This window comes from Streptomyces sp. F001, assembly GCF_004187715.1.
In the GTDB taxonomy this organism is placed as follows: domain Bacteria; phylum Actinomycetota; class Actinomycetes; order Streptomycetales; family Streptomycetaceae; genus Streptomyces; species Streptomyces flavusporus.
In genome coordinates, this window is sequence record NZ_QZWF01000014.1 from 111,078 (window position 1) to 162,564 (window position 51,487).

Below are 51,487 nucleotides of genomic sequence, written 5' to 3' on the forward strand. Positions count from 1 at the left end.
AGCGTCTCGCCGAGGTGCGTGGCGCGCAGGGCGTTCGCCGCGCGGTCGGCCGCCTTCGGGGCGGACAGGGGGGGTGATGCCGGTCAGGGAGAGGGGGGTGCGGGTCGCGCGGTCGGCGCCGCGGTAGGTGCCGTCCGGTGCCAGGTGGATGACGAAGTCGCCGCCGAGGACCGGGAGTTGACGGTAGGTGCGGTCGTAGCGCACATGCTGGGTGCCGTCCTGGTCGATGACGACGTCCCGGACCTCGGTGTCCTGGGCGGCGGTGAGACCCAGGCTCGCCGCATGGTCGGCGAGGACCCGTGCCCCGTTCTCGATCGCTGTCGCGCGGGTCGGCCGGTCGGCTGCGCCGGCGCCGGGGGAGAGTGCCGCGGCGAGCAGGATGGCGGCGGTTGCGGCCACACCGGCGGTGGCAGCACGGGAACGTCGGACATGCCGTATCCGGCTCATCGGTCTCCTTGAAAAGGCGCCTGAGTGGGGGGCGGCGCTGATCTTGACCGAGATTTAAGGGGTCATGACATGGCGTGTCCAGAGCAATTACAGGAGGCCGTGTGAGGGGTGAGAATCGTTCCTGCAAGGCTTCGGTAGCGCTCTCGTGCAGGTGGAAAAGAGTGAGACTCCCGTTCTTCGTCTACGGCACGCTCCGCCCCGGCGAGCCCAACCACGACCTCTTCCTGCGCGGCCGTACGAGCGCCGAGGAAGCCGGCCGCCTCAGCGGCGCGGTGCTGTACGACGGCCCGGGCTATCCGTACGCCGTGGAGGAGCCGGGAGGAGCGGTGAGTGGCGAACTGGTCACCGCCCGGCCCGAGGCCTACGACGAACTCCTCGCCGCCCTCGACCGGTTGGAGGAGTACGTGCCGGGCGACCCGCGCAGCCTCTACGAGCGGGTCGAACGCGAGGTCGTCCGGGATGCCGACGGGGCGGCGGTCCGCGCCTGGGTGTACGTCGCCGCACCTGCCGTCGCCGCCCGGCTACGGGCCCGCGGCAAGCTCATCGAGGGCGGCGACTGGCGGGCACGGCGCCGGTGAACCGGCGGGACTTTCCCGGTGATTGACTGACGGGCCCCGCAGTGCGCGATGGGGCCCGTTGAACAGACGGTGAGCGTACGCCGCTACGCCTTCACGGCCTCCACCCGCACCGCGCACGCCTTGAACTCCGGCATCCGCGAGGTCGGGTCCAGCGCAGGGTTGGTGAGGGTGTTGGCACGGCCCTCGCCCGGCCAGTGGAACGGCATGAAAACGGTGTCCGGCCGGATGGACGCGGTGATCCGGGCCGGCGCCACCGCCCGGCCCCGCCGGGACACGACCGCCACCGGGTCGCCCTCGGCCGCGCCCAGCCGCTCCGCCAGCCGCGGATGCAGCTCCACGAACGGGCCGGGCGCGGCGGCGTTCAGCTCGTCGACCCGCCGGGTCTGGGCGCCGGACTGGTACTGCGCCACGACCCGCCCGGTCGTCAGCAGCACGGGGTACTCGGCGTCGGGTTCCTCGGCGACCGCCCGGTGCGAGACCGGCGCGAACCGGGCCCGCCCGTCCTCCGTGGCGAACCGGTCGAGGAAGAGGCGCGGGGTGCCGGGGTGGACCTCAGCGCCGGTGCCGTCCTGTGCGGCCGGATCGTCGGACAGCACGTCCAGCGCCGCGTCCTCGCCGTCGTCCGGAGCCACAGCGAGCGCCGCGTCCTCGCCGTCGCCCGGCGCCACCGCGGGCGTGCCGTCCCCGCCGGAGACCGGCGCCGCGCCCGCGCGGTCCTCCGCCCCGTCGGGAACCGCCGGACACGGCCAGAACACCCCGTTCTCCTCCGCCAGCCTGCGATAGGTGATCCCGGAGTAGTCCGCGGGCCCGCCCGCGCTGGCCCGGCGCAGCTCCTCGAAGACCTCCTCGGGGTCGGTCGGGAAGCCCTTCTCCACCCCGAGCCGGGCGGCCAGTTCGTGCATGACCTCCAGGTCGCTGCGGATGCCCTCCGGCGGGGTGATCGCCCGGCGCCGCAGCAGCACCCGGCCCTCGAGGTTGGTCGTCGTGCCGGTCTCCTCCGCCCACTGCGTCACCGGCAGGACGACATCCGCGAGGGCGGCCGTCTCCGACAGCACGACATCGCACACGGCAAGGAAGTCAAGGGACTTGATCCGCTCCTCCACGTGGGCGGCGCGCGGCGCCGACACCACCGGGTTGGAACCCATCAGCAGCAGCGCCCTGATGTCCGTACCCAGCGCGTCCAGCAACTCGTACGCGCTGCGCCCCGGCCCCGGAAGCGAGTCCGGGTCGACGCCCCACACCTCGGCCACGTGCCGCCGGGCCGCCGGGTCGGTCAGCTTGCGGTAGCCGGGCAGCTGGTCGGCCTTCTGGCCGTGCTCACGCCCGCCCTGCCCGTTGCCCTGCCCGGTCAGACAGCCGTAGCCCGACAGGGGCCGGCCCGCGCGGCCGGTCGCCAGGCACAGGTTGATCCACGCGCCCACCGTGTCCGTGCCCTTGGACTGCTGCTCCGGCCCACGCGCGGTGAGCACCATCGCGTTCTCCGGCGTGCAGAACAGCCGTACGGCTTCCCGCAGTTCGGGAACGGACACGCCGGTGATCCGCTCCACCTGCTCCGGCCAGTGCGCCATCGCGGCGGCCCGCGCTTCCTCCCAGCCGGTCGTGCGCTCCCGGATGTACTCCTCGTCCGTGCGGCCCTCGGCGACGATCAAGTGCAGCAGCCCCAGCGCCAGTGCGAGATCCGTGCCCGGCCGCGGCGCGAGGTGCAGGTCGGCCTGCTCGGCGGTCCTCGTCCGGCGCGGGTCGACGACGATCAGCGTGCCGCCGTTCTCCTTCAGCTCGGTGAAGTAGCGCAGCGCGGGCGGCATGGTCTCCGCGGGGTTGGACCCGACGAGGATCACGCATCCCGTCTTCGGGATGTCCTCCAGCGGGAACGGCAGCCCGCGGTCCAGCCCGAACGCCTTCATGCCGGCCGCGGCGGCCGACGACATGCAAAAGCGCCCGTTGTAGTCGATCTGCGAGGTGCCGAGCACGATCCGCGCGAACTTGCCGAGCGTGTACGCCTTCTCGTTCGTCAGCCCGCCCCCGCCGAACACGCCGAGCGCGTCCGGCCCGTGCGCGGAACGGATCGAGGACAGCCCGTCGGCGATCCGGTCCAGCGCCTGAGCCCAGGTCGCAGGCACCAGGGAGCCCCCCTCGCGCACCAGCGGCGAAGTGAGGCGGACGCTCGATGACAGCACCGCCGGCGCCGTACGGCCCTTGCCGCACAGCGCGCCCCGGTTCACCGGGAAGTCGGCGCGCTCCGACACCTCGACGCCCCCGTCCGGCGAGGGCGTCAGGTTCATCCCGCACTGCAGGGCGCAGTACGGGCAGTGGGTGGGCGTCGAGGTGCTGTTCATGCCGTTCAGCGTGGATCGGCCGTGTTACGTGCCGTGACGGCCCTTTGTTACACGGCCGCGAAGCTGACCTCCCCGCCGCCGGGCAGGCGCCGTGAGGGGCAGGTCACCGAGCCTTTGCGAGCGCCCGCTCCACCCCCGGTTCGGCCGGCCCGAGGAACCGGGGATCCGGCCGGAACACGGCGTCCAGGGCCGCCTTGCCCGCCGCGACGATCTCCCGCACGCCTCCGTAGTACCAGGTCCCGTCGTGCCGCTCGTCCACCCCGACGCCGTACGACGTCACCCCCGCGGCCTCGCACAGCGCGACCGCCCGCCGGATGTGGAAGCCCTGGCTGATCAGCACGGCCTCCTCGACGCCGAAGATCTTCCTGGCGCGCACACAGGAGTCCCAGGTGTCGAAGCCCGCGTAGTCGCTGACGATCCGGGCGTCCGGGACGCCGTGCCGGGTCAGATACGAACGCATGGCGTCCGGCTCGTCGTAGTCCTCGCGGCTGTTGTCGCCGGTCACCAGAACGACCTCGATCCGGCCCGCACGGTACAGCTCGGCCGCCGCGTCCAGGCGGTGGGCGAGGTACGGGGACGGCTCGCCGTTCCACAGGCCCGCACCGAAGACCACGGCCACGTCGGTGCGGGGCGCCTCGGCCGTGCTGCGCAGCCGGTCGCCGGTCGCGATGTGCATCCAGGCCGACGGCAGCAGCGCGAGCACGCACAGGACCATCAGCGCCTGCACCAGCCGGCGCTGCCCGGTGCGGGTGCGCGGCAGACGCGGTCGGCGGATGCGCATGTCGGGACGCCCTCTCGGTCGGCTGCGACAGGAAAAGACGCCGCCGCGGGTGCTCGGGTTGCGTGACCAGTCTCACGCCAACCCGATGAAACCGCAGGCCGGGCCGCCTCACACGGCTGGGGGACCCTACGGTGAACCCGTGGAAAAAACCCGTGACGCTCACGCAACGGCACGGCAACGTCGTAGCGCCACGATCGGTTCATGACGGCGTCGCTTCCGCTTCACGACGAGTCCGACCACCGCCCCGGCAGCCCGCTGTCCGGTGGCGTCCACCTCGACAGTACGGCGCAGATCATGAACCGGATCACCACCCGGCTCGCCAGCCGGCTCAGCCTCGTCTCGCGCGACGGCACGCCCCGCCCCGCGCTGCCCGCGCTCGTCCTCGTGGCGCACGGCAGCCGCGACCCGCGCACCCTCGCCACGGTGCACACGCTCATCGAACGCGTCCGCGAACTGCGCCCCGGCCTGCCCGTCCACCTCGGCCACATCGAGCTGAACGAGCCCCTGCTGCCGGACACGCTGGCCGCCCTCGGCGACAGCGAGGCGATCCTCGTCCCCCTCCTCCTCAGCCGCGGCTACCACATCAAACAGGACATCCCCGACATGGCCGCCGCGGCCCGCGCCCGCACACAGGTGGCCGCCCCGCTGGGCCCGCACCCCCTCCTGGTGGAGACCCTGTACACACGCCTGGTCGAGGCGGGCTGGCCCACGACCATGACCGAGGCGGAACGCAGGGAGAGCGCCGTCGTCCTGGCCGCCGCGGGCTCCCGCGACCCCGACGCGGCCCTCGACACCGGCCACACGGCCCGCCTCCTCGCCGACCGCCTGGGAGTCCCGGTCCTCCCGGCCTACGCCTCGGCCGCCACCCCGACGGTCCCGGAGGCCGTACGCACCCTCACGTCCCGTGGCCGCACCCGCATGGCCCTGGCGTCCTACTTCACGGCCCCGGGCCGCTTCGCCCAGGAGTGCGCCGACGCAGTCCCGGGAATCACCGCGGCCCCCCTGGGCGCCCACCCACTGATGGCCCACCTGATCCTGCACCGCTACGACCAGACGCTGGCAACAACGCCAGAGAGGGAGCACGTCCTGGCGTCGGCTTGAATCGCCGACAGGGAAACGCCCCCAGGGGCGCGGGGAACTGCGCGAGAAACCACAACGAGCCGGCACCCGCAAGACGACGAATCCCGGCAGACGAGCAGGCGCACACACCCCCTCCTCCACTTACTGTCGAGACATGGCAGGCGCACCCCAGCAACACGAGAACCACATCCCACCCCCCGGCTACGACCCGACGTCAGTCGAACGCTGGGCCCCCGAAAAAGACAAACGCCCCGGCCGCACCGCCTTCCAACGCGACCGCGCCCGCATCCTCCACTCCGCCGCGCTCAGAAGGCTCGCCGGCAAGACCCAGGTCGTCACGCCAGGCGAGCACAGCGCCTCGGCCTGGGACCCCAGCCCCCGCACCCGCCTCACCCACTCCCTCGAATGCGCCCAGGTCGGCCGCGAACTCGGCGCCGCCCTCGGCTGCGACCCCGACCTGGTGGAGGCCGCCTGTCTCTCCCACGACCTCGGCCATCCCCCGTTCGGCCACAACGGCGAAGAGGCACTCAACGAATTCGCCCACGACTGCGGCGGCTTCGAGGGCAACGCCCAGTCCCTGAGGCTCCTCACCCGCATCGAACCCAAACGGTTCACCCCGGAGGGCTCCGTCGGCCTCAACCTCACCCGCGCCGCCCTGGACGCCGCCACCAAGTACCCCTGGCCGCGCGGCGCCCACCCCACCGACCCGGCGTCCCGGAAGTTCGGTGTGTACGAGGACGACCGGCCGGTGTTCGACTGGGCCCGCAAGGAGGCCCCCGGCACCCGCATCTGCTTCGAGGCCCAGGTCATGGACTGGTCGGACGATGTGGCGTACTCGGTGCACGACGTCGAGGACGGCCTGCACGCCGGCCATCTCGACCCCAACTTCCTGCACGCCGAGCCGGAACGGCAGGCGGTGTTCGAGGTCGCCATCGGCCGGTACGTCCCCGCCGACACCGACCCCGCCGAACTGGCCGCGGCCCTCGACCGGCTCCTGGACGAGGAGTGGTGGCCGCACGGCTACGACGGTTCGGCCGTCGCCCAGGCCCGTCTGAAGGACGCCACCAGCCAGCTGATCGGTCGCTTCTGCCTGGCCGCCGAGGCTGCCACCCGCGCGGCGTACGGCGGCGGCCGGCTCACCCGGTACACCGCCGAACTGGTCGTCCCGCGCGAGATCCGCATGGAATGCGCCGTGCTGAAGGCCGTCGCCGACCGGTACGTCATGCAGCGCGCCGAGCAGACCCGGCTCCGCGCCGACCAGCGGGTCGTCGTCGCCGAACTGGCCGAGGCGCTCACCGCCCGCGCCCCCGACGGACTGGACCCCCAGTTCCGCGCCCTGTTCGACCAGGCCCCCGACGACCGCGCCCGCAAGCGGGTGATCGTCGACCAGATCGCCTCCCTGACGGACGCCTCGGCCCGGTCGCTTCACGTAAGGCTGACAGGCCACCTGTGAGACTGATGTGACAGGGGGGACCGGGAGGGACCCGAAGGTGACCCTCCGTGGCCTGATCGGGTCACCCCCTCTTCCCGCGCCTGGCTCCGTGCGGGACGCTCGCATGTGGCGGCACGTTTAAGAGGAGGCATCAAGTGGTCGACGCGGATCAGACATTCGTCATCGTCGGCGGGGGACTCGCCGGCGCGAAGGCGGCCGAGACACTCCGCGCGGAGGGCTTCAGCGGCCGCGTGATACTGATCTGCGACGAGCGCGACCACCCGTACGAACGTCCGCCGCTGTCCAAGGGCTATCTCCTCGGCAAGGAGGAGCGCGACAGCGTCTTCGTACACGAACCGGCCTGGTACGCGCGCAACGACATCGAGCTGCACCTCGGCCAGACCGTCGACGCCGTCGACCGTACGGCGAAGACGGTCCGCTTCGGCGAGGACGGCACCGTCGTCCGCTACGACAAACTGCTGCTGGCCACCGGAGCCGAGCCGCGCCGCCTGGACATCCCCGGCACCGACCTCGCCGGCGTCCACCACCTGCGCCGCCTCGCCCACGCCGAGCGGCTCAAGGGCGTCCTCGCCGCCCTCGGCCGGGACAACGGCCACATCGTGATCGCCGGTGCCGGCTGGATCGGCCTGGAGGTCGCGGCGGCGGCCCGCGAGTACGGCGCCGAGGTCACCGTCGTCGAACAGGAGCAGACCCCGCTGCACGGTGCCCTCGGCCCCGAGCTGGGCGGCCTCTTCGCCGAGCTGCACCGCGAACACGGCGTCCGCTTCCGGTTCGGCGTCCGGCTGACGGAGATCGTCGGCCAGGACGGCATGGTGCTGGCGGCCCGTACGGACGACGGGGACGAGCACCCGGCCCACGACGTCCTCGCCGCGATCGGCGCGGCCCCGCGGGTCGCGCTCGCGGAGGCGGCGGGGCTGGAACTCGCCGACCGTGCACAGGGCGGGGGCATCGCGGTCGACGAGCGCCTGCGCACCTCCGACCCCGACATCTACGCCGCCGGTGACGCCGCCGCCTTCCCGCACGCCCTCTTCGGCCGCCGGCTGCGTGTGGAGCACTGGGCCAACGCCCTCAACGGCGGGCCGGCGGCGGCGCGGGCGATGCTCGGCCAGGACGTCACGTACGACCGCGTGCCCTATGTCTTCTCCGACCAGTACGACATGGGCATGGAGTACTCGGGCTGGGCGCCCCCGGGCTCGTACGACCAGGTGGTGATCCGGGGAGACGCCGGGAAGCGTGAGTTCATCGCGTTCTGGGTGAAGGAGGGGCGTGTGCTGGCCGGGATGAACATGAACGTGTGGGACGTCACAGACCCGATCCAGCAGCTGATCCGCTCCAGGGCCCAGGTGGACACGGAGGCGCTGGCAGACCCGCACGTGGCGCTGGACAGCCTCATCCCGTAGCCGACAGGAGCCGACGGAAGCTCTCAGGAGCGTCAGGACTGTCAGTCCACCACCGTGCTGCAATTCCCGGGGACACCCCCCGGACCCCCGGCCGGGGGTTGGTCAGCTCATGCCGGGCTTGTCAGTTCCGCCCCGTAGAATCACCTCGTGGCAGGACGGATCAACGACGAGGACGTGAAGGCGGTACGGGACGCGGTCCCGATCGACGCCGTGGTGTCCGAGTACCTCCAGCTGCGCAACGCGGGCGGCGGCAACCTCAAGGGGCTGTGCCCGTTCCACGACGAGAAGTCGCCGTCCTTCCAGGTCAGCCCGAGCAAGGGACTCTTCCACTGCTTCGGCTGCCAGGAGGGCGGCGACACCATCACGTTCGTGATGAAGGTCGACCACCTCTCCTTCTCGGAGGCGGTCGAGCGCCTCGCCGCCCAGGCCGGCATCACCCTGCGCTACGAGGAGGGCGGCTACAACCCCGCCCACCAGCGCGGCGAACGCATCCGCCTGGTCGAGGCCCACAAGATCGCCGCGGAGTGGTACGCGGAGCAGCTCGCCACCAGCCCCGAGGCGGAGACCGGCCGCCTCTTCCTCGCCGACCGCGGCTTCGACCAGGCCGCCGCCGTCCACTTCGGCGTCGGCTACAGCCCTCAGGGCTGGGACCATCTCACCCGCTATCTGCGCGGCAAGGGCTTCACCGACAAGGAACTGCTCCTCTCCGGCCTGGCCCAGGAGGGCCGCCGCGGCCCCATCGACCGCTTCCGCGGTCGCCTGATGTGGCCGATCCGCGACATCGGCGGCGAGGTGGTCGGTTTCGGTGCGCGCAAGCTGTACGAGGCGGACAACGGGCCGAAGTACCTCAACACCCCCGAAACCGCGCTCTACAAGAAGTCCCAGGTCCTCTACGGCATCGACCTCGCGAAGAAGGACATCGCCAAGACGTCCCGCGCGGTCGTGGTGGAGGGCTACACGGACGTCATGGCCTGCCACCTGGCCGGTGTCACGACCGCCATCGCGACCTGCGGTACGGCCTTCGGCGGCGACCACATCAAGATCCTCCGTCGGCTGCTGATGGACAACGGATCGGCCCGGGTGATCTTCACCTTCGACGGCGACGCGGCCGGCCAGAAGGCGGCGTTGCGGGCCTTCGAGGACGACCAGAAGTTCGCCGCCGAGACGTACATCGCGATCGCCCCCGACGGCATGGACCCCTGCGACCTGCGCCTGGCGAAGGGCGACGACGCGGTCGCCGACCTGGCCGAACCCCGTACCCCGCTCTTCGAGTTCGCCCTCCGCCAGATTGTCGGCCGCTACGACCTCGACACCCCTGCGGGCCGGGCCGCCGCGCTCGACGAGGCGGCCCCCGTCGTCGCCCGCATCAAGAACAGCGGCGCCCAGCACGAGGTCGCCGTCCAGCTCGCCGGCATGCTCGGCATCCTCGACACACAGTTCGTGGTCAAACGCGTGTCCCAGCTGGCGCGTTGGGCGCGCGACCGGGGCGGCAAGGGCCCGGCGCCCAGCGCCCCCCGGCAGTACGAGGCGGCGGCGGGCCGCCCGACGCCCGCCGGACCGGCCCTGAATCTGCGCAACCCGGTCTACGCCACCGAACGCGAACTCCTCAAACTCGCCCTCCAGCGCCCGGAGTTGGTCTCCCCGGCCTTCGACGCATACGGCGTCGACGAGTTCACCGCCCCGCCGTACGCCGCCGTACGCCAGGCCGTCCTGGACGCGGGCGGCGCCGAGTACGGCGTCCAGGACCCGCAGGAGTACCTGGTCCGCGTCCGCGAGGCGGCGCCCGACGACCGGGTCCGCGCCATGGTCACGGAACTCGCGGTCGAGGCGATCATGCGCCGCACGGTCGACGAGGTGTACGCCGGAGACCAGCTCGTCATGGTCCGCCGCCGCGCCGTCGACCGCCGCATCCAGGACATCCAGTCCGCCCTGACCCGCCTCGGCACGAACGGCGACCCGGCCCAACTGGCCGCTGTGCAGAACGAGTTGTGGGTGCTCCAGCAGTACGGCCAGGCGTTGCGGGAGCGGGGCGCCGCCGCCCTCTGAAGCCCGCCGCGCGGGTGCTGTCTCCGTCCGGTCACTGCCCGGACGCAAAAAGTCACCGCACGCCCCTCGTGGCGGAGATGTGTCTTACCCCACACTGGGTTCCGGTGCCTGAGTCCCCGGAGCGCGGCCGATCCGTCCCCCACGGGTCCCTTACCCCCGCGGTTCCCCTCATCGCGTACGGGACGGACAGCGGCGAGGCCGCCGACTCCGCCCCCCGAGCAGCGCTGCCGCACGCCTCAGCAGCGATCACCCTGGAGGTCGCCCCCGTGCAGACCCAGACCCTCATCCAGAACGACATCACCACGGACGGCGCGGAGCCGGACGCGGAGGCCGACATGCTCGTGGCCGTACCGCCGCAGAGCCGTGTCGCGCACCACCCGGAAACGGGCAAGAGGACGGAGGCAGAGGCGGAGGCGGAGGCCACGGTCACCCCCGCGGATCCCCCCACCGAAGCCGTCGAAGTCCCCGACTCCGAGCCCGAGCCCGTCGAGCCACCCGCCCCCGGTCGCATCGACACCGGCGGCCCCGCCGCGGACCTGTTCCGCCAGTACCTGCGCGAGATCGGCCGTATCCCGCTGCTCACCGCGGCCGAGGAGGTCGAACTCGCCCGCCGCGTCGAGGCCGGACTGTTCGCCGAGGAGAAGCTGGGCAGCGCCCCCGACCTGGACTCCCAGCTGGCCCTGGACCTCGACCGCCTGGTCGTCATGGGCCGCATGGCCAAGCGCCGCCTGATAGAGGCCAACCTGCGGCTCGTCGTCTCGGTCGCCAAGCGGTACGTCGGCCGCGGCCTGACCATGCTCGACCTCGTCCAGGAGGGAAACCTGGGCCTCATCCGCGCGGTGGAGAAGTTCGACTACGCCCGCGGCTACAAGTTCTCCACGTACGCCACCTGGTGGATCCGCCAGGCCATGTCCCGCGCCCTCGCCGACCAGGCCCGCACCATCCGCGTCCCGGTGCACGTCGTCGAGCTCATCAACCGCGTCGTACGCGTCCAGCGCCGCATGCTGCAGGAACGCGGCTACGAGCCGACCCCGGAAGAGGTCGCCGCCCACCTCGACCTCCCGCCCGAGCGGGTCGGCGAGGTCCTGCGGCTCGCCCAGGAACCGGTCTCCCTGCACGCCCCGGTGGGCGAGGAGGAGGACGTGGCCCTCGGCGACCTCATCGAGGACGGCGACGCGACCAGCCCGGTCGAGTCGGCGGCGTTCCTCCTCCTCAGGGAGCACCTGGAGGCGGTCCTGTCGACACTGGGCGAGCGCGAGCGCAAGGTCGTCCAACTCCGGTACGGGCTCGCGGACGGGCGCCCGCGCACCCTGGAGGAGATCGGCCGCATCTTCGGCGTGACGAGGGAGCGCATACGCCAGATCGAGTCGAAGACGCTCAACAAGCTGAGGGACCATGCCTTCGCGGACCAGCTCAGGGGCTACTTGGACTGAGGCAGGCGTTTTCGCCTCCGCCGCCCCTACCCATTCCCGACCTTGGGGGCTCCGCCCCCAAACCCCCGCTCCTCAAACGCCGGAGGGGCTGGATTCAGCCCGTCCGGCGTTTGAGGACGAGCGCGAAGCGCGATGAGCGGGGGTCTGGGGGCGGCAGCCCCCAGGTACGGGACGGGAAGGGGCGGAGGGGGCGACACCTCTAATCCACCTCAGCCACCGCCTCCGCGAACTGCGCCTTGTACAGCCGCGCATACGCCCCGTCGGCCGCCAACAACTCGCCGTGCGCGCCCTGTTCCACGATCGACCCGTTCTCCATGACGAGGATCGTGTCCGCATCCCGGATCGTCGACAACCGATGCGCGATGACGAACGACGTCCGCCCGTGCGCCAGCTTCGCCATCGCCTTCTGGATCAGCACCTCGGTCCGGGTGTCGACCGACGACGTCGCCTCGTCCAGCACCAGAATCACCGGATCGGACAGAAACGCCCGCGCAATGGTGATCAGCTGCTTCTCACCCGCACTGACCCCCGTCCCCTCGTCGTCGATCACGGTGTCGTACCCCTCCGGCAGCGTACGGATGAACCGGTCCGCATGGGCCGCCCGCGCCGCCTCCTCGATCTCCCCACGGGTGACCTTCCGCGCGGCGCCGTACGCGATGTTCTCGGCGATGGTGCCGCCGAACAGCCAGGTGTCCTGGAGCACCATGCCGATCCCGGACCGCAGTTCGTCCCGGGACATCGTCGCGATGTCGATCCCGTCGAGGGTGATGCGCCCGCCGGACACCTCGTAGAACCGCATGAGCAGATTGACCAGCGTCGTCTTGCCCGCTCCCGTCGGCCCGACGATGGCGACGGTGTGCCCGGGTTCCACCGTCAGCGACAGGTCCTCGATGAGCGGCTTCTCCGGGTCGTACCGGAAGGACACACCCTCCAGCGCCACCCGCCCGCGCAGCTGCTCCGGCCGCAGTCCCGGCACCGGATCCTCCGACTGCTCCTCGGCGTCGAGGAGTTCGAAGACGCGCTCGGCGGAGGCGACCCCGGACTGCACCAGGTTCGCCATCGACGCGAGCTGTGTCAGCGGCATCGAGAACTGCCGCGAGTACTGGATGAAGGCCTGCACGTCACCGATGGACAGGGAACCCGAGGCGACCCTCAACCCACCGACCACCGCGACCAGCACGTAGTTCAGGTTCGACACGAACATCATCAGCGGCTGCATGATCCCGCTGTTGAACTGCGCCTTGAACCCGGCCTCGTACAGCGCTTCGTTCTGCTCGGCGAACTGCTGCGCCGACTCCTCCTGCCGCCCGAACACCTTCACCAGGGTGTGCCCGGTGTACATCTCCTCGATGTGCGCGTTGAGCTTGCCGGTGGTGCGCCACTGCTGCACGAAGTGCGGCTGCGACCGCTTGCCGACGAACGTCGCGACGTACAGGGACAGCGGCACGGTCACCAGCGCGACCAGCGCCAGGATCCACGACACCCAGAACATCACCGCCAGCACACCGATGATGGTCAGCAGCGAGTTGATGAGCTGGCCCATCGACTGCTGGAGCGTCTGGCCGATGTTGTCGATGTCGTTGGTGGCCCGGGAGAGGACCTCGCCGCGCTGACGCTTGTCGAAGTACGACAGCGGCAGCCGCGACAGCTTCGTCTGCACGTCCTCGCGCATCCGGTACATCGTCCGGTTGACCGCCCGGTTCACCAGCCGGGTCGCCACCGCCATCAGCAGACCGGCGACCATGAACACGGTGAGCGCGAGCAGCAGGACGTTCCCGACCGCGGCGAAGTCGATGCCCTCGCCCGGCGTGAAGTCCGTACTGCGGAGCATGTCGGCGATGTCACCGTCGCCGCGCTCCCGCATCGCGGCCAGCACCTGCTCCTTGGTCTCCCCGGTCGGCATGTCCCGGCCGATGATGCCGGCGAAAACCAGGTCGGTGGCCTCGCCGAGGATCTTCGGCCCGACCACCGACAGACCCACGCTGACGACCACGCACACCAGCAGCGCGTAGATGGTCAGCCGCTCGGGCCGGAACCGGCCGACGAGCCGTCGGCCCGACACCTTGAAGTCGATCGTGCGGTTCTCGGGGCCGGTCCCGGCCATCATCCGCCCCATGGGCCCGGCCATCAGGCGGCCTCCGCTTCCGTCAGCTGGGAGAGCACGATCTCCCGGTAGGTCTCGTTGTCCGCCATCAGCTCGTGGTGCCGGCCGGTGCCGACCACCCGGCCCTCGTCGAGCACGACGATCCGGTCGGCGTCCCGGATGGTCGCCACCCGCTGGGCGACGATCACCACGGTCGCCTCCGCGGTCTCCCGGCCGAGTGCCGCGCGCAGCGCTGCGTCGGTGGCGTAGTCGAGGGCGGAGAAGGAGTCGTCGAAGAGGTAGATCTCCGGGCGCTGCACCAGGGTCCGCGCGATCGCCAGCCGCTGCCGCTGACCGCCGGAGACATTGGTGCCGCCCTGCGCGATGGGCGCGTCAAGGCCGCCCTCCAGCCGCTCCACGAAGGGTTTCGCCTGCGCGACCTCCAGCGCGTGCCACAACTCCTCGTCCGTCGCGTCCGGATTGCCGTAGCGCAGGTTCGTCGCCACGGTCCCCGCGAAGAGATACGGCTTCTGCGGCACCAGCCCGACCGTCCTGGCCAGCAGCTGCGGCTCGACGGTCCGTACGTCCACCCCGTCGACGAGCACCTCGCCGTCCGTCGCGTCGAACAGCCGCGGCACCAGCCCCAGCAGCGTCGACTTGCCGCTGCCGGTCGAGCCGATCACGGCGGTCGTCTCACCCGGCCACGCGAGAAGGTCGACGGCCTTCAGCACCGGCTCCTCGGCACCCGGGTAGCGGAACCCGGCCCCGCGGATCTCCAGATGGCCGTGGCGGCGCAGCTCCCGGACCGGGCTGCTCGGCGGGACCACACTCGACGACGTGTCGAGCACGTCCTGGATGCGCTCCGCGCACACCTCCGCGCGCGGCACCATCATGAACATGAAGGTGGCCATCATCACGGACATCACGATCTGCATGAGGTAGGCGAGATACGCGGTCAGGTCACCGATCTGCATCCCGCCGCTGTCGATCCGATGGGCCCCGAACCACACCACCGCGATCGACGACACGTTGACCACCGTCATGACGATCGGGAACATCAGCGCCAGCAGGTTGCCGGCGCCCAGCGACACCTCCGTCAGCTCGGCGTTCGCCTTCCGGAAGCGGTGCTGCTCGTACTCGTCCCGTACGAAGGCCCGGATCACCCGGTTGCCGGTGATCTGCTCGCGCAGCACCCGGTTCACCGTGTCCAGCCGCTCCTGCATGGACCGGAACAGCGGCCGCAGCCGCCGCACGATCAGCATCACGCAGATGCCCAGCACCGGCACGACGGCCACCAGTACCCCGGACAGCGGCACGTCCAGGCCGAGCGCCAGGACGATACCGCCCACACACATGATCGGCGCCGACACCATCAGCGTGAACGTCATCAGCACCAGCATCTGGACCTGCTGGACGTCGTTCGTGGTCCGGGTGATCAGCGAGGGGGCGCCGAAGTGGCCCACCTCTCGTGCGGAGAACGACTGCACCCGGTCGAAGATGCCGGCCCGCATGTCCCGGCCGAGCGCCGAGGCGGTGCGGGCGCCGTAGTACACGGCCCCGATGTTGCACACGACCTGTGCCAGCGAGATACCGATCATCAGGGCGCCGAAGGACAGGATGTAACCGGTGTCACCGTTCACGACACCGTTGTCGATGATGTCCGCGTTCAGGGTGGGCAGGTAGAGGGTGGCGCAGGTCTGCAGGAACTGCAGCACCACCAGGACGGTGATCGGTCTCTTGTAGGGCCTGAGACAGGTCCGCAGAAGTCGTATGAGCACGCTGGTCTCTCGGAGTCGGCGGTCGGGAGCGGATGGTTGCCCCTGGCCCCTATCGTCGGACACTCCACCCGCGTTACCTCAACTGATTAACCCGACAGGCGTGTGCTACGGGCGGAAGGCGCCCGGATGTGTCTGCTCGCGCACCGACACGAACTGCTGCCGCACCGCCTGCCCCACGGCCAGCTCCTCACCGGGCTCGAGCACCTGCGCCACCGCGCCCTGCCAGGCCGGCGGGGTGCGCGGGTCGAGGGTGCCCTGCGACACCCCCAGCGCCCAGGCCGCCTGCCGCGCGGCACCGATCGCCGCGTAGTCCGCGGGCTGCGGCACGACGACCTGCGCCCCGAACAGCGAGGGCGCCGCGGCCTGCACGGCGGGCAGCTCCGCGGCCGGCCCGAGCAGAAAGATCCGCCGCACCTCCACACCCCGGCCGCGCAGCACGTCCAGCGCGTCCGCGAGCCCGCACAGCATGCCCTCGAACGCCGCCCGCGCCAGGTGCTCCGCCTTCATCGACTCCCGCCGCAGCCCGGCCAGCGTCCCCGCGGTGTGCGGCAGCGCCGGCGTGCGCTCACCCTCCAGATACGGCAGGAGTACGAGCCCATGGGCGCCCGGCGTCGACTTCATCGCCAGGTCGGACAGACTCTCCAGGTCGGCAAGACCGAGCAGTTCGGCGGTGCCGCGCAGGGTCCGTACGGCGTTCAGGGTGGTCACGACCGGCAGATGCATGCCGGTGGCGTCGGCCAGCGACGTGATCATCCCGGTCTGGTCGTACAGGGCCTCGGGATGCACCGCCATCACGGACCCGGACGCGCCCAGCGACACCACCGCGTCGCCCAGCCCCAGCCCCAGCCCGAAGGCGGCGGCCATGGTCTCGCCGGTCCCGGCGGAGATCAACAGCCCCTCCGGCGTCGTACCGGCCGCGTCGGACGGCCCGATCACCTCGGGCAGCATGACCTGGTGACCGAGCGCCAGCTCGACCAGGTCGGGCCGGTAGGCGCCGGTGGCCGCGGACCAGTACCCCGTCCCGGAAGCCCCGCCACGGTCGGTGGTCCGGCGCACCGGCCGCCCCAGCAGCTGCCACACCAGCCAGTCGTGCGCCTGCATGAGCACGGCAGTGCGCAGCGCCGCCTCGGGCTCGTTCTTGGCGAGCCACCGCAGCTTGGTGACGGGCTGCGCGGCCTGCGGAACACACCCCACCGCCTGCGCCCACGCCTCGCGCCCGCCGAGCGTGTCGATCAGATCGGCCGCCGCGACCTGCGCCCGCTTGTCCCCGCCGACCATCGCCGGCCGTACGGTGCCGCCCTGCGTGTCCAGCGGCACGACCGCGTTCGCCTGCGCGGAGACGCCGATGGCCTGCACCCCTTCGAGCAGCCCACCACCGGCCGCCTCGCCCAGGGAGAGCAGCCAGGCCTGCGGATCCACATCGCTGGGCCGCCCACTGCCTTCAGGGCCCTCCACCGGATGCGGCGCATAGCCCTGCCGCAGCACGGCTCCCGTGTCCGCATCGCAGACGACGATACGAGTGAAATCAGGCGAACTGTCCAGCCCGGCGACTATCCCCATGGCTCAAATTCTGCCGTAGCGCAGCGCTTGCTTGAGCCATGGGCACCGTGGGGTGCCTGTGGTTTTTCGGGTGCGGGTTCGTTGTGGCTGGTCGCGCCCACGCGGCGGAGCCGCATATCGACACGGCCCCGCGCCCCTGAGTTGGCTGCAGCGCCCGGCACCGAGGAGGTGTCGCTATGTGTTGCTGGTGCCCCAGTCGTCCTCGGGGAAGCCGTTGGCGTGGCGGAGGCTGCGCACGCGCTGGGCGACGGAGTCGGGCATGTGGTCGCCGACCTTCTCGCTGACCGTGTGGTACGCCTTGCCCGCGAAGTGGCGGCCCTGTTGTGCTGCGGTCTCCGCGGTGTTGCGGACGGCGGGGTTCTGCGCGATCTGACGGGCGGACTTCTTCAGCTGCTCGTAGCGCTCACGCCCTGCGCGTGTGCCCAGCACGTAACCCACAGCGAGTCCGACGACGAACGTGAGCCGGTAACGCATGGCGGCCACCCTTCCCTTGCGTAGGTCCCTGGTACGGCGCCGGGCCGGGGGGAACCGATTGGCGGAGCACCCCCCTGCTTGCGCTAATGTATGTGTCGCAGCGAGCGCGCGCCCCCTGGCGAATACCCAGGTAGGTGCGTTCGATGCAACGAGGCATTCCTCCGTAGCTCAATTGGCAGAGCAGCCGGCTGTTAACCGGCAGGTTACTGGTTCGAGTCCAGTCGGGGGAGCTCGGTCCTCCGTAGCTCAATTGGCAGAGCAGCCGGCTGTTAACCGGCAGGTTACTGGTTCGAGTCCAGTCGGGGGAGCAGCCTGAACGAGGACCCCGCAGGGGTCCTTTTTCATGTCCGGTGGAACCGCCACGGTCAGGGCGGAGTCCTCAAGGTCATGCGAAGCCGACCATCCGGAGCAGGAGATCGTATGAGCGGCTATGCTGCGGCAGACGGCGCGCACACGTGTACGCGACACGCCGCTATGGGGCGGTAGCTCAGCCGGTTAGAGCAGCGGACTCATAATCCGTCGGCCGTGGGTTCGAGTCCCACCCGCCCCACCGCGTCAGCGGTGTGCAGGATCGTTTCTACCTGCGAAAACGCCTGAACGAGGGCTGCCACACGTGAGTGGCGGCCCTCGCTCACCCTCTCAGATCAAGATCCAGGGGCCCTGCAGGGGCCTGAGCAGACTCCTGAGACAGTCCTCGGTCCTGCTCGTCGGCCTCGGGGGCACCAGGAGCGACTGGAACCGGAGCCCGGCTTTCGGGGTCCATCCCGGTGCGGTGAGGCTGACTTCGGTCCACGGCAGGGCGCACATCTCGCCCCGGCGGGGACCGAGGAAGACGAAGGAATGCCGCAGGGGGCAGAGCCAGTCGTCCCGGACGAAGTCCAGGAAGGCGCCGGTCTGCTCGGGCGTCCAGACCATGACGGGGCCCGGCTTCTCGCCGGTTCGCTTCCAGTGCTCGACACGCTCTGGCGTTCACACCAGTGGCTTGGGCCGGCTGACGGTCGGCAGTTCGACGAGCCGTGCCCAGTTCCTGCTGAACGCCTCCTCACGCTTCATCCCCCAGGCGATGGCGGAGCGCGCCCAGGCCCAGGCTCGTCGCCGTACCGAAGACGGTCGCGAAGACGGCGAGCAGATCGATCACCTTGCCCTGCCAGGACACCGCCCGCCGCGCCCCGATGAGCGGCACGAACACGGCGCTGAGCCGATTGCCCCGGCCCTTGCGAAAGGTGGCGTACGCCAGCGCGAGCCACGATCCCGTAGATCGCCCACGGGGTGAGCGTCCAGTGGAAGAGCGAGTACTGCATGGCCGTTCGCGCGGCTTGAGCGGACTGGCTCTCCATACCGCTTGCCTCGAGGCTGCCGGATGCTGTGCGTCGTGCGTGTGTATGTTGGCGTTGTATCCTGACTATGTACATCGCGTATTCGGAGGTGCCGGCCGAGATGTCGGTGACGCAGATCGATCTGGATGACGAGGCACTCGCCGAGGCGATGCGCCTCATGGGCTCCACCACGAAGAAGGAGACCGTCAACGCGGCCCTGCGGGACTATGTGGCGCGCGTAAAGCGGCTGGAAGCCGCCGAGAAGCTGGCCGCGCGGGGCGAGCGCGGCGAGTTCGAGGCCGCCGCGGCTGCGCACGAGGCCGTCAAGCGCGCGCGGCGGGCGGCCTTTGAGTGATCACCTACCTGCTCGACACCTCTGCTCTGTGGCACCTCTTCCGCGCGCCGGGGGCGCTGCGGCCCTGGGAGGGGCACATCGCCGCCGGCGTGTTCCACATCTGTGAGCCCACGCGCACCGAGTTCCTCTACTCCGCCACCAGCCCGGCCCACCGTGACGAACTTGCCGAGGAACTGGACGCCCTGTGCCGGCCGTCACCGGTCCCGAAGAACGCGTGGCGCTGGGTCGACACCGCGCAGTACAAACTCACGCAGCGAGGTCAGCACCGAGCCGCGGGCGCCATCGATCTCCTCGTCTGCGCGACTGCGGTCCACCACGGCCACACCGTGCTCCACGTGGACAACGACTTCGCCGCCGTGGCGGCAGTCCTCAAAGAGGTTGAGCAACGCGACGTACGGTCGTGAAGTGACCCACCCCGACGTCCGCGCTGCCGGCTGTGCTCCTGGGGCTGTGACGGCGCTCGTCCGACGGCACTCGCCCGCCCGTGCGCACCCGGGCTGCACAGCCCGAGGCGTACGGCGCGCCGTGGCTCAGTGTGAAGGTACGGCCATGGTTGCCGCGAGGGAGTATGCGTCGGGGAAAATGCCGGGACGATGGCGTCGCAGCCCGCCGAGCCCGACCGCTTCGAGTCCACCGAGCCCGGCTGCTGCGCGGACGCGCGCTGGGGTGATCCCTCAACTTTCTGGCCGCCGTACGGTAGTTGAACGAGCGGCGCGACGAGCGCCTGGACCTCGCCGCCGTGGTACGGCTGCTGCTGCGGTACGGGGTGCTGCGGCGGGTCGCGGGGACGCCTACGTCAGCTGGGCGGGGGACGTGCTGTACGACGTGGAGCGCCGCGTTCTCGCCGCCCGCACCTACCGGGGGCGATGGCCGACCGCAGCCGCTTCGCACCCGCCGGACGGTTGCGTGGCAGCTCACGGCTCTCCGCGGCCGGAGACCGGGCGGGCCGCGTGCCGGGCCGTGGGGTCGGCCACGAGGTTGCGCGGGTCGGCGGCGCGGTTGATCGCCGACTCGACGGCGGCGATCCGGTCGGCGAGCAGGCCCAGAGCGGCGACCGCGCGGGCGAGCGCAGCGAGATGGGGGTCCCCCCGGCCGAAGGCTGGGGGATGGTCGTCCTCCGGGCCACCGAGGGCCTGGGTGCGGACGTAGGCGGTCTTCACATCGGCCCAGCGCGCCGCCTGTTCATCAGTCAGCGTGCCGCGCAGCTCCGCCAGCTTCAGCAGGTTGGCCTCGGCGCCGGTGGTGAGGGTCTGGGCCTCGGCCGAGTAGTGGTCGTCGATGACGGCGGCGAGTTCGGCGTCGTTCATGACCGGCTGGATGCGCTGGGTGATCTTGTTCATGTTGCGGTACGAGCCCTGCAGCTGGAAGGGCGGCTCGGTGCGGGTGTCGTCCGTCTGCGCGGCGGAGGTGATGTACGCGGCGTTCACGGCGAGGATCGTCGTACGGGCCGTCAGCAGATGACGCAGCACAGCCAGGGCGCGCTCCAGCTCGGCGGGCGGGTAAGGGTGGGCGAGCCGGTCGGCGCGGGCTGTGGGATCGCCCTCGGCGAGGCGGACGAACAGGTCGAGGTCGGCGCGGCCGCGGACGGCGAGCGGGGCGAGGACCGGGTTGGCGGTGAGGGCGTTCTCGATGAAGCTGAGCGCGAAGGCGTCCTCCTTGCCGGTCAGGACGTCGCCGAGGTTCCACACGTCGGCGCGGTTGGCGAGCATGTCGGGGACGCGGAACCGGCTGCCGGACTCGGTGTAGGGGTTGCCCGCCATGCAGACCGCGAACCGCTTGCCACGCAGGTCGTAGGTGCGCGGCTCACCGTCCCGGACTCCGTCGATGCGGCGGGTGGTGTCGCAGAGCGGGATGAACTTCTGCAGCAGCTCCGGAGAGGTGTGCTGGATGTCGTCCAGGTACAGCAGGACGTTGTTGCCCGCCTCCAGCGCGAAGTTGATCTTCTCGATCTCCTGTCGGGCGGTGGCGTTCGGGGCCTCGGCCGGGTCGAGCGAGGTGACGGCGTGGCCGAGCGCGGGGCCGCTGACCTTGACCAGGAGCATGCCGAGGCGGTCGGCGACGTACTCCATGAGCGTGGTCTTGCCGTAGCCCGGCGGGGAGATGAGCAGCAGCAGGCCGCCGGTGTCGGTGCGCCTGGAGTCGCCCGTGGTGCCGAGCTGCCCGGCGAGGCTGTCGCCGATCAGCGGCAGGTACACCTCGTCCACGAGCCGGTTGCGGACGAACGTGGACATCACCCGGGGGCGGTACTCCTCCAGGCGGAGCCGGGACCGCTCGGTGCTCAGCAGGGCGGTGCGGCGGCGCTGGTAGGCGCGGTGGGCGGGCACGTCGTGGGTGCGGAACGCGCGGGTACGGGCGAGGAGTTCGTCGATGCGGAGCGTGAGCGTACGGGCGGTGATGCGCGGATGGGTGCCGAGCAGCCCCTCGACGGTCTCGGTCAGGGGCGCGTCGTACTCGTAGCGGGTCAGGCCCGGGCAGAGCTCGGCGGCCACCGCCTCGGCAAGGTCGCCGGACAGGATGTCCGGGTCGGTGGACGCGGCGTACGACGAGAGCCATGCCTCGACCAGCTGCCTGCGGGCGGCCAGGTCGCCGAGGGCGGCAAGGTCGTCGTCGTACGCGGATGTCCCCACCGTGCGGCGGAACTTGTCGAGCAGGGTGCGGACGCCGGAGCTGAGGACGAAGCCGTCCGGGCCGCTGGTCAGCTCCTCGAAGAGGTACGCGGCGGCGGCATCCGATCCGTCCCCGCCGATCGCCTCCGCCAACTCACGCTCGAGGTCGGCGATCGCTGGTGCCGGGCCGAACGTGTCCCGGGCGCGGGCCAGCGACGCCGCGCGTCGGGTCCAGCTCGTGCGTGCCTCGGCCGTCGTGCCGTGCGCCCAGAACAGTTGGGCGGTGGCACGGGCGGCCGGCTTGTGCCGCAGCAGGCCCGAAGACTCGTGCAGGCGCAGGAGCGCCCGGAGGATCAGCACGGCGTCGTGGTCGTGGACGCCGCGCTCGTAGCCCTCGTCGTACGCCGTCTCCGCGGCCTGCCGTACGAGGTCCGGCAGGCCGGCATCCGCGAGGGCCGTCGGGCCGTGCTCGTCCAGCAGCCGGGCGGCGAGGTGTTCGGCCCGGTAGACCTCGGGCGACTCCGACGGCAGGGGGTGGTTCCAGTACGGGCGGGTGGCGGCGAAGTCCGGGTCGGTCACCGGCGAGCGGTAGTCGGTGCCGGTCAGCGCGAAGGCGAGGCCGTCGCTGTGCGGGACCAGGGTGAGGTCGAGAGGCTGGGTGTTGACGGCGAAGCGGTGGGCGCCCAGGCGCAGGGTGCGGCCGTCGTCGGCGTACAGGTCGGTGCGGTCGCGCAGGGCGCGGAGGGCCTCCTGGCGGGCGGCCTTGAGGCGGCCGTCCAGCTCCTCCGCCCGGACCTGGTCGCCGAGTGCGCGCAGTTCGTCGGCGATGCGACGGACCTTGGAGGGCATCGGGTCGGAGGTGAAGTATGTGGTGACGGCATCGGTGTCGGCGAGTGTGCCCGCGCGGCGGCTGACCGTCCGCAGCACGCGGGACGCCGAGTCGGCGAGACGCTCGGCGCGCCGGGCACGTGCGTCGGCGAGGGTCTGCCTGCGCGTGGAGAACGCCTCGTGGACCTCGTCGCGTTTGTCCGCGAGCTCGCCGAGGAAGTCGTCGAACTCGGCGAACCGGGACTCCAGGTTCTCTACCTGCACCAGCATGCGGGCGAGGTGCTCGTCGCACGCCTCTGGGCTGTCGGCGGCCGCGAGCGCGCCGGTGACCGCCTGGCCGAGCAGCGCGAACTCGGCGGCGAAGGCGGCCCGCCCCTCGCGGCCCTGGAGTTCGTGGCGGCGGGTGTCCAGGGTCGCGCGGGCGCGGTTGACGCCGCCGAGCACTTCGGCGATCCGCTCCAGGACGGAGGTGCGGACGGTGGCGTCGCCGGTGTCGAGCCCGGCGACGACCTCGGTCACCGTGCGCAGCCCGTCGGTGAGTTCGTCGAGGCGGGCGGCGACGGGCGCGGCCTCCGCGACGGTGGCGACCGCCTCTGCGTCCACGAGGAGCCGTTCGACGTCCGCGTGGTGCTCGGCGAAGGCGTCCTCACGGGCCAGGTGGGCGACGGCCCGCTGCCCGAAGGAGGCGAGGTCGGCCTCGACATCGGTGGCGAGTTCGTCGATGCGTGCGGTGTCCGTGTACCGCATGTCCTTGAGCGTGAGCAAGTGGCCCTGGGCATATCGGAGTTCGGTCAGTCCCGCCACCCAAGCGGCGGCGCTGCGCGGGACTTCGCCGCGCAGGCGTCGTACCACCCCCGCGGCCCGCGCGGTGGCCTCGCCGAGCGCGTCGGTGGCCTGCCGGGTGAGCCTCTGGACGGTCTCGAACTCGGCCAGTACCTGCTCGACAGTGGCGCGCAGCTGGTCCAACGGGCCCAGCAGGTCGCCGAGTTCGCTGTCGTCCAGCCAGTGGTAGGAGTCGGCGGCCCGGACGCAGGCGGCGGCCAGCGCCTCGTACACTTCGGTCGTCGGGGTGGTCTCGGCGACGGCACGCGTGATGGACAGGCAGTCGGAGATGCCGCGGACGAGGTCCGCGTTGCCGACGCGGGCAAGCGGTCCGGTGCCGACCGGCTGAGCGGCGGCGTGGGTGTCGGAGACGTACGGGGAGCGCCACAGCTGGACCGGGTGCACACGCTGCGGCTCATCGCCGTCGGCGCGCAGCACCAGCAGGCCGCCGTCGTCGAAGAGCGCCCAGCCGTGGCAGGGGAGCGGGGTGGCGACCTCCTTGCGGATCATGTTGTACGGCAGCAGCAGGCTGCGGCCCTCCACACGCGCGTGGAAGGCGTACAACACGTCCTCCCCGTTGGGAGAGCGCACCTCGCGCTCGAACTCCAGGTCGGCGGTGTCGAGGTCGTACGTCTTGTGCGTGCCGGTGGCCAGGCAGTAGCCGCCGGGAAAAACGATGCCCTGGTCGTCGGGGAGGCGGCGGCAAGCCTTTCCGATGCCGTCGAGGCGGACGACGGTCCTGGTGAGCGTGTTGAACACCAGATACCGGTGGGCGTCCTCCTTGTAGGGGCGGATACGCAGCAGGATCAGGGCGCCCACGCGCGCGTGCGCGATGTCCGCGTCGGCGAGGGACTGCAGCGGCTCGTCGACCGGCTCGGCGTAGATGCCCTCGCCCGTCTCGGTGTTGTCCTCCACCTTGACGGTCAGCGTGCCGGCGACCGTCTCGACGAAGACCTCGCCCTCGACGGAGACGTGCGGGTGGCGACCGAGGACGTGGTCCTCGCGGGTCGTCTCGGTCCACTCGAAGTCGTGGGACGGCGGGAAGACGTGATCGCGCTCGCCGCGCGCGTCGAGGAAGCGGACCTGACCGTCGTCGGACAGCGTCCAGCGCAGGACGCGGATGTCCTCGGCCTTCTCGCCCGTCCGGAAGACGGCCAGCAGCTTTCCGTCGACGCGGCGGAGCTGGAGCAGGTGGGCCTGGCGGTAGTAGCGGTAGAGGGCCGCGAGCTCCCGTACGAAGGCAGGGTCGTCGAGCAGGCCGGGGACCGCGTCCTCGGGCAGCCTGTTCAGGTCGCGGTCGTGCAGCGCGAAGACGTCGCCGACGGTCGTCTCGGACCCCTGGCCGAGGAGGACGTTGTGGCCGAAGAGCAGCGCGTCACCGACGGAGACGATGTCGCGGGGCACGCAGTTGTGCTCGGTGCGCAGCCGCTCGGTGCCGGTGAGTTCGAGCCGCATCGAGCCGAACTCCTCGGTGCGGCGCGTGTTGAGCGCCTCGGCGCGGCGGGCGAGTTCGGCGGCCTGCGCGGTGAGCCGGTCGCGCAGCACCTCGTACGTGCCGGTGTCGAGTGCCTGCTGCGTACCGGTGTCCAGGCCGGTTGCCATGGTCGGGCTTCCCTTCGCGTTCGATGCAGTTCACGAGAGAGGGGTACGGAGCTGCCGTCTCCTGCGCGGCAGCTCCGTACCCGGGGTGGGTGATCAGGCCCTGACGCTGCCGTTGAGTTCGGTCAGCGGCAGATCGGCCAGGCCCAGTTCGCCCGCCCGGTCCATGAGCTGCTGAAGCCGGCCGGAGTTGGCCCCGCCGGTCTTCATCAGCTTCATCAGCAGCGCGGAGACGGTCAGGTTCTGCACGTCGGCCGTCGACACCGAGCCGAGGACGCGGCTGAGGTCGTCGGTGAAGCTGGAGGTGCCGTCCAGCCAGGGCTTCGCCAGCGCCTGGGCCGTCTCGGAGTGCTGGACGAACCCGTCCACGCCCTTGCCGAGCGCGATCGACGACACCAGCCGGTCGAAGAAGACCGACTCGCCTCCGACGATGTTGATGTCGGCGTTCTCCAGCCCGGTCGCCAGCACCGTGGCCTGTGCCTCGGCGACCTGCCGCTGCACGTCCAGCCCGGCGAGCCGGATGTCCTTCTCCGCCTCCAGGCGCAACCGGTACTCCTCGTGTGCGCGGGACGCCTCGTCGAGCGCGGCCATCGCGGCGGCCTTCTCGGTCAGGCCGGCCGCCTCCGCCTTGAGCTTCTCGCCGATGGCCTGCGCCGCGGCGTGCGCCTGGGCCCGGGCGCCCTCCGCCTCGGCCCGCATCCGCGCCTCGGTGGTCTCGGCCTCGGCACGGCCCGCCTTCTCGATGACCTCGGCCTCCTTGTCGCGGACCTGAACGGCCGCGAGCCCTTCTGCCGCCGCCTCGGCCTGCACGCCCTCGGCCAGCCGCAGCTTGGCCTGCGCGTCGAGGTCGGCGCACTTCAACCGGGCCTCGGCGAGGGAGAGTTCCTCGGCAGCGCGGTGCACGGCGGCCTGCTCCGCGGCCTCGGCCGCCTTGATGTCCTTGACCAGCTGCTCCTGCGCCTCCGCCTCGGCGGCGATGATCACGGCCTGCCGCTGCCGCTCCGCCTCCTCCACGGCGCGCAGCCTCTTGATGGACTCCTCCTGCTCCGCGACCGTACGGTCCACGGCCACGCGCTCCCGGACGACCTCGGCGATGTCCCGCTTCTCCGCCTCGACCTCCTTCTCGGCGGCGATCCGCGTCAGCTCCGTCTCCCGGTCGCGCGCGATGACTTCGAGGAGCCGGTCCTTCTCGATGCGCTCGTTCTCGATGGCGATGACCCGCTCACGGTTCTTCGCGGCGACGGCGACCTCGCGAGCCTGGTTCTCTCGCTGCACCCCGAGCTGCTCCTCGGTCTTGAGGAAGGCGCCCTGCGCACGCAGCCGCTCCTCCTCCACCACCCGCGCGGTCTCGGCCTCCTCGCGGGCCCGCACGGTCTCGATCTCCCGCTTCTGCTTGATCTCGGCGTCGGCCTGGCGGCGCTCCAGCTCCAGGATGGCCTCGCGCGCATCGACGTTCTGCCGGGTGATCTCCTTCTCCTCGCTGCGCTGGGCCTCGTTGGTGCGCACGTGCTCCACGGCCGTCAGCTCGGTGATCTTCCGGATGCCCTGGGCATCGAGGACGTTGGCCGGGTCGAGCTGGGTCAGCGGCGTCTGCTCCAGGTAGTCGATCGCCGCGTCCTCCAGGTGGTAGCCGTTGAGGTCGACGCCGATGACCTCGATGATCCGGTACCGCAGCTCCTCGCGCTTGGTGTACAGGTCGGTGAAGTCCATCTGCTTGCCGACGGTCTTCAGCGCCTCGGAGAACTTCGCGTGGAACAGCTCCTGGAGCGTGTTGCGGTCGCTGGCCGGCGCGGTGCCGACGGCCTGGGCGACCTTGATGACGTCGTCGACGGTCTTGTTGACCTTCACGAAGAACGTGATCCGGATGTCGGCACGGATGTTGTCCCGGCAGATCAGGCCTTCCTTGCCGGCCCGGGTGATCTCGATGGTCTTCACCGAGATGTCCATCACCTCGGCCTTGTGCAGCACGGGCAGCACGATCTGCCCGGTGAAGGTGACGTCGACCTTCCGCATCTTGGAGACGATCAGCGCCTTGCCCTGCTCCACCTTGCGGAACAGCCGGGAGAAGACGAACACGACAGTGAGCGCGACGAGCAGGCCGACGGCGACGAGCACGCCGATGCCCACGGTGATGGCATCCATGACATACGTCCTTCAGGCGTAAGGGAACTGAAGCGTGAGGGAGGGGGCTCGACGACGAGGCGGTTCGGTCCCCCGGCGAAGGTGCGATTCAGGCGGCGCGATCGCGCAGCTCGAGCGCCACGTCGTACGGCGAGGCCAGGCCGGGCTCGCCGGCCTCGTGGCAGGCACGCGGCAGAGCCGTGCTGCCGCTGACGAGGACCTCGGTCTCGGCGGGCCGTGACGGCCCGGGTTCATCGGGGAAGAGGCGGTGCAACGGCCGTACGAATACGCAGGTCAGCCGCCAGGCGACGAGCAGCGCCCAGACGGGCGCCGTGATCCTCAGCAGGCCTCCGAGTACGCCCGAGGCCGCGAAGGCGTCCAACAGGATCGCAGCGCCGAGACCGAGCAACCAGGCGAACACAGTCAGCAGCGAGAACGCGACCGCGACCGGCGCCCCGCCCATGCCCCAGGCGTCGAGATCCGCGTCCCGGTCGAAACTGTCGGGCTCAGCGGCGCCCACGGCGACCAGCAGCCAGAAGCACCCGACGACGACGAGGGCGGCCGTGAACAGAAGGGCGGGGAAGCCGGTAGCCGCTTCGAGAAACCCCCGCATGCTCAACTCACCCCCGATATGCCCGATTCCGTGGACCACTGAAGGAGCGTTGGGCCCCGGTGCGGCACACCTTCCGGTGTCCGGCACCGGGACCGTCCTCAGTGCTCCCCCGCCACTCATCCTGCCTGCACGATGGGCCCGCCCGCACTGCCGGATCCCGGCAGTGTTCGCCAAGGCCCGGATGCCGGTTCCTGTTAAGGATGCGTCATCGTCGCGTCAAGAGACCGGGGGAGTCCAGGGTTCGTGCCCTGCGGATGAGTCGCCCTGGACCGGCCGGGGCCGCGGATCGTTTCGGGCCGGTGCCCGCCATCGCGACACCGGCCGCACGCTGTGCCCTGGGGCAAAGGGCGCCCGCCGCGAACCGGGCGGTGGACTTGCGCGGCGCACCACCAGCCCGGGTCTGCCACTCTTGTCCATCGTGCGTCAGGAAAACGCCAGCAGAGCGTCAAGAACAAGGAGGACGGGTGACGGGGCGCGAAATACCCGACGAGTATCTGGAGGGCTATGCCCGGATACTGGCCGAGGCGAGCAGCACAGGCCGCCGCCTCACGCGGGATGAGTTGGAGTCCCTGCGGGCCCGGGGAGAGCGCGCCGCCGAGGCCGGCCTCGGGCTGCGGGCCCTTGTCCGTCGGCACCTGTCCGCGACCCGCGAGAGCTTGGCGACCCTCTCCTCCGCGGAAGCCGATCGCGTGCTCGCCGTCGTCCAGCAGGCGATCGACGCCTTCGCCGAAGGACACGAACGGGCACAGAGGCTTGCCGTACGGCAGGAGGAAGCTGTGCGCCGGGAGTTCATCGACGACCTTCTCTACGGCCGCAGTGACCTCGGCCGCCTGGCCGAACGTGCCGAACGCTTCGGGCTGCTCCTTTCCCGGGCTCACGCGGTTGCCGTCGCCCAGGGCGGCAAGCCGGTGGAGGACACGCATCCGGCCACCCGGCAGGTGGAGAGCGCCCTGATCAGTAGATTCGGCGAGCGGCGGATCCTGCTCACCACCAAGGACGGGCGGCTGATCTGCATCGCCCCCGGAGACCAGGACGATGTGCTGGCGTTCTTCGCCAAGCAGGCGTACGCGGCGACCGAAGGGGGGCAGGTCGCCATCGGACGCCCCCACCCGGGAGCCGGTGGAGTCGTCCACTCCTACGAAGAAGCCCTCAACTCCCTTGACCTCGCCGACCGGCTGCAGCTCCACGAGCCGGTGCTCCACGCCGCCGATCTCCTCGTCTACCCCGTCCTGACCCGTGACCGGCAGGCCATGGCCGACCTCGTACGCAACACTCTGGGCCCGCTGCAGAGCGCCCGCGGAGGCCCGCAGCCGTTCATCGACACGTTGACCGCGTACTTCGACTCCGGCTGCATCGCGGCCGAAGCGGCACGCCGCCTGAACCTGAGCGTGCGCGCCTTCACCTATCGCCTGGAGCGCATCCACAAACTCACCGGTGCCAACCCGGCCGACTCCGTCCACCGCTACACCCTGCAGACCGCCGTGATCGGCGCCCGGCTCCTGGGCTGGCCGGACAACGAAGTGTGACCCGGCGGAGCCGGACCAGGGGGCCCCTGGTCCGGCTCAGGCGAGGGCGAAGTAGCGCAGTCACACAGAGCCGAGAGCGATGGCCACGGTGACGGCGGTGACGACCAGGCCGTACATGGTGAACTGCCAGAAGGAGATGGGCCGGCGGTTGCGTGACACTCCTCGCGATCGCGCACTCCTCCGTGTGCGGGGGACGTGAGGGAAGCCGCGCCCGGCCGCGGCGATGGTGGTCAACAGCGTTCAGGTTCTGGACAGCCTCGGTGCCGGGCCATGCACGGTCACGCTGCCCGTGGCGGACTCGGCGAGCCGGCCGATCTGCAAGGTCGGTGGGAGAGATGGATGGAAGGGAACGCGTCATGAACTGCTTCGACTGCCTCGCTCTGGAGCGCGTTTCCACCGCAGTGGCCATCTGCCGCTCCTGCGGTGCCGCTCTCTGCTCGGAGCGTGTACAGAATGAAACGAAAACGATCACACAACTCGTGGGCATGGGAAAGGCCACCCATGAGCCTGCAGCACGAGAACTCCTGTGCGGGGTCTGCTCTCGTGCCGTGCACGAGGGCTGATGGGCGCGGTGGCAGACGCGTCGACCAGCGCAACGCGTGCACAGCATGGTCGGGCCGGGGCCCTGGTCGGTGCCCCGTCCCGCTGTCGCCGGTCATGCCCGGCCGACGGTGTCCTGGCCGTCCAGGGACTCGTGATGAACGGCCCCCGGGGCGGGCGCGTGACGCCGGTGGGTGAGGCGGCTGGCGAGGGGCTCGGTGTAGCGGGCGGTGAGCGGGCCCAGGAGGACCAGGAGCAGGACGTAGGCGGTGGCCAGCGGGCCGAGGGAGGGCTCGATGCCGGCGGTGACGGCGAGCCCGGCGATGACGATGGAGAACTCGCCGCGGGCGACCAGCGTGCCGCCCGTCCGCCAGCGGCCCTTGCGGGCGATGCCCACCCGCCTGGCGGCCCAGTAGCCGGTGGCGATCTTCGTCAGCGTGGTGATGGCGGCCAGGGCGAGGGCGGGCAGCAGGACGGGCGGGATGCTCGCCGGGTCGGTGTTGAGACCGAAGAAGACGAAGAAGACAGCGGCGAACAGGTCCCGCAGCGGGGCGAGCAGACTGTGCGCGCCCTCGGCGACCTCGCCGGACAGCGCGATGCCGACCAGGAAGGCGCCCACGGCTGCGGACACCTGCACCTGCTGGGCGAGTCCGGCGACCACGAGGGTCAGGCCGAGGACGACCAGCAGTAGTTTCTCCGGGTCGTCGCTGGAGACGAAGCGGGAGATGTGGCGGCCGTAGCGCACCGCGAGGACGAGCACGAGGGCGGCGGCGCCGAGCGCGATGGCCAGGGTGACGCTGCCGGCCGCCAGGCCGACGCCGGCCAGCAGGGCGGTGAGGATGGGCAGGTAGACGGCCATGGAGAGGTCTTCGAGGACCAGGATGCTCAGGACGACCGGGGTCTCGCGGTTGCCGAGCCGGCCCAGGTCGCCGAGGATCTTGGCGATGACGCCGGACGAGGAGATCCATGTGACGCCCGCCAGGACGACGGCGGCGACCGGGCCCCAGCCGAGCAGCAGGGCCAGGCCGGCGCCGGGCAGGGCGTTCAGGACGGCGTCGACCAGCCCGGCGGGGTAGTGCGCCTTGAGGTTGGAGACCAGGTCGCTGGCCGTGTACTCCAGACCGAGCATGAGCAGCAGCAGGATGACACCGATCTCGGCGCCGACGGCGATGAACTCCTCGCTGGCGCCCAGCGGGAGCAGTCCGCCCTTGCCGAAGGCGAGCCCGGCCAACAGGTACAGCGGTATCGGCGAGATCCGCAGCCGCCCGGCGAACCGGCCGAGCACTCCCAGGGCGAGGATGATCGCCCCGAACTCGATCAGGAACACCGCTGAGGAGTGCACGGCCGTTCACTCCCGCCCGAGTATCGCGGCGGCCGCCTCCACGCCCTCGCGGGTACCGATCACGATCAGGGTGTCGCCGCCGGCCAGCCGGAAGTCCGGCGCGGGGGAGGGGATCGCCTCGGCCCGACGCAGGACGGCCACGATCGAGGCGCCGGTCGTGGTGCGCATCCGAGTCTCGCCGAGCAGCCGCCCGTTCCAGTGCGAGGTCGCGGACAGTTCGATCCGCTCCGCCACCAGTCCCAGATCGGTGGTGGACAGCAGGTTCGGCGTGTGGTGGGCGGGCAGCAGCGCATCGATGAGCGTGGCTGCTTCCTCCGCGGTCAGCCGCACGGACAGGGCGCAGTCGTCCGGGTCGTCCTTGCGGTACGCGCTCAGGATGCGCTCCCCGTCGCGGTGGGCGACCACGGAGAGGTGGCGGTGCTCGTGGGTGGTGAGGTCGTAACGGACGCCGATGCCCGGCAGCGGCGTACTGCTCAGGCGTGGAGCAGTCATGGCGGCCCCTTTGTCTCTGGCCGAGCTGTTCGGGCGGCGCCTGCGGGAACGCTCGTCGGCGCACCACTGATCCGGGCCCTTGAGCCCATCCTAGGTGGGGTAGGGAGCGCGTACCTGGTCATGAGGGGGCGCGCTCAGCGTCGGGACGGTTGCGCACGGCAGCAGGGTGGCTGGTGCTGCGGCCGTGATCAAGGCAGTGGTGGCGGAGGGCTTCTCCGTCGGGTCGCCTCACATGCGCTGGAAGTGCATATAGGAGATATTTGGTCCAAATGTACAAAGCGGGGCATATTGCGCGCCTCGTCACACGGGCCGGGGAACCAGGCGGACACGAGGATCGAGAGTCACGTGAGCATTCGTTCGTTGCGCCGTGCCGCGGCTCCGCCGGCTCTGGCGGCCGCCGTGGTGATGGCGGCCGGTGCGTGCGGCGGTGCCGACGCGGGCTCCGGCAGCGGCGGCGCGCGGCTGTCCGGCACCATCAGGGTGGATGGATCCAGCACGGTGGCCCCGCTGTCCACGGCGGCGGCCCAGCTCTTCCAGGTGGAGAACCCCGGAGTCAGGATCACGGTCGGCACATCCGGTACCGGTGGCGGTTTCGAGAAGTTCTGCGCCGGCGAGACCGATATCTCCGACGCCTCGCGCCCCATCGACGACGACGAGAAGGCGGCCTGCGAGAAGAACGGCGTCAGGTTCGAGGAGTTCCAGGTCGCCAACGACGGCCTGTCCGTCGTGGTCAACAAGGACAACGACTGGGCGGAATGCCTGACCGTCGAGCAGTTGAGGAAGATCTGGGAGCCCGGCTCCGAGGTGAACAACTGGAACCAGGTCGACCCGAAGTTCCCCGACCAGAAGCTCGAACTCTTCGGCGCGGGCACCGACTCGGGCACCTTCGACTACTTCACCGAGGCCGTCAACGGCGAGGAGGGCGCCTCCCGCACCGACTACTCGCCCAGCGAGGACGACAACGTCACCGTGCAGGGCGTCGCCGGCTCCAAGGGCGGCCTGGGGTACTTCGGGCTGTCGTACTACGAGGAGAACAGGGACGAGCTGAAGGTGCTGAAGATCGACGGCAGTGGCGGCTGCGTCGAGCCGACCAGGCAGACGGTGCAGAACGGCACGTACACGCCGCTGTCGCGGCCGCTGTTCATCTACCCCAAGGCGTCCTCGCTGCAGAAGCCGGAGGTCCTGGCCTTCGTCGAGTTCTACGTCGAGCACAACGCCGAGATCGCCGAGAGTTCCCTCTTCGTCCCGCTCAACTCCGAGCAGGAGGCGGAGCTGCGGAGAGACCTTGACGCGCTCAAGGCGCAGCAGAGCCCATGAGTCCCGGCCCCGGTTTCCTGAAGCGGTCCCGGCCGCGCTACGGCGAGGGGGCGATCAAGGTGCTCCTGGTGGCCGCCGCACTGGTGTCGGTGCTGACCACCGTCGGTATCGTCATCGCGCTGATCCCGTCGGCCGTCGACTTCTTCCGCGAGGTCGGCTTCGGGGAGTTCATCACCGGCACCGACTGGTCGCCGCTGTTCAGTCCGCCGCACTTCGGCGTCCTGCCGCTGGTCACGGGCACGTTGATGGTCACGCTCATCGCGCTGGTGGTCGCTGTGCCGCTGGGGCTCGGCGCGGCGGTGTATCTGAGCGAGTACGCCCACCGCAGGGTCCGTGCGTTCTTCAAGCCGATGCTGGAGGTGCTCGCGGGCATCCCCACCGTCGTCTACGGCTTCTTCGCACTGACCGCGATCACGCCGCTGCTGCAGGACATCTGGCCCGTCGGGGACCCGCCGCAGGTCTTCAACGCCCTGTCGGCGGGCTTCGTCATGGGCATCATGATCATCCCGACGGTCGCCTCGCTCGCCGAGGACTCGATGAACGCGGTGCCCAACGACCTGCGCGACGGCGCCTACGCACTCGGCTCCTCACGGATGCAGGTGGCGACGCGGGTCGTCTTCCCGGCCGCGCTGTCCGGCATCGTCGCCGCCATCGTGCTCGGTATCTCCCGGGCGATCGGCGAGACGATGATCGTGGCCATCGCGGCCGGTGGCCGTCCGAACCTGTCCTTCAACCCGCTGGAGGGCATGCAGACGATGACCGCGTTCATCGCCGCGGCCGGCATCGGCGATCTGCCGACCGGATCCATCGGTTATCGGACGATCTTCGCGGTGGGACTGCTGCTGTTCGTGATGACCCTGGTGATGAACCTGGTCAGCATTCGCCTGGTTCGCAAGTACCGGGAGGTGTACGAGTAATGGGCTCCGACGTCCTGGACAAGGGTGCCGCCACCGGTATGCCGGAGGCACCCCGGCTCAAGGGGCGCGGCACCCCCTTGCGCGAGCGGTTCTTCCAGCTCAGCCTGTGGGCGTCGCTGGCCGTCGGGGTGGTCTTCCTCGTCTGGCTGCTGGCGTACGTGGTGATCGAGGGCTGGCCGCGGCTGGACTCGCGGATCTGGTCGAACTTCCCCGACATCATCGACCCGACCAACGCCGGTGCCCAGTCGGCGATCATGGGCACGATCTGGGTGATCGCCTTCACCGCGCTGTACTGCCTGCCGACCGGGATCCTCGCCTCCATCTACCTCGAGGAGTACGCGGACCCGAACCGCTGGTGGAACCGTGTCATCGAGATCAACATCCAGAACCTGGCGGCCGTACCGTCGATCGTCTACGGCATCCTCGGGCTCGGCATCATCTCCCGCGGGCTCGGCTTCGGCCAGACCGTGCTGACCGCCTCCCTCACCCTGTCGCTGCTGGTCCTGCCGACCGTGATCATCGCCTCCCGGGAGGCGATCCGCGCCGTACCGCAGTCCATCCGTGAGGCGTCCCTCGCGCTGGGCGCCACCCAGTGGCAGACCATCTGGCGGCAGATCCTCCCGGCGGCCGTGCCCGGCATGGCGACCGGCTCGATCCTCGCCCTGTCCCGGGCGATCGGCGAGGCCGCCCCGCTGCTGCTGCTCGGCGGGCTGACCTTCATCACCTTCAACCCCACCGGTGTCGAGAGCCCGTTCACGGTGCTGCCGATCCAGATCTTCAACTGGATCAGCCAGTCCCGCGCCGAGTTCACCGCGCTCGCCTCGGCCGCCATCGTCGTCCTCCTGGTCATCCTGCTGGCCATGAACTCGCTGGCGATCTGGCTCCGCAACCACTACTCCCACCGCTGGTGACGGAACACCGTCCCTGCCCACCGCCCCTCCCGCAGGAGACCGCCATGACCCCTCCGCCCGACTCCTCCGGCGGCACCAGGATTCCGCAGGTCACCTACCACGGCGCCCCGTCCCTGGCCGAACCGGTCTTCGAAGTCGGCAGCCTGTCGGTCTTCTACGGCGCCCACGAGGCCGTCCGCGACGTCAACATGACGATCGGGCGGCGTCAGATCACCGCCATGATCGGCCCGTCGGGATGCGGCAAGTCCACGATGATCCGCTGCTTCAACCGGATGAACGACCTCATTCCCGGTGCCCGCGTGGTCGGCAAGATCCGCTACCACAACGAGGACCTGTACGGCCGCGACGTCGACCCCATCGAGGTGCGCCGCCGGATCGGCATGGTCTTCCAGAAGCCCAACCCGTTCCCGAAGTCGATCTACGACAACATCGCGTACGGGCCGAGGGTGGGCGGCTTCAAGGGCAACCTCGACGACCTGGTCGAGGAGACACTGACCCACGCGGCGCTGTGGGACGAGGTCAAGGACAAGCTCAAGACCTCCGCGCTCGCCCTCTCCGGCGGTCAGCAGCAGCGGCTGTGCATCGCCCGCACCATCGCGGTCAAGCCGGAGGTGATCCTGATGGACGAGCCGTGTTCCGCCCTGGACCCGATCGCCACGATGAAGATCGAGGACCTCATGGAGCAGCTCGCCCAGGAGTTCACGATCATCGTCGTCACCCACAACATGCAGCAGGCCGCACGTGTCTCCGACCGCACCGCCTTCTTCACCGCGGACGTCGACGACAAGGGCGAACGCCACGGCCGGCTCGTCGAGTACGACGAGACCGAGCGGATCTTCTCCAACCCCTCCAACCAGCGCACCGAGGACTACATCTCCGGCCGCTTCGGCTGACCGCCACAACCGCCTGAGGTCACGCCTTCTGCCGGGCGTCGATCTCGGCGATCAAGGCCTCGATGCGGGTCCTGATCTCGTCCCGGATCGGGCGTACGGATTCCACGCCCTTGCCCGCGGGGTCCTCCAGCGCCCAGTCGAGGTACTTCTTGCCGGGGAAGACCGGGCAGGCGTCGCCGCAGCCCATGGTGATGACGTAGTCGGACGCCTGGACCGCTTCGGTGGTGAGGATCTTCGGCCTGGCCTCGGAGATGTCGATACCGGCCTCCTTCATGGCCTCGACGGCGGCCGGGTTGACCTGGTCGCCCGGGACGGAGCCGGCGGAGCGGACCTCGATCCGGTCACCCGCGAGGTGGGTGAGGAATCCGGCGGCCATCTGCGAGCGCCCGGCGTTGTGGACGCAGACGAACAGCACGGAGGCGAGCGGGGTCGAGGACATCGGTTCTTCCTTCACGAAGTGGTTCGACAGTGGTGCGGGAACAGGCAGGTTCAGGTGGCGGGCAGGGAGTCGAGCAGTTCGGTGACGTGGGTGTCGATCTCGTCGCGGATGCCGCGGACGACGTCGATCGGGGCGCCCTCGGGGTCGGCGACGGGCCAGTCCAGGTAGCGGCGGCCGGGCACGATCGGGCAGGCGTCGCCGCAGCCCATCGTGATGATGATGTCGGCCGCCTGGACCACCTCCTCGGTCAGCGGCTTGGGGAAGGCGGTCTCGGTGAGGTCCATGCCGGCCTCGGCCAGTACCTGCGTGACGACGGGGGCGACCTCGGCGGCGGGACGCGGGCCCGCGGAGGAGACCACCACGCGGCCCGCCGCGCGGTGGGCGAGGAGGGCGGCGGCCAGCTGGGAACGTCCGGCGTTCTGGCTGCAGACGAACAGCACCCGCGGCAGGCCGGTGCCCGGCGCGCCCTGGATGTGGGCGAGGGCGTCGAGCCGCTCGGTCGTCAGATGTTCGGCCAGGACGACGAGGTGGGTGCGGACGTGCGCGTGCGCGGCGAGACGGTCGTAGGAGTCGGTGAGGACGTGCTGGATGGTCTCCGGGCAGAAGTGGCCCCGGTAGCGCAGCGCGAGCCGTGCCACGCCTGCCGCGAGGCGGTGATCAGGCAGAACAGGAGGTGTGGAGGCGTTCATGATGCCCCCTTCTTCGGGTCAGGGGCCCAGCAGGGTGTTGGGTGCGGGTCCCAAGGATCAGTCCAGGCTGGTGTCAGCCCCGGCTGATGTGACAGTATCAGTCCATGATGACGTCAGTCGATACTGATCTGATTCGGGTTCTGGCCGACCCCCTCAGGTTGCAGATCGTGACCCTGCTCGCCAGGGAAACCCTCTGCACCACCCACCTCGTGGAGGAGACGGGCGCCAGGCAGACCAACCTCTCCAACCATCTGAGAGTGCTGCGCGAGGCCGGGGTCGTGGAGACGGAGCCGTGTGGCCGGTACACGTACTACAAGCTTCGCCCGGACGTCATCGCTTCGCTCGCCGGCCGGTTCGCCGACCTGGCCGAGTCCGCCCGCACAGCGGCCGGCAACAAACGGTCCTGCCCCTGATCCCCGCCGTTCGAGGCGACCGCACCGAGGAGTCTTTGTTGACCGCCACGCCTGAGACCGCGACGGAGTCCCTTGCCGAGCCCGCCGGGGAGTCCGTCGCATCCGCCGCAGAGCCCCGGCCCTCGCCCGGGGCGACACCGCCGCGTACACCCCTGGTCGCCCGGGCGGCCGCCGAACTGGTGGGTACGGCAGCCCTGGTGACGGTCGTGGTCGGCTCCGGCGTCCAGGCCACCGAGCTGACCCGGGACGTGGGTGTGCAGCTGCTGGCCAACTCGCTCGCCACGGTCTTCGGCCTCGGCGTGCTGATCGCGCTGCTCGGCCCGGTCTCCGGGGCGCACTTCAACCCGGCGGTCACCCTGGCCGAGTGGTGGACCTCGCGGCGCGGCGGAACGGGGGTCACTCTGCGCGAGGCGGCCGTCTACGTCCCGGCTCAGATCGCCGGCGCGATCGCAGGCGCCGTACTGGCGAACGCCATGTTCGGCGAGCCGCTGGTGAAGTGGTCCACGCATGACCGCTCGGCCGGGAACCTGCTGCTGGGCGAGGTGGTCGCCACCGCGGGTCTGGTCCTGGTGATCTTCGGCCTGGCGCGCACGGACCGGCTGCGTTTCGCACCGGTCGCCGTGGCCTCGTACATCGGCGCCGCGTACTGGTTCACCTCGTCCACGTCCTTCGCCAATCCGGCGGTGACGATCGGCCGCGCCTTCAGTGACACCTTCGCGGGGATCGCGCCGGGTTCCGTGCCGGCGTTCGTCGGGATGCAGCTGGTCGGTGCCGTGGTCGGGCTGGCGCTCGTGGCGGTCGTCTTCATGACCGGCCGGACTGCCTCCGACGCATGAGGCGGACCGCCCAGGTGGTGGTCACGCACCTTCACGCGGCAGGGCGAGCATCTGGCCCATTGCTGCCACGACGGACGGCGCGACCTTGTAGTAGACCCAGGTGCCGCGCCGCTCGGAGGTGAGCAGGCCGGCTTCCCTGAGCTTCTTCAGGTGGTGGGAGACGGTCGGCTGGGAGACGCCCACGTCGGAGATGTCGCACACACACGCCTCGCCGCCCTCGTGCGAGGCGACCAGCGAGAACAGCCGCAGGCGCACCGGATCGCCGAGCGCCTTGAACATCTTCGCCGTCCGCTCGGCCTCCTCCGCGGTGAAGGGGCGCTCGGCCAGCGGCGGGCAGCACGGAGCTTCGGCCGCGGGCGCCTCCGGTTCGAGCAGCGGCAGCACCTTGGTGTTCGACATGCATCAATGTTGGCACATGTCGAAGCAGCTGATTCGATACATGCCTATATTGACGTGCGTCAAATCAGCTGCCATGCTTACCGCTGTAGGACATCGACGAATGTCGAAGCAAAGGGGAGCCTCGTGAGCACGCACACCACCGACCAGTTGCCCGTCGTGATCGTCGGAGCCGGCCCGGTCGGCCTGGCCGCCGCCGCCCACCTCGTGGAGCGTGGCATCGAACCGCTGGTCCTGGAGGCCGGCCCGGCCGCGGGCACCGCCGTGCGCGACTGGTCGCACGTCCGGCTGTTCTCCCCCTGGGCCGAGCTCGTCGACCCGGCCGCCGAGAAGCTGCTTGCGCCGACCGGCTGGGTCCGCCCCGACGGGGCGGCGTATCCCACCGGCGGGGACTGGGCCGAGCTGTACCTGCAGCCGCTCGCCGACGTCCTGGGCGACCGGGTCCGCTACGGTGCCCGGGTGACCGGCGTGGCGCGGGCGGGGCGGGACCGTATCGTCGACTCCGGCCGCGACGAGCAGCCCTTCACCGTGCACATCGAGCCGTCCGGCGGCCGCGAGGAGCGCCTCACGGCCCGTGCCGTCGTGGACGCCTCCGGCACCTGGGCCGTACCCGGCCCCATGGGAGCCGACGGCCTGCCCGCACTCGGCGAGAAGGCGGCCGCCGAGCACATCTCGTACCGCGTGCCGGACCTGAAGGACCCGGACGTGCGGGCCCGTTACGCGGGTAAGCGCACCGCGGTCGTGGGTTCCGGGGCGTCCGCCTTCACGGCCCTCGCCCAGCTGGCCGACCTGGCGAAGGAGGAAGCCGGCACGCAGGCGGTGTGGATCCTGCGCCGTGGGATCACCGGTTCCACGTACGGCGGCGGCGAGGCCGACCAGCTGCCCGCCCGCGGAGCCCTCGGCCTGCGCGCCAAGGCCGCGGTCGAGGACGGCCACGCGAGCGCGGCCACCGGATTCCGTACGGAGTCGGTGGAGCGCGACGGCGACAGGCTCGTCCTCGTCGCCGAGGACGGCCGCCGCCTGGACCCGGTCGACGAGGTCATCGTGCTGACCGGCTTCCGCCCCGACCTGTCCTTCCTCTCCGAGATCCGCCTCGGCCTCGACGAACGCCTGCAGGCACCGACCGCCCTCGCCCCGCTCATCGACCCCAACGTGCACTCCTGCGGCACCGTCTACCCGCACGGCGTGGGCGAGCTGTCCCACCCGGAGAAGGACGTCTACCTGGCCGGCATGAAGTCCTACGGCCGCGCCCCGACGTTCCTCGCGATGACCGGCTACGAGCAGGTGCGCTCGGTCGCCGCCGCGATCGCCGGAGACCGGGAGGCCGCCGAACGCGTCGAACTGACCCTGCCGGAGACCGGCGTGTGCGGCGGCGCCGGGCTGTTCGACGACCCCGACGCGGCCCGGAGCGGTGAGGGCGGCGGCTGCTGCGCCGCACCCACCACCCTCCGGATCGGCATCGGCGCCCCGGCCTCCTCGGGCGGCTGCTGACCGGCCTCCTCAGGCGTCAGACCCGGCACCGGGCGACTGCCCTGCGCAGGGCCGTGCGCAGCTCCTCCGGAAGTGACGGGCCGTCGGATCCGGCGCCGGCCGTGACGGCCGCGGCCACCTTGTGGAGCTTGATGTTGGAGAGCTGGGAGGCCGCACGGAGAATGTGCCAGGCCTCGTCGGACGTGCAGGCGTGGGTGGCCATGAGGATGCCGCGGGCCTGGTCGATCACCGGGCGGGAGGCGATCGCCTTGCGCAACTGGGTTATCTCCTCGCGCAGTTCGTGCAGTTGCTCCGCGCGCTCGAGGGCCACCGCGGAGGGGGTCGGGGCGGGGCCGGGTGCCGGGGCGGGGTCCGGTGCCGTGGAGCGCAGCGGGTCCGTGGTGTCCAGGCCGAACAGTTCCAGGACCCGGCGCGGCTGGCCCCGCCAGTTCGTGGCCGAGACCGGGATCAGGTGCTGTCGGCCGTGGTCGTGCAGGACGTCCAGGAACTGCCCTCCCGCCGTATCCATGAAGAGCACCCCGGCCATGTCCAGCTCTACCCGGCAGGTATGGACGGGCAGTTCGGCCAGCACGCCGGCCAGAGTGTCCGCGCACCCGTGGACGAGTTCTCCTCGTGCGCTGAGCACCGACCGGCCCGTGCCGTCGGTGCGGCCGTCGATGGCGAGTGGCCGTAACCGCTCCGCGAGGGAGAGTGGTGCCACTGAGTTCATGTCACCGCCTTCCAGGTCCGTCTGGCGCCCCCGTCTCACCGCCGGGCGGCGGACGCCGGCCCGACGATGCTGCAAGTGCGCCTTCCCGGCACACCGCGCGCTACACCCCAAGGGCGGGGACTGCGCCCTGCCCCGGCCGCTCACGGCGCCGGCGGGGGCTCACCTGTCCAGCGAATTCAGCTCCACCGGCTCGACCCTGCCCTCCAGCATGGTGCCGAGGCCCCGCACAGCGCACACGTCGGGCCGTTCGGCGATGTGCACCGGCATCCCGGTGGCCTGCCGCAGCATCTGGTCGAACCCGGGAAGCAGGGCGCTGCCGCCGACCATCATGATCCCCCGGTCGGCGAGGTCGGCCACCAGGTCGGGCGGGCACTCCCGCAGCGCCTTGCCGATGCCGTCGAGCACGGCGGTGAGCGGGGTCTGGATGGCCTCGCGTACGGCGGCGGTGTCGATCCGGACGGAACGGGGCAGGCCGGTGGCCACATCCCGGCCGTGGATCTCCGTCGACCTCGGTCCGTGCGGGGTGAGTCCGGTGCCGGACAGGGCCAGCTGCAGCGGGCGTACCGACTGACTCGGCAGCACGAGTTCGTGCTCGTGCCGCAGATGCAGCACGATCGCGTTGTCGACGGCCTCGCCGCCGACCGGGATGCGTTCGGCGGTGACGATGGAGCCGAGGGACAGCACGGCGACCTGCGTCGCGGCCGCGCCGCACACCAGGACCATGGTGGCCTCGGGCTGCTCGACGGGCAGTCCGCAGCCGACGGCGGCGGCGATGAGGGTGTCGACGAGTTCGACGCGGCGGGCACCGAGACCGACGAGCGTCTCGGTCGTCGCCCGCCGGGCGAGCGGGCCGGCGTCGTGGGGGGTGCAGGCGGCGGCCCGGAGTCCGGGCTTGCGGCGCAGCGTGCGGCGGACCTTGTCGCCCAGCAGATGCCGCAGCATCCGCTGGGCCATCTCGATGTCGACGACCGTGCCACCGGACACCGGCCGTACGACACGGATGTGCTGGGGGGTGCGGCCGGTCATCTTCTCCGCGAGCTCGCCGACCGCGATCAGTGCGCCGGTGTTGGTGTTCACGGCCGCGGCGGACGGCTGGTCCACGACAAGCCCGGCGCCCTTGACGTAGACCCGCGTCCGCGCCGCCCCCAGATCGACGGCGAAGTGGCACCGGCGTAGCTGCTCCAGGCTGGCGGTCATCGCGGATCCTCCCGAGGGGCACAGACCGTGGCGGCCGCCGGGCGGCGGGCCTCTTTGCATCGTGTGGGGGCGGGCGGGCGGCGCCTTCTCTGGAGGGCCGGGCGGGGTGCGGCTGTACGGGTGGTTCTCCGCGGCTTGCCGCCGCGTCGCTTGCGCTGCCGGCGCCGGACCTGGCGGGAAACCGCCACTGCGTCAATCCGCCAGCTCCGTTCAACTCACCTGCAACACAAAGCGCCTGACACTCTTCCCCACCACCCGACGAAGAGAGGCGTGTGCATGACCAGAGGACCAGTCGGACGCGGAGCGATCCTCCTGTCGGCCGGGCTCGTGCTCGCATCGCTGCCCGTGAGCCCGGTGTCGGCGCAGGACACCGGTGTGTCCACGCGTGCGGCGCCCGCGGCCCGTACCGTCACACTCGTCACCGGCGACAAGGTGACCGTCGCCGAGCTCGGCGGCGGACGGAAGACGGTCACCGTCGACCGGCCGCGGGGTGCCACCGGCGCCGTGCGCACCCAGCAGGCGAACGGCCGCATCACCGTCGTACCGGACGAGGCACTGCCGTATCTGCGGGCCGGCACGCTCGACCGACGGCTGTTCGACGTGAGCGAGTTGATACGTCAGGGCTTCGCCGACAGCGACACCCGTGAGCTGCCGCTGATCGTGACGTACGAGAAGGGCACACGGGCCGTCACCCCGCGCGGTGCCGAGCGGACGCGGACGCTTCAGAGTGTGCGCGGGGCCGCCGTGGAGGCGGACAAGGGGCGGGCGTTCTGGCGGGCGTTCACCCGGCAGGACGGCATCGCGGGCGTCTGGCTGGACGGGCGGGTCGACGCCGACATGGCCGAGAGCAACGCGCAGATCGGGACGCCCGAGGGCTGGGAGGCGGGGCTGACCGGGAAGGGTGTCACCGTCGCCGTCCTGGACACCGGCGTGGACGCGGCCCATCCCGACCTGGCGGAGCAGGTGTCCGCCGGCAGGAGCTTCATCGAGGGGCAGGAGGTCGCCGACCGGGACGGGCACGGTACGCATGTGGCGTCCACCGTCGCCGGCACCGGGGCCGCGTCGGACGGCGCCGAGAAGGGCGTCGCGCCGGGAGCCACGCTGGCCGTCGGCAAGGTGCTCAGCGACGAGGGGTCCGGCAGCGAGTCGCAGATCATCGCCGGCATGGAGTGGGCCGCACGTGAGGTGAAGGCCGACATCGTCTCCATGAGCCTCGGCTCGACCGAGCCCAGCGACGGCACGGATCCCATGGCGCAGGCCGTCAACACCCTCAGCGCCGAGACCGGCGCCCTCTTCGTCATCGCCGCCGGCAACACCGGCGCGCCCTCCGCCATCGGCTCGCCCGGCGCCGCCGATGCCGCGCTCACCGTCGGCGCCGTCGACTCCGCCGACCAGGCCGCCTACTTCACCAGCGCCGGGCCCCGGTACGGGGACAACGCGCTCAAGCCCGACCTCGCGGCTCCGGGCGTGAACATCCTCGCCGCCCGCTCCCGGCTCAGCGGCGGCAGCGGCGACTACGTCTCCATGAGCGGTACGTCCATGGCGACCCCGCATGTCGCCGGCGTCGCCGCCCTGCTCGCCGAGCAGCATCCCGACTGGACCGGCGCGCAGCTCAAGGACGCGCTGATGTCGACGTCGAAGCAACTCGACGCGTCCGCCTACACACTGGGCGCCGGGCGGGTCAGCGTGCCGGACGCGATCGGGGCCGAGGTCACGGCCACGGGCAGCGTCGACCTCGGCTTCTACAAGTGGCCGTACGCGAACAACCAGCCGGTAACCAGGACCGTCACCTACACCAACACCTCGGACGCCGACGTCGAGCTGGACCTCGCCGTGCAGGGCGAGGCCGCCACCCTCGCCGACACCACCCTCACCGTGCCGGCGCACGGCACGGCGTCCACCACCGTGACCGGCGACGGCTCCGAGGCGCCGGTGGGCAACACCAGCGGGCGGATCGTCGCCTCCGTCGCCGGCACCCCGGTCGCGCACACCGCGTTCGGGCTGGTCAAGGAGGACGAGCGGTACACGCTCACCGTGCACGTCAAGGACCGGGACGGGGCCGCCACCGCCGCCGACCTCGTGGTGCAGCACCTCGCCGAGCGCGTCGACCCCGTCCCGGCGTACGTCGGCGACTCCGGGACGCTGAAGCTGCGGCTGAAGCCGGGGACGTACAGCCTCACCTCCTTCCTCGACGTGCGTGGCAGCCACGGCACCGACTCACTGGGCCTCGGCTTCCTCGCGGCACCCGAGGTCGTCCTGGACCGGGACCGGGAGGTCACCCTGGACGGACGGGAGCTGCGGGAGATCAGGGCCGACGTCGACCGGCGCACCGAGACCCGGCAACTGATCATGGAGTACGACCGGAAGGCGAACGGCGCCGACCTGTTCGGGGCCGCCCAGGTGCCCGTGAAGTACGACAGCGTCTTCGCCGCGCCGACCGGGAAGAAGGTCACGCAGGGCAGCTTCGAGTACCGGACCGTCTGGCGGCTCGGCAAGCCCTTGCTGGAGGTCAAGGGCATCGGCAACGCCGTCGCCCAGCCGGGCGGCACCCTGATCGAGGGCCGCAGCAGGCTGCCGCTGGTGGATGCCGGGGACGGCCCCTTCACCGGCGTCGAGGGCAAGGCGGTCCTTGCCCGCCTCACCGACGGCACCGAGCCGGCCGCGCTGGCCCAGGCGGCGCAGGACGCGGGCGTCAAGGCGCTGTTCGTGACCGACGACAACCCCGGACGGCTCAACGCCTGGTGGGGCGCCGACGACGGCGCCGACCGCCCGCTGCAGATCGCCACGGTCGACAAGGCCGACGCCGAGCGCCTGCGGGCCTCGGGAACGGTCGACATGACCGGCACGCGCAACACCCCGTACGTGTACGACCTGTCGAAGGGGTACGAGGGCGCCGTCCCCGACCGCGATCTGACCTACGCACCGGACGAACGCCGCGAACTCGCCGCGGTACACACGAAGTTCCATGCGGTGAAGCCGGTCAGCGGGGGCGAGTTCCGGTACTCCATCACCGACACCTTCCCCATCGGGATCGGCTTCCGTGAGCGGATCGACTACCCGGCCGAACGCACGGACTACGTCTCCACGGCCGACGGTCAGCTGTGGCACGAGTCGGTGACGATGGCCGACGGGGCACTGGAGGAACGTGGCGGGCTGGTCCGCTACCGGGGCGGGACACGCCCGGACCTGAACTGGTTCAGGCCGGTCTGGCATCCCTGGCTCGGCACCGGACTCGGCTGGGGGCAGCAGCGCGTCGGCAACCAGCTCCAGTTCAACACCCCCGGCTGGGGCGACTCCGGGCCCGACCACACCGGCTTCGGGGACGTCTGGAGCGAGGAGACCGGCATGACCCAGTACACGGAGGTGTACCTCGACGGGGAACTGGTCGACCGGCGCCGCAGCTCCGGCGTGTACGTGTGGGACGCACCCGCCGACGAGCGCACCTACAAGGTCGTCACCGACACCACACTCGACCCCGAACGCTGGGAACTCGCCACCGAGGGCCACGCCGAGTGGACGTTCCGCTCGGCGGCCACACCCACCGACCGCTGGACGTATCTGCCGCTGATCAACCTCGGCTTCGACGTCGACACCGACCTCGCCGGCGATGTGCCCGGCGGGCGGAAGGTGCCCGTCGCCATCCACGCCGAGTACGTGGCCGACGCGTCGGACACGGGCAGCATCGGCGGCGGAACGCTCGAGGTGTCGTACGACGACGGCACGTCGTGGCATCCGGTCCGGCTCACCGGCGACGCGGACTCCTGGCGCGGCACCCTGACCGTGCCGGGCGACGCCGAGTACGTCTCCCTGCGGGCATCGGCGAGCGACGACCGGGGCGGCTCGGTGACGCAGGAGATCATCCGGGCGGTGGGGGTTCGTTAGTCGGATGTGACGGTGCCGCCTCCCCCTTCACGGTGGGGGAGGCGGCACCGCCGTGTGTCACTTCCTGGTCCGGGCGATCCCCAGATCCTCCAGATCCTGCGGCCGGATGTGGAGTTGACCAGCGGTCGCCTCCACCTCCTCCGAGGGCCGCTTCAGTATGGCGGCCGCCAGCTCGGGGGCGATCACCGAGAAGTAGCTGTCCGGGGTGACCCATGTGTTGTCCGGCGCCGCGAGCGCGAGCGCACCGCCCGAGCCGCCCTCGCCGATCACCAGCGTCGTGACCGGCGTGCGCGCGGCGGCCACCGCGCCGAACACCTCCGCGATCGCGGCGCCCGCCCCCAGCCGTTCCGCCTCCGCGTCATTGGCCGCGCCCGGGGTGTCCACCAGGGTCAGCACGGGGATACCGAGCCGGTCCGCGAGCCGGATCAGACGGGCGGCGGTGCGGTAGCCGGCGGGACGGGTCGCCGTCCCGGTCTGGGCGGCGTACGCGACGGTACGCCCCTCGTGCGCCCCGAAGCCGCACAGCATGCCGTCGTCGGTGCCGCCGCAGCGATCGCCGCCGATCGCGACACGGTCGGTGAAGTAGGCATCCAAGTAGCGCTGGGCACGGGGGCGTTGGGGCGAGCGGGCCCGTTGGACGGCGTCCCATCCGGTGGCGGGCAGGTCGGTCGCGCCGAGCGGGCGGGGCGGCGGCGCGGGCTCGGCCGAGGGCGCGGTCAGCAGCCTTAGCCACCGCCCCAGCGTCGCCCGCAGCTCCTCCTCAGGTACGACCGCATCGGCCGCGCCGGCCGCCACCTGCGCCTCGGCCGTGTACGCCGCCGGGTCCGCGTCCGCCGGCCGCACCCGGGAGCCGGCGAAGCCGACCTGGGCGCCGGGCAGCGCGAGGATCACATCGGCGCCCGCGCCGAGGGTGGCCCAGCCGCCACCCGTCGTCGGATCCCGCAGTACGGCGACCTGCGGCAGACCGGCCTCCCGGGTGAGCACCGACTGCCGGGCCACCCGCTGGAGCTGGGTGAGCGCGACCATGCCCTCCTGCATCCGGCTGCCACCCGTCGCGATCAGCGACACGACCGGCAGCCGGTGCTCGCGGGCGTGCAGGTATGCCGCCTCCAGCCGGTCGCCGGTGCGCTCGCCGAGCGAGCCGCCGAGGAAGCCGAACTCGAAGGCGATCAGCACGGCGTCCGTGCCCTCGATACGGGCGGTGCCGCAGACCACGGACTCGTCCTCACCCGTGCGTGCGGCGGCGCGGGCACGGGAGGCGTCGTAGCCCTGCCAGGAGAGGGGCCCATCGGGCCCGAACTCCCTCGTGGCACAGGTGAGTTCGATGAACTCGTCGGCGACGAGGGCGATGGCCCGGCGGGCGGAGAGGCGCTCAGACATGGCCGCCCAGCGCCCGCTTCATGATCTTCCCCATGTCGTTGCGGGGCAGGGACTCCAGGTGGTGCACGACCCGTGGCCGCTTGTGCGGGGCGAGCCGGCGGGCCACGTGATCGGCCAACTCCTCGACGCCGGGCGGGGTCTGCGGGTCGGCGGGCACGATCCAGGCGACGATCCGCTCACCGAGATCCGGGTCGGGCTCCCCGGTGACGGCGGCCTCCCGCACCCCCGGATGCTCCAGGAGGGCGTTCTCGATCTCACCGGCGCCGATCTTGTAACCGCCGCTCTTGATCAGGTCGGTGGCCTTGCGGCCGACGATACGGACATAGCCGTCGGGGTCGCGGACCGCCATGTCGCCGGTGCGGAACCAGCCGTCGGCGGTGAAGGCGGCGGCGGTGGCGTCGGGCCGGTTGAGGTACTCGGTGAACAGGTTCGGCCCGCGCACCTGGATCTCGCCGACGCTCTCACCGTCGTACGAGCTGATGGGCGTCCCGTCGTCCTCCACGAGCCGCAGCTCGACTCCCGGCAACGGCACACCGACCGTCCCCGGCCGCGCCGCACCGTCCGCGCGGATGCTGGTGTTCATCAGCGTCTCGGTCATGCCGTACCGCTCGATGACCCGGCGGCCGGTGGCGGCCGCGATCCGCTCGTGGTCGTGCACGGGCAGCGCGGCGGAACCGGAGACCAGCAGCCGCGCGCCGGTGAGCCCCTTGGCGAGCGACGGGCTGTCCGCGAGGTCCTCGGCGATCCGGTGGTACATCGTCGGCACCCCGAACAGCATCGTCGCGCCACTGTTGAGCTCGCGTGCCACGCCCTCGGTGCTGAACCGGCCCAGATGCCGGACCGAACCGCCGCGCCGGAGCGGGCCCAGGATGCCGAGCACCAGCCCGTGCACATGGAACAACGGCAGCCCGTGCACCAGCACGTCCTCGCCGGTCCACTGCCAGGCGTCGGCGAGCGCGTCCAGGGTCGAGGCGATCGCCCGACGGGGGATGACGGCGCCCTTGGGCGGGCCGGTGGTGCCGGAGGTGTAGACGATGAGGGCGGGGGCGGCGTCGTCGGTCTGCTCTTCCGGGAGCGCGCCCGTCGCCGCCATGTCGACGTCGACCCGCTCCAAGTCCCGCAGAGAATCCGGCAGTTCATCGCCGGGCGCCGCGAGTACGAGCGGCGGCGCACTGTCGGTGAGGATGTGACCGAGCTCCTTCTCTCCGGACTTCGGGTTGAGGGGGACGGCGGTGACCCCCGCGAGCAGGGTTCCCACCACCGCGACGGCCGTCTCCAGTGCGGGCGTCGCCCACACGGCGACGCGGCCCTCACCGCGTACCCGCTCGGCGACGGCACCGGCCGCCGCGGCGAGCCGGGCGTAGGACAGGGACCGGTCGCCGAACCGCAGGGCGATGTGCTCACCCGGGCTGTTCGTCAGGGCCGGAAAGAGGGAGGACACGCGTCGCACTCCTTAGCCGTCTTAGCCGTCTTGGTCGTCAGTCGTCGTCACCTGTAGCCATGTCGCGCGTGCGGGCTACCCGAAACCGGGCACGACCAGCACCAGCCACACCACCGCGGGCACCGCCGCCACCACAATCCCTCCGTACACCATCAGCTGCCGGAAGAAACGCTCACGGTCGACGTCGGGTGCCGCGGCCAGGACCAGCGCGCCGTTCGTCGAGAACGGGCTCACGTCCACCACCGTCGCCGACACCGCCAGCGCCGCCACCATGCCGACCGCCCCGATCTCGCCCTGCGCGAGGAACGGCACCGCCAGCGGAATCAGCGCGCCCATGATGCCGACGGACGAGGCGAACGCCGACACGATCGCGCCGATGTAGCACAGCAGCAGCGCGGCCAGCAGCGGCACACCGATGCCGCCGACGCCCTCGCCGGCCCAGGTGATGGTGCCCATCTCGTCCAGGACACCGACGTAGGTGAGGACGCCGCAGATCAGCAGGACAGTGGGCCAGGCGATCTGGCCGACCGCGGCGCGGCTGTCGTCGGGCCAGGCGGTGCTCAGGACGACGGCCAGGGTGATCGCGGTCAGCCCCGCGTCCAGGTCGAAGGCGAGGACGGCGACCACGAGGGCGACCAGGGAGACGAGGGTGGCGATGCGGGCGGGGGTGAGGCGGGTGCCGGGTTCGTGGTCGTCGTCGCGGTGAGGACGGCGGTGGGGGCGGGGGTGCCGGTGCTGTTCCCGGTTACCGCGGGAGGCTGCTTCCCGGTCGATGTCGATGCAGTCCCGTCCGTGGGCGTCACCGCCCCCTGCCTCCACAGCTTGAGCCCCCCGAAGAGAACGAACACCACCCCCGCGATCACGAGGTTGGCGACCAGGGAGGCCAGGAAGAGGGCGATCTCGTTGCCCGGGAACTTCTCCCGCTCCACGATGCCGTTGACGATCGAACCGTAGATGCTGATCGGCGAGAAACCGCCGGCCTGCGCGCCGTGCACCACCATCGCGCCCATCAGCAGCGGGCTGATCCCGTAGCGGACGGCGAAGCTCAGGGCGATCGGCGCGACGATCGCGACGGCGGCCGGACTGACCGCACCGATCGCCGTGAGTGCGCCGGTCAGGGCGAACATCACCCAGGGGATCAGCGCGACCCGGCCGCGCACCAGCCGGATCGAGGCGTGCACCAGCCAGTCGGTGGTGCCGTTGGCGCGGGCGATCGCGAAGAGGTACGTGACCCCGACGAGGACGACGAACAGGTCGCCGGGGAAGCCGGCGAAGATGCCGTCCGCGTCGAGGCCGGCGACGAGGGTGCCGACGGCGAAGGCGGCGGCGAAGGCGAGCGCGCCCATGTTGATCGAGCGGGTGGTGGCGATGACGAACACCACGGCGAGGACGAGGATCGAGATGAGTTCGGGGGACATACGGGCTCCCGTCTTTGGGTCCCGGAGCGGTGAGGGGAATGGACGAGCGGGCGAGAGGAGGAATGACGAGTGGTCGAGTGGCTGAGCCACTTGACCGGCTGGCTGGTCAGCGTGCGCGCACCGGTCAAGGACGTCAAGGGGTCGCGCAGGAATTGGCTCAGCCACTCACCCACTCCACCTGCCCGGTGTTACGCTCCCGACGAGAGGGGGACCCAGTGACCGACGCCCTGCGCCCCATGACCAAGCAGCGCCTGTACGAGCAGGTGCTGGACCGGCTGCGCCAGTACGTCGCCGAGGGCGGCCTGCGGGCCGGCGACCGGCTGCCACCCGAGCGTGACCTGGCCCAGCGACTGGGCGTCAGCCGGGCCTCGGTGAAGCAGGCGATCGTGGTCCTGGAAGTACAGGGCCTGGTGGAGGCGCGGCACGGCGGCGGCACGTACCTGGTCCGCGACAGCCTCGAAGTGGAACCGGTCGAGAAACTGGTCGAACGCCGTCGGCGCCTCCCCGACGTCCTGGAGGCCCGCGAGGCACTGGAGACCAAACTCGCCGAACTGGCCGCCGAGCGCCGCACGGAGGAGGACCTGACCGCGATGCGGTCGGCCCTCGCCCACATGACGGCGGAGATCGAGCAGGGCGGTCACGGCGTCGAGGGCGACCGCCTCTTCCACGGCGCGGTCACGGCGGCTGCGCACAGCAGCATCCTCGCGGAGTTCATGCGCTCCATCGCCGACCAGATCGCCGAGAGCCGCACGGAATCCCTCCGCCAACCCGGCCGCCCCCACCGCTCCCTCGCCCAGCACCAGGCCATCCTCGACGCCATCGAGGCCCAGCACCCCGGCCGGGCGGCCACGGCCATGCGCCGGCATGTCCGGACGGTGGCGAAGGTGCGGCTGCTGGACTGGGATCCGGGCGGGGAGGGGTAGGGGCGGGCACTACGGGCGATGAGTGACAACTACCTGACGGTGATTCCGACCGATCCGTACTGGCAGCCCGGTCAGGATGCGGCCGACCGTGCTGCGGCCGTGCTGTCCGGGATGCTTCCCGACGACGACGCCCGCCGTGGCATGGAAGTCAAGTGGCATGACAGCGTGGAGGTCGTCTTCTGCGGCGCCAACCTGAAGAAGATTTCCTGCCCGCACTGCAGCGCGGAGTGCGCACCGGGCTGGTGGGGGGAGGCCGTCTCGGAGCGCTACAGCGAAGGCTTTTCCACGCTCATGATCACGGTTCCCTGCTGTGATGCAGAGACGTCGCTCAACGAGCTGGTGTACGACTGGCCGATGGGGTTCGCGCAGTTCAGGATCGAGGTCCTGTATCCGGACCGGGCATGGCTGACCGACGAGGAACTGGCCTCCGTCACGGACGCGCTCGGGCATCCCCTACGACAGATCCTCATCCACCTTTAGCGCGGCGACCTTGATGCAGCGGCTCCAGAACCGCCCCACTCGTCGTCAGTCAGATCCCCTCTGCTGAGCATGGCCGGAAACTCCGCGCCGTGTGGTGCACTTGCTGACCCACTCCCAGCCCAACCGTCCGAGGGGAGGGGTCACGT

39 protein-coding genes, 3 tRNA genes and 3 pseudogenes (1 of these 45 running past the window's edge) are annotated in these 51,487 nt (G+C 71.1%); 23 read left to right on the forward strand and 22 right to left on the reverse strand.

Annotated elements, in window-relative coordinates; genetic code table 11:
* Positions 1–447 (reverse strand): annotated as a pseudogene (locus tag StrepF001_RS33360) (M4 family metallopeptidase); it reaches 1,198 nt to the left of the window's first position.
* A gap of 161 nt (positions 448–608) precedes the next feature.
* Here StrepF001_RS33360 and StrepF001_RS33365 point away from each other — a divergent pair.
* Complete coding sequence (locus tag StrepF001_RS33365) at positions 609–1,025, forward strand: gamma-glutamylcyclotransferase family protein (RefSeq protein ID WP_129801912.1); 417 nt, start codon at positions 609–611, stop codon at positions 1,023–1,025.
* 83 nt (positions 1,026–1,108) lie between these two features.
* Here StrepF001_RS33365 and StrepF001_RS33370 read toward each other — a convergent pair whose 3' ends face one another.
* Positions 1,109–3,361, reverse strand: a complete 2,253-nt coding sequence (locus StrepF001_RS33370; protein WP_129801913.1) for a molybdopterin oxidoreductase family protein — start codon at positions 3,359–3,361, stop codon at positions 1,109–1,111.
* A 103-nt stretch (positions 3,362–3,464) separates the two neighbouring features.
* Entirely contained in the window at positions 3,465–4,142 is a 678-nt protein-coding gene (locus tag StrepF001_RS33375; RefSeq protein ID WP_129801914.1) for an ElyC/SanA/YdcF family protein, read from the reverse strand.
* Positions 4,143–4,343: 201 nt separating this feature from the next.
* Between StrepF001_RS33375 and StrepF001_RS33380 the strand changes: the two genes are divergently transcribed.
* From StrepF001_RS33380 to StrepF001_RS33400, 5 genes are all read left to right on the forward strand, one after another.
* Positions 4,344–5,243: a sirohydrochlorin chelatase gene (locus StrepF001_RS33380; RefSeq protein ID WP_129801915.1), complete on the forward strand. Its 900-nt coding sequence runs from the start codon at positions 4,344–4,346 to the stop codon at positions 5,241–5,243.
* A gap of 133 nt (positions 5,244–5,376) precedes the next feature.
* Entirely contained in the window at positions 5,377–6,675 is a 1,299-nt protein-coding gene (locus StrepF001_RS33385) for a deoxyguanosinetriphosphate triphosphohydrolase (RefSeq protein WP_129801916.1), read from the forward strand.
* Positions 6,676–6,809: 134 nt separating this feature from the next.
* The gene (locus StrepF001_RS33390) at positions 6,810–8,075 is read left to right on the forward strand and encodes an FAD-dependent oxidoreductase (protein ID WP_129801917.1); all 1,266 of its coding nucleotides are present in this window, start codon (positions 6,810–6,812) and stop codon (positions 8,073–8,075) included.
* 147 nt (positions 8,076–8,222) lie between these two features.
* Entirely contained in the window at positions 8,223–10,121 is a 1,899-nt protein-coding gene (gene dnaG / locus StrepF001_RS33395; RefSeq protein ID WP_129801918.1) for a DNA primase, read from the forward strand.
* A gap of 104 nt (positions 10,122–10,225) precedes the next feature.
* Positions 10,226–11,554, forward strand: coding sequence for an RNA polymerase sigma factor (locus StrepF001_RS33400; RefSeq protein ID WP_129801919.1), 1,329 nt, complete (start codon positions 10,226–10,228; stop codon positions 11,552–11,554).
* 199 nt (positions 11,555–11,753) lie between these two features.
* On the opposite strand, the gene StrepF001_RS33405 is transcribed toward StrepF001_RS33400, so the two are convergent.
* The 4 genes from StrepF001_RS33405 to StrepF001_RS33420 form a co-directional block, all read right to left on the reverse strand.
* A complete protein-coding gene (locus StrepF001_RS33405) occupies positions 11,754–13,682 on the reverse strand; it encodes an ABC transporter ATP-binding protein (RefSeq protein ID WP_129801920.1) in 1,929 nt (642 codons plus the stop codon).
* A complete protein-coding gene (locus StrepF001_RS33410; protein ID WP_129801921.1) occupies positions 13,682–15,415 on the reverse strand; it encodes an ABC transporter ATP-binding protein in 1,734 nt (577 codons plus the stop codon). Before StrepF001_RS33410 ends, StrepF001_RS33405 begins: the two co-directional genes overlap by 1 nt.
* A gap of 105 nt (positions 15,416–15,520) precedes the next feature.
* Positions 15,521–16,975: an FGGY family carbohydrate kinase gene (locus StrepF001_RS33415; protein WP_129801922.1), complete on the reverse strand. Its 1,455-nt coding sequence runs from the start codon at positions 16,973–16,975 to the stop codon at positions 15,521–15,523.
* A 174-nt stretch (positions 16,976–17,149) separates the two neighbouring features.
* Positions 17,150–17,449 (reverse strand): YtxH domain-containing protein, encoded by a 300-nt coding sequence (locus StrepF001_RS33420; RefSeq protein WP_129801923.1) that lies wholly within the window; start codon positions 17,447–17,449, stop codon positions 17,150–17,152.
* Between the two features lie 157 nt (positions 17,450–17,606).
* Between StrepF001_RS33420 and StrepF001_RS33425 the strand changes: the two genes are divergently transcribed.
* The 3 genes from StrepF001_RS33425 to StrepF001_RS33435 all read left to right on the forward strand — a co-directional run bounded on the left by StrepF001_RS33425 (position 17,607) and on the right by StrepF001_RS33435 (position 17,999).
* Positions 17,607–17,679 (forward strand) — tRNA-Asn (locus StrepF001_RS33425).
* 5 nt (positions 17,680–17,684) lie between these two features.
* Positions 17,685–17,757: transfer RNA gene (locus StrepF001_RS33430), tRNA-Asn, on the forward strand.
* Positions 17,758–17,925: 168 nt separating this feature from the next.
* Positions 17,926–17,999 (forward strand) — tRNA-Ile (locus StrepF001_RS33435).
* A gap of 89 nt (positions 18,000–18,088) precedes the next feature.
* Here StrepF001_RS33435 and StrepF001_RS33440 read toward each other — a convergent pair.
* Together StrepF001_RS33440 and StrepF001_RS33445 are read right to left on the reverse strand one after the other, a co-directional pair.
* Positions 18,089–18,364: a hypothetical protein gene (locus tag StrepF001_RS33440; RefSeq protein WP_129801924.1), complete on the reverse strand. Its 276-nt coding sequence runs from the start codon at positions 18,362–18,364 to the stop codon at positions 18,089–18,091.
* A gap of 151 nt (positions 18,365–18,515) precedes the next feature.
* A pseudogene (locus StrepF001_RS33445) lies at positions 18,516–18,795 on the reverse strand (BCCT family transporter); the annotation flags it as partial.
* 91 nt (positions 18,796–18,886) lie between these two features.
* Between StrepF001_RS33445 and StrepF001_RS33450 the strand changes: the two are divergent.
* Both StrepF001_RS33450 and StrepF001_RS33455 read left to right on the forward strand, forming a co-directional pair.
* The gene (locus StrepF001_RS33450) at positions 18,887–19,120 is read left to right on the forward strand and encodes a type II toxin-antitoxin system VapB family antitoxin (RefSeq protein ID WP_129801956.1); all 234 of its coding nucleotides are present in this window, start codon (positions 18,887–18,889) and stop codon (positions 19,118–19,120) included.
* Positions 19,117–19,524: a PIN domain nuclease gene (locus tag StrepF001_RS33455; protein WP_129801925.1), complete on the forward strand. Its 408-nt coding sequence runs from the start codon at positions 19,117–19,119 to the stop codon at positions 19,522–19,524. Before StrepF001_RS33450 ends, StrepF001_RS33455 begins: the two co-directional genes overlap by 4 nt.
* Positions 19,525–20,034: 510 nt before the next feature.
* On the opposite strand, the gene StrepF001_RS33465 is transcribed toward StrepF001_RS33455, so the two are convergent.
* The 3 genes from StrepF001_RS33465 to StrepF001_RS33475 form a co-directional block, all read right to left on the reverse strand.
* Entirely contained in the window at positions 20,035–24,978 is a 4,944-nt protein-coding gene (locus StrepF001_RS33465; RefSeq protein ID WP_129801926.1) for a DNA repair ATPase, read from the reverse strand.
* Positions 24,979–25,071: 93 nt separating this feature from the next.
* Positions 25,072–27,117 carry a flotillin family protein gene (locus StrepF001_RS33470; protein WP_129801927.1) on the reverse strand — a complete coding sequence of 682 codons (2,046 nt, stop codon included), beginning with the start codon at positions 27,115–27,117 and terminating at the stop codon, positions 25,072–25,074.
* 88 nt (positions 27,118–27,205) lie between these two features.
* On the reverse strand, positions 27,206–27,709 hold the full coding sequence (locus StrepF001_RS33475; protein WP_206307011.1) for a hypothetical protein: 504 nt from the start codon (positions 27,707–27,709) through the stop codon (positions 27,206–27,208).
* 464 nt (positions 27,710–28,173) lie between these two features.
* Between StrepF001_RS33475 and StrepF001_RS33480 the strand changes: the two genes are divergently transcribed.
* Together StrepF001_RS33480 and StrepF001_RS33485 are read left to right on the forward strand one after the other, a co-directional pair.
* Positions 28,174–29,235 carry a helix-turn-helix domain-containing protein gene (locus StrepF001_RS33480; RefSeq protein ID WP_129801928.1) on the forward strand — a complete coding sequence of 354 codons (1,062 nt, stop codon included), beginning with the start codon at positions 28,174–28,176 and terminating at the stop codon, positions 29,233–29,235.
* Between the two features lie 356 nt (positions 29,236–29,591).
* On the forward strand, positions 29,592–29,798 hold the full coding sequence (locus tag StrepF001_RS33485; protein WP_129801929.1) for a DUF2180 family protein: 207 nt from the start codon (positions 29,592–29,594) through the stop codon (positions 29,796–29,798).
* A 92-nt stretch (positions 29,799–29,890) separates the two neighbouring features.
* Here the strand turns inward: StrepF001_RS33485 and StrepF001_RS33490 are convergent, their stop codons facing one another.
* On the reverse strand, positions 29,891–31,117 hold the full coding sequence (locus StrepF001_RS33490; RefSeq protein WP_129801930.1) for a cation:proton antiporter: 1,227 nt from the start codon (positions 31,115–31,117) through the stop codon (positions 29,891–29,893).
* A 6-nt stretch (positions 31,118–31,123) separates the two neighbouring features.
* Positions 31,124–31,609 (reverse strand): TrkA C-terminal domain-containing protein, encoded by a 486-nt coding sequence (locus StrepF001_RS33495; protein WP_129801931.1) that lies wholly within the window; start codon positions 31,607–31,609, stop codon positions 31,124–31,126.
* Between the two features lie 345 nt (positions 31,610–31,954).
* Here StrepF001_RS33495 and StrepF001_RS33500 point away from each other — a divergent pair, with 345 nt between their 5' ends.
* The 4 genes from StrepF001_RS33500 to pstB are packed head-to-tail and all read left to right on the forward strand — an operon-like array spanning position 31,955 to position 35,647.
* Positions 31,955–32,926, forward strand: coding sequence for a PstS family phosphate ABC transporter substrate-binding protein (locus StrepF001_RS33500; protein ID WP_129801932.1), 972 nt, complete (start codon positions 31,955–31,957; stop codon positions 32,924–32,926).
* Positions 32,923–33,843, forward strand: coding sequence for a phosphate ABC transporter permease subunit PstC (pstC, locus tag StrepF001_RS33505; protein WP_129801933.1), 921 nt, complete (start codon positions 32,923–32,925; stop codon positions 33,841–33,843). Before StrepF001_RS33500 ends, pstC begins: the two co-directional genes overlap by 4 nt.
* Positions 33,843–34,754, forward strand: a complete 912-nt coding sequence (pstA, locus tag StrepF001_RS33510) for a phosphate ABC transporter permease PstA (protein ID WP_129801934.1) — start codon at positions 33,843–33,845, stop codon at positions 34,752–34,754. The genes pstC and pstA overlap by 1 nt, the downstream gene beginning before the upstream one ends.
* Positions 34,755–34,798: 44 nt before the next feature.
* Positions 34,799–35,647 (forward strand): phosphate ABC transporter ATP-binding protein PstB, encoded by an 849-nt coding sequence (pstB, locus tag StrepF001_RS33515; RefSeq protein ID WP_129801935.1) that lies wholly within the window; start codon positions 34,799–34,801, stop codon positions 35,645–35,647.
* 19 nt (positions 35,648–35,666) lie between these two features.
* On the opposite strand, the gene StrepF001_RS33520 is transcribed toward pstB, so the two are convergent.
* Together StrepF001_RS33520 and StrepF001_RS33525 are read right to left on the reverse strand one after the other, a co-directional pair.
* Positions 35,667–36,086, reverse strand: a complete 420-nt coding sequence (locus StrepF001_RS33520) for an arsenate reductase ArsC (RefSeq protein ID WP_129801936.1) — start codon at positions 36,084–36,086, stop codon at positions 35,667–35,669.
* Between the two features lie 50 nt (positions 36,087–36,136).
* Complete coding sequence (locus tag StrepF001_RS33525; RefSeq protein WP_129801937.1) at positions 36,137–36,775, reverse strand: arsenate reductase ArsC; 639 nt, start codon at positions 36,773–36,775, stop codon at positions 36,137–36,139.
* Positions 36,776–36,879: 104 nt separating this feature from the next.
* On the opposite strand from StrepF001_RS33525, the gene StrepF001_RS33530 reads away from it, so the two are divergent.
* Positions 36,880–37,188, forward strand: a complete 309-nt coding sequence (locus StrepF001_RS33530) for a metalloregulator ArsR/SmtB family transcription factor (RefSeq protein ID WP_129801938.1) — start codon at positions 36,880–36,882, stop codon at positions 37,186–37,188.
* A gap of 38 nt (positions 37,189–37,226) precedes the next feature.
* Positions 37,227–38,024, forward strand: coding sequence for an aquaporin (locus tag StrepF001_RS33535; protein ID WP_129801939.1), 798 nt, complete (start codon positions 37,227–37,229; stop codon positions 38,022–38,024).
* Positions 38,025–38,045: 21 nt separating this feature from the next.
* On the opposite strand, the gene StrepF001_RS33540 is transcribed toward StrepF001_RS33535, so the two are convergent.
* A complete protein-coding gene (locus StrepF001_RS33540) occupies positions 38,046–38,423 on the reverse strand; it encodes a metalloregulator ArsR/SmtB family transcription factor (RefSeq protein ID WP_129801940.1) in 378 nt (125 codons plus the stop codon).
* Positions 38,424–38,546: 123 nt separating this feature from the next.
* On the opposite strand from StrepF001_RS33540, the gene StrepF001_RS33545 reads away from it, so the two are divergent.
* Positions 38,547–39,911, forward strand: coding sequence for an FAD-dependent oxidoreductase (locus StrepF001_RS33545; RefSeq protein ID WP_129801941.1), 1,365 nt, complete (start codon positions 38,547–38,549; stop codon positions 39,909–39,911).
* Between the two features lie 16 nt (positions 39,912–39,927).
* Here the strand turns inward: StrepF001_RS33545 and StrepF001_RS33550 are convergent, their stop codons facing one another.
* Positions 39,928–40,620: an ANTAR domain-containing protein gene (locus StrepF001_RS33550; RefSeq protein WP_129801942.1), complete on the reverse strand. Its 693-nt coding sequence runs from the start codon at positions 40,618–40,620 to the stop codon at positions 39,928–39,930.
* Positions 40,621–40,779: 159 nt separating this feature from the next.
* Positions 40,780–41,817 (reverse strand): rod shape-determining protein, encoded by a 1,038-nt coding sequence (locus StrepF001_RS33555; protein WP_129801943.1) that lies wholly within the window; start codon positions 41,815–41,817, stop codon positions 40,780–40,782.
* Positions 41,818–42,093: 276 nt separating this feature from the next.
* Here StrepF001_RS33555 and StrepF001_RS33560 point away from each other — a divergent pair, with 276 nt between their 5' ends.
* Complete coding sequence (locus StrepF001_RS33560; RefSeq protein WP_129801944.1) at positions 42,094–45,699, forward strand: S8 family serine peptidase; 3,606 nt, start codon at positions 42,094–42,096, stop codon at positions 45,697–45,699.
* 57 nt (positions 45,700–45,756) lie between these two features.
* Here the strand turns inward: StrepF001_RS33560 and StrepF001_RS33565 are convergent, their stop codons facing one another.
* From StrepF001_RS33565 to StrepF001_RS33575, 3 genes and pseudogenes are all read right to left on the reverse strand, one after another.
* Positions 45,757–47,079: a carboxyl transferase domain-containing protein gene (locus StrepF001_RS33565; RefSeq protein WP_129801945.1), complete on the reverse strand. Its 1,323-nt coding sequence runs from the start codon at positions 47,077–47,079 to the stop codon at positions 45,757–45,759.
* Positions 47,072–48,520: an acyl-CoA synthetase gene (locus StrepF001_RS33570; protein ID WP_129801946.1), complete on the reverse strand. Its 1,449-nt coding sequence runs from the start codon at positions 48,518–48,520 to the stop codon at positions 47,072–47,074. The genes StrepF001_RS33565 and StrepF001_RS33570 overlap by 8 nt, the downstream gene beginning before the upstream one ends.
* A 75-nt stretch (positions 48,521–48,595) precedes the next feature.
* Positions 48,596–49,938, reverse strand: a pseudogene (locus StrepF001_RS33575) (SLC13 family permease).
* Between the two features lie 215 nt (positions 49,939–50,153).
* Here StrepF001_RS33575 and StrepF001_RS33580 point away from each other — a divergent pair.
* Both StrepF001_RS33580 and StrepF001_RS33585 read left to right on the forward strand, forming a co-directional pair.
* The gene (locus StrepF001_RS33580) at positions 50,154–50,861 is read left to right on the forward strand and encodes a FadR/GntR family transcriptional regulator (protein ID WP_129801947.1); all 708 of its coding nucleotides are present in this window, start codon (positions 50,154–50,156) and stop codon (positions 50,859–50,861) included.
* Positions 50,862–50,879: 18 nt separating this feature from the next.
* Entirely contained in the window at positions 50,880–51,341 is a 462-nt protein-coding gene (locus tag StrepF001_RS33585) for a hypothetical protein (RefSeq protein ID WP_129801948.1), read from the forward strand.
* Positions 51,342–51,487: the final 146 nt, after the last annotated feature.

Coding starts and splice junctions, on each gene's coding strand:
- StrepF001_RS33370 (WP_129801913.1), bottom strand. CDS start 3,361: ATGAACAGCACCTCGACGCCCACCCACTGCCCGTACTGCGCCCTGCAG.
- StrepF001_RS33375 (WP_129801914.1), bottom strand. CDS start 4,142: ATGCGCATCCGCCGACCGCGTCTGCCGCGCACCCGCACCGGGCAGCGC.
- StrepF001_RS33380 (WP_129801915.1), top strand. CDS start 4,344: ATGACGGCGTCGCTTCCGCTTCACGACGAGTCCGACCACCGCCCCGGC.
- StrepF001_RS33385 (WP_129801916.1), top strand. CDS start 5,377: ATGGCAGGCGCACCCCAGCAACACGAGAACCACATCCCACCCCCCGGC.
- StrepF001_RS33405 (WP_129801920.1), bottom strand. CDS start 13,682: ATGGCCGGGCCCATGGGGCGGATGATGGCCGGGACCGGCCCCGAGAAC.
- StrepF001_RS33415 (WP_129801922.1), bottom strand. CDS start 16,975: ATGGGGATAGTCGCCGGGCTGGACAGTTCGCCTGATTTCACTCGTATC.
- StrepF001_RS33420 (WP_129801923.1), bottom strand. CDS start 17,449: ATGCGTTACCGGCTCACGTTCGTCGTCGGACTCGCTGTGGGTTACGTG.
- StrepF001_RS33440 (WP_129801924.1), bottom strand. CDS start 18,364: ATGGTCTGGACGCCCGAGCAGACCGGCGCCTTCCTGGACTTCGTCCGG.
- StrepF001_RS33450 (WP_129801956.1), top strand. CDS start 18,887: ATGTCGGTGACGCAGATCGATCTGGATGACGAGGCACTCGCCGAGGCG.
- StrepF001_RS33465 (WP_129801926.1), bottom strand. CDS start 24,978: ATGGCAACCGGCCTGGACACCGGTACGCAGCAGGCACTCGACACCGGC.
- StrepF001_RS33470 (WP_129801927.1), bottom strand. CDS start 27,117: ATGGATGCCATCACCGTGGGCATCGGCGTGCTCGTCGCCGTCGGCCTG.
- StrepF001_RS33475 (WP_206307011.1), bottom strand. CDS start 27,709: ATGCGGGGGTTTCTCGAAGCGGCTACCGGCTTCCCCGCCCTTCTGTTC.
- StrepF001_RS33485 (WP_129801929.1), top strand. CDS start 29,592: ATGAACTGCTTCGACTGCCTCGCTCTGGAGCGCGTTTCCACCGCAGTG.
- StrepF001_RS33495 (WP_129801931.1), bottom strand. CDS start 31,609: ATGACTGCTCCACGCCTGAGCAGTACGCCGCTGCCGGGCATCGGCGTC.
- pstC (WP_129801933.1), top strand. CDS start 32,923: ATGAGTCCCGGCCCCGGTTTCCTGAAGCGGTCCCGGCCGCGCTACGGC.
- pstA (WP_129801934.1), top strand. CDS start 33,843: ATGGGCTCCGACGTCCTGGACAAGGGTGCCGCCACCGGTATGCCGGAG.
- pstB (WP_129801935.1), top strand. CDS start 34,799: ATGACCCCTCCGCCCGACTCCTCCGGCGGCACCAGGATTCCGCAGGTC.
- StrepF001_RS33520 (WP_129801936.1), bottom strand. CDS start 36,086: ATGTCCTCGACCCCGCTCGCCTCCGTGCTGTTCGTCTGCGTCCACAAC.
- StrepF001_RS33525 (WP_129801937.1), bottom strand. CDS start 36,775: ATGAACGCCTCCACACCTCCTGTTCTGCCTGATCACCGCCTCGCGGCA.
- StrepF001_RS33530 (WP_129801938.1), top strand. CDS start 36,880: ATGATGACGTCAGTCGATACTGATCTGATTCGGGTTCTGGCCGACCCC.
- StrepF001_RS33540 (WP_129801940.1), bottom strand. CDS start 38,423: ATGTCGAACACCAAGGTGCTGCCGCTGCTCGAACCGGAGGCGCCCGCG.
- StrepF001_RS33550 (WP_129801942.1), bottom strand. CDS start 40,620: ATGAACTCAGTGGCACCACTCTCCCTCGCGGAGCGGTTACGGCCACTC.
- StrepF001_RS33555 (WP_129801943.1), bottom strand. CDS start 41,817: ATGACCGCCAGCCTGGAGCAGCTACGCCGGTGCCACTTCGCCGTCGAT.
- StrepF001_RS33560 (WP_129801944.1), top strand. CDS start 42,094: ATGACCAGAGGACCAGTCGGACGCGGAGCGATCCTCCTGTCGGCCGGG.
- StrepF001_RS33565 (WP_129801945.1), bottom strand. CDS start 47,079: ATGTCTGAGCGCCTCTCCGCCCGCCGGGCCATCGCCCTCGTCGCCGAC.
- StrepF001_RS33585 (WP_129801948.1), top strand. CDS start 50,880: ATGAGTGACAACTACCTGACGGTGATTCCGACCGATCCGTACTGGCAG.